This window comes from Lachnospira hominis (ex Hitch et al. 2025), assembly GCF_040096395.1.
Classification (GTDB): Bacteria; Bacillota; Clostridia; order Lachnospirales; family Lachnospiraceae; genus Lachnospira; species Lachnospira hominis.
In genome coordinates this window covers 1-57,671 of the sequence record NZ_JBBMES010000015.1, presented here as the reverse complement: position 1 = coordinate 57,671, position 57,671 = coordinate 1, and the positions used below count along the sequence as shown (strand labels likewise).

56 protein-coding genes and 2 tRNA genes are annotated in these 57,671 nt (G+C 36.7%); 37 read left to right on the top strand and 21 right to left on the bottom strand.

What is annotated here, in order from left to right; all coding sequences use genetic code 11:
- Positions 1-153: 153 nt before the first annotated feature.
- The 16 genes from WMO38_RS11890 to WMO38_RS11815 all read left to right on the top strand — a co-directional run bounded on the left by WMO38_RS11890 (position 154) and on the right by WMO38_RS11815 (position 16,383).
- A complete protein-coding gene (locus WMO38_RS11890) occupies positions 154-3,207 on the top strand; it encodes a VaFE repeat-containing surface-anchored protein (protein WP_349162859.1) in 3,054 nt (1,017 codons plus the stop codon).
- A 177-nt stretch (positions 3,208-3,384) separates the two neighbouring features.
- Positions 3,385-3,708 carry a YdcP family protein gene (locus tag WMO38_RS11885; protein WP_008704175.1) on the top strand — a complete coding sequence of 108 codons (324 nt, stop codon included), beginning with the start codon at positions 3,385-3,387 and terminating at the stop codon, positions 3,706-3,708.
- Between the two features lie 15 nt (positions 3,709-3,723).
- Entirely contained in the window at positions 3,724-4,107 is a 384-nt protein-coding gene (locus WMO38_RS11880; RefSeq protein WP_173791297.1) for a YdcP family protein, read from the top strand.
- A gap of 13 nt (positions 4,108-4,120) precedes the next feature.
- Complete coding sequence (locus tag WMO38_RS11875) at positions 4,121-5,512, top strand: helicase HerA domain-containing protein (protein ID WP_349162858.1); 1,392 nt, start codon at positions 4,121-4,123, stop codon at positions 5,510-5,512.
- A 158-nt stretch (positions 5,513-5,670) separates the two neighbouring features.
- On the top strand, positions 5,671-6,903 hold the full coding sequence (mobT, locus tag WMO38_RS11870; protein WP_055067929.1) for a MobT family relaxase: 1,233 nt from the start codon (positions 5,671-5,673) through the stop codon (positions 6,901-6,903).
- A gap of 3 nt (positions 6,904-6,906) precedes the next feature.
- A complete protein-coding gene (locus tag WMO38_RS11865) occupies positions 6,907-7,041 on the top strand; it encodes a DUF3789 domain-containing protein (RefSeq protein WP_081021271.1) in 135 nt (44 codons plus the stop codon).
- Positions 7,038-7,259 carry a hypothetical protein gene (locus WMO38_RS11860; RefSeq protein ID WP_055060385.1) on the top strand — a complete coding sequence of 74 codons (222 nt, stop codon included), beginning with the start codon at positions 7,038-7,040 and terminating at the stop codon, positions 7,257-7,259. The genes WMO38_RS11865 and WMO38_RS11860 overlap by 4 nt, the downstream gene beginning before the upstream one ends.
- A gap of 79 nt (positions 7,260-7,338) precedes the next feature.
- Positions 7,339-7,866 (top strand): YcxB family protein, encoded by a 528-nt coding sequence (locus tag WMO38_RS11855; protein ID WP_055158620.1) that lies wholly within the window; start codon positions 7,339-7,341, stop codon positions 7,864-7,866.
- A gap of 83 nt (positions 7,867-7,949) precedes the next feature.
- Positions 7,950-8,441 (top strand): antirestriction protein ArdA, encoded by a 492-nt coding sequence (locus WMO38_RS11850; RefSeq protein ID WP_349162857.1) that lies wholly within the window; start codon positions 7,950-7,952, stop codon positions 8,439-8,441.
- 15 nt (positions 8,442-8,456) lie between these two features.
- The gene (locus WMO38_RS11845) at positions 8,457-8,852 is read left to right on the top strand and encodes a hypothetical protein (protein ID WP_349162856.1); all 396 of its coding nucleotides are present in this window, start codon (positions 8,457-8,459) and stop codon (positions 8,850-8,852) included.
- 16 nt (positions 8,853-8,868) lie between these two features.
- Positions 8,869-9,372 carry an antirestriction protein ArdA gene (locus WMO38_RS11840; RefSeq protein ID WP_173791294.1) on the top strand — a complete coding sequence of 168 codons (504 nt, stop codon included), beginning with the start codon at positions 8,869-8,871 and terminating at the stop codon, positions 9,370-9,372.
- Positions 9,373-9,485: 113 nt separating this feature from the next.
- Positions 9,486-9,875: a conjugal transfer protein gene (locus WMO38_RS11835; RefSeq protein WP_349162855.1), complete on the top strand. Its 390-nt coding sequence runs from the start codon at positions 9,486-9,488 to the stop codon at positions 9,873-9,875.
- Positions 9,862-12,315 (top strand): conjugal transfer ATPase TcpF, encoded by a 2,454-nt coding sequence (gene tcpF / locus WMO38_RS11830; protein ID WP_349162854.1) that lies wholly within the window; start codon positions 9,862-9,864, stop codon positions 12,313-12,315. Before WMO38_RS11835 ends, tcpF begins: the two co-directional genes overlap by 14 nt.
- Positions 12,312-14,462, top strand: a complete 2,151-nt coding sequence (locus WMO38_RS11825) for a CD3337/EF1877 family mobilome membrane protein (RefSeq protein ID WP_349162853.1) — start codon at positions 12,312-12,314, stop codon at positions 14,460-14,462. The genes tcpF and WMO38_RS11825 overlap by 4 nt, the downstream gene beginning before the upstream one ends.
- Positions 14,459-15,466 (top strand): bifunctional lytic transglycosylase/C40 family peptidase, encoded by a 1,008-nt coding sequence (locus tag WMO38_RS11820; RefSeq protein ID WP_349162852.1) that lies wholly within the window; start codon positions 14,459-14,461, stop codon positions 15,464-15,466. Before WMO38_RS11825 ends, WMO38_RS11820 begins: the two co-directional genes overlap by 4 nt.
- A 14-nt stretch (positions 15,467-15,480) precedes the next feature.
- On the top strand, positions 15,481-16,383 hold the full coding sequence (locus WMO38_RS11815) for a conjugal transfer protein (protein ID WP_173865062.1): 903 nt from the start codon (positions 15,481-15,483) through the stop codon (positions 16,381-16,383).
- Positions 16,384-16,449: 66 nt separating this feature from the next.
- On the opposite strand, the gene WMO38_RS11810 is transcribed toward WMO38_RS11815, so the two are convergent.
- Together WMO38_RS11810 and WMO38_RS11805 are read right to left on the bottom strand one after the other, a co-directional pair.
- Positions 16,450-17,826, bottom strand: a complete 1,377-nt coding sequence (locus WMO38_RS11810) for a sensor histidine kinase (protein WP_173865061.1) — start codon at positions 17,824-17,826, stop codon at positions 16,450-16,452.
- Positions 17,827-17,828: 2 nt separating this feature from the next.
- Complete coding sequence (locus WMO38_RS11805; protein WP_349162850.1) at positions 17,829-18,536, bottom strand: response regulator transcription factor; 708 nt, start codon at positions 18,534-18,536, stop codon at positions 17,829-17,831.
- A gap of 159 nt (positions 18,537-18,695) precedes the next feature.
- Between WMO38_RS11805 and WMO38_RS11800 the strand changes: the two genes are divergently transcribed.
- Genes WMO38_RS11800 through WMO38_RS11780 form a run of 5 tightly spaced genes read left to right on the top strand, consistent with a single transcriptional unit; the run spans position 18,696 to position 21,614 of the window.
- On the top strand, positions 18,696-19,460 hold the full coding sequence (locus WMO38_RS11800; protein ID WP_173865059.1) for an ABC transporter ATP-binding protein: 765 nt from the start codon (positions 18,696-18,698) through the stop codon (positions 19,458-19,460).
- Positions 19,457-20,182 carry an ABC transporter permease gene (locus WMO38_RS11795; RefSeq protein WP_349162848.1) on the top strand — a complete coding sequence of 242 codons (726 nt, stop codon included), beginning with the start codon at positions 19,457-19,459 and terminating at the stop codon, positions 20,180-20,182. Before WMO38_RS11800 ends, WMO38_RS11795 begins: the two co-directional genes overlap by 4 nt.
- Before the next feature lie 13 nt (positions 20,183-20,195).
- Positions 20,196-20,960, top strand: a complete 765-nt coding sequence (locus tag WMO38_RS11790; protein ID WP_173865057.1) for an ABC transporter permease — start codon at positions 20,196-20,198, stop codon at positions 20,958-20,960.
- A gap of 6 nt (positions 20,961-20,966) precedes the next feature.
- Positions 20,967-21,251, top strand: coding sequence for a hypothetical protein (locus tag WMO38_RS11785; RefSeq protein ID WP_173865056.1), 285 nt, complete (start codon positions 20,967-20,969; stop codon positions 21,249-21,251).
- A gap of 9 nt (positions 21,252-21,260) precedes the next feature.
- The gene (locus tag WMO38_RS11780) at positions 21,261-21,614 is read left to right on the top strand and encodes a response regulator (protein WP_117850511.1); all 354 of its coding nucleotides are present in this window, start codon (positions 21,261-21,263) and stop codon (positions 21,612-21,614) included.
- An 86-nt stretch (positions 21,615-21,700) separates the two neighbouring features.
- Here the strand turns inward: WMO38_RS11780 and WMO38_RS11775 are convergent, their stop codons facing one another.
- A complete protein-coding gene (locus tag WMO38_RS11775; protein ID WP_005342894.1) occupies positions 21,701-22,060 on the bottom strand; it encodes a helix-turn-helix transcriptional regulator in 360 nt (119 codons plus the stop codon).
- Positions 22,061-22,557: 497 nt separating this feature from the next.
- On the opposite strand from WMO38_RS11775, the gene WMO38_RS11770 reads away from it, so the two are divergent.
- The 4 genes from WMO38_RS11770 to WMO38_RS11755 all read left to right on the top strand — a co-directional run bounded on the left by WMO38_RS11770 (position 22,558) and on the right by WMO38_RS11755 (position 25,405).
- Entirely contained in the window at positions 22,558-22,989 is a 432-nt protein-coding gene (locus WMO38_RS11770; RefSeq protein ID WP_173865055.1) for an RNA polymerase sigma factor, read from the top strand.
- Positions 22,979-23,218, top strand: coding sequence for a helix-turn-helix domain-containing protein (locus tag WMO38_RS11765; protein ID WP_005423216.1), 240 nt, complete (start codon positions 22,979-22,981; stop codon positions 23,216-23,218). The genes WMO38_RS11770 and WMO38_RS11765 overlap by 11 nt, the downstream gene beginning before the upstream one ends.
- 498 nt (positions 23,219-23,716) lie before the next feature.
- A complete protein-coding gene (locus WMO38_RS11760; protein WP_226814520.1) occupies positions 23,717-23,917 on the top strand; it encodes a helix-turn-helix domain-containing protein in 201 nt (66 codons plus the stop codon).
- Positions 23,918-23,938: 21 nt separating this feature from the next.
- The gene (locus WMO38_RS11755; protein ID WP_349162844.1) at positions 23,939-25,405 is read left to right on the top strand and encodes a site-specific integrase; all 1,467 of its coding nucleotides are present in this window, start codon (positions 23,939-23,941) and stop codon (positions 25,403-25,405) included.
- A gap of 231 nt (positions 25,406-25,636) precedes the next feature.
- Here the strand turns inward: WMO38_RS11755 and WMO38_RS11750 are convergent.
- The 10 genes from WMO38_RS11750 to WMO38_RS11705 form a co-directional block, all read right to left on the bottom strand.
- Positions 25,637-25,713 (bottom strand) — tRNA-Arg (locus WMO38_RS11750).
- 233 nt (positions 25,714-25,946) lie between these two features.
- Positions 25,947-28,019 (bottom strand): methyl-accepting chemotaxis protein, encoded by a 2,073-nt coding sequence (locus WMO38_RS11745; protein WP_349162842.1) that lies wholly within the window; start codon positions 28,017-28,019, stop codon positions 25,947-25,949.
- A 29-nt stretch (positions 28,020-28,048) separates the two neighbouring features.
- Entirely contained in the window at positions 28,049-28,975 is a 927-nt protein-coding gene (locus WMO38_RS11740; RefSeq protein WP_349162840.1) for a DUF3881 family protein, read from the bottom strand.
- Positions 28,976-28,988: 13 nt separating this feature from the next.
- Positions 28,989-30,026 (bottom strand): HD-GYP domain-containing protein, encoded by a 1,038-nt coding sequence (locus WMO38_RS11735; protein WP_349162838.1) that lies wholly within the window; start codon positions 30,024-30,026, stop codon positions 28,989-28,991.
- A gap of 327 nt (positions 30,027-30,353) precedes the next feature.
- On the bottom strand, positions 30,354-31,637 hold the full coding sequence (gene serS / locus WMO38_RS11730) for a serine--tRNA ligase (protein ID WP_186837480.1): 1,284 nt from the start codon (positions 31,635-31,637) through the stop codon (positions 30,354-30,356).
- A 135-nt stretch (positions 31,638-31,772) separates the two neighbouring features.
- Positions 31,773-32,336 carry a DUF4446 family protein gene (locus WMO38_RS11725; RefSeq protein WP_349162836.1) on the bottom strand — a complete coding sequence of 188 codons (564 nt, stop codon included), beginning with the start codon at positions 32,334-32,336 and terminating at the stop codon, positions 31,773-31,775.
- A 108-nt stretch (positions 32,337-32,444) separates the two neighbouring features.
- A complete protein-coding gene (locus tag WMO38_RS11720; RefSeq protein WP_021865613.1) occupies positions 32,445-33,377 on the bottom strand; it encodes a ParB/RepB/Spo0J family partition protein in 933 nt (310 codons plus the stop codon).
- 68 nt (positions 33,378-33,445) lie between these two features.
- The gene (locus WMO38_RS11715; RefSeq protein WP_349162834.1) at positions 33,446-34,204 is read right to left on the bottom strand and encodes a ParA family protein; all 759 of its coding nucleotides are present in this window, start codon (positions 34,202-34,204) and stop codon (positions 33,446-33,448) included.
- Between the two features lie 407 nt (positions 34,205-34,611).
- A complete protein-coding gene (locus WMO38_RS11710; RefSeq protein ID WP_349162832.1) occupies positions 34,612-35,256 on the bottom strand; it encodes a response regulator in 645 nt (214 codons plus the stop codon).
- A 21-nt stretch (positions 35,257-35,277) separates the two neighbouring features.
- Entirely contained in the window at positions 35,278-36,306 is a 1,029-nt protein-coding gene (locus WMO38_RS11705; protein WP_349162830.1) for a sensor histidine kinase, read from the bottom strand.
- A 247-nt stretch (positions 36,307-36,553) separates the two neighbouring features.
- On the opposite strand from WMO38_RS11705, the gene WMO38_RS11700 reads away from it, so the two are divergent.
- Positions 36,554-37,507, top strand: coding sequence for an alpha/beta fold hydrolase (locus WMO38_RS11700; protein ID WP_021865617.1), 954 nt, complete (start codon positions 36,554-36,556; stop codon positions 37,505-37,507).
- Between the two features lie 49 nt (positions 37,508-37,556).
- Here WMO38_RS11700 and rsmG read toward each other — a convergent pair whose 3' ends face one another.
- The 8 genes from rsmG to rpmH form a co-directional block, all read right to left on the bottom strand.
- Positions 37,557-38,315, bottom strand: coding sequence for a 16S rRNA (guanine(527)-N(7))-methyltransferase RsmG (rsmG, locus tag WMO38_RS11695; protein WP_021865618.1), 759 nt, complete (start codon positions 38,313-38,315; stop codon positions 37,557-37,559).
- Between the two features lie 11 nt (positions 38,316-38,326).
- A complete protein-coding gene (mnmG, locus tag WMO38_RS11690) occupies positions 38,327-40,213 on the bottom strand; it encodes a tRNA uridine-5-carboxymethylaminomethyl(34) synthesis enzyme MnmG (RefSeq protein WP_349162828.1) in 1,887 nt (628 codons plus the stop codon).
- 21 nt (positions 40,214-40,234) lie between these two features.
- Positions 40,235-41,611, bottom strand: a complete 1,377-nt coding sequence (gene mnmE, locus WMO38_RS11685) for a tRNA uridine-5-carboxymethylaminomethyl(34) synthesis GTPase MnmE (RefSeq protein WP_021865620.1) — start codon at positions 41,609-41,611, stop codon at positions 40,235-40,237.
- 104 nt (positions 41,612-41,715) lie between these two features.
- Positions 41,716-42,540, bottom strand: coding sequence for an RNA-binding cell elongation regulator Jag/EloR (gene jag, locus WMO38_RS11680; RefSeq protein ID WP_349162827.1), 825 nt, complete (start codon positions 42,538-42,540; stop codon positions 41,716-41,718).
- Positions 42,541-42,557: 17 nt separating this feature from the next.
- Positions 42,558-43,802, bottom strand: coding sequence for a YidC/Oxa1 family membrane protein insertase (locus WMO38_RS11675; protein WP_349162825.1), 1,245 nt, complete (start codon positions 43,800-43,802; stop codon positions 42,558-42,560).
- A 35-nt stretch (positions 43,803-43,837) separates the two neighbouring features.
- On the bottom strand, positions 43,838-44,089 hold the full coding sequence (yidD, locus tag WMO38_RS11670; RefSeq protein ID WP_021865623.1) for a membrane protein insertion efficiency factor YidD: 252 nt from the start codon (positions 44,087-44,089) through the stop codon (positions 43,838-43,840).
- The gene (rnpA, locus tag WMO38_RS11665; RefSeq protein ID WP_186837475.1) at positions 44,082-44,447 is read right to left on the bottom strand and encodes a ribonuclease P protein component; all 366 of its coding nucleotides are present in this window, start codon (positions 44,445-44,447) and stop codon (positions 44,082-44,084) included. Before rnpA ends, yidD begins: the two co-directional genes overlap by 8 nt.
- A gap of 151 nt (positions 44,448-44,598) precedes the next feature.
- Positions 44,599-44,733 (bottom strand): 50S ribosomal protein L34, encoded by a 135-nt coding sequence (rpmH, locus tag WMO38_RS11660; protein ID WP_021865625.1) that lies wholly within the window; start codon positions 44,731-44,733, stop codon positions 44,599-44,601.
- Positions 44,734-45,275: 542 nt separating this feature from the next.
- On the opposite strand from rpmH, the gene dnaA reads away from it, so the two are divergent.
- The 11 genes from dnaA to WMO38_RS11605 all read left to right on the top strand — a co-directional run bounded on the left by dnaA (position 45,276) and on the right by WMO38_RS11605 (position 57,364).
- A complete protein-coding gene (gene dnaA, locus WMO38_RS11655; RefSeq protein ID WP_186837483.1) occupies positions 45,276-46,655 on the top strand; it encodes a chromosomal replication initiator protein DnaA in 1,380 nt (459 codons plus the stop codon).
- A 308-nt stretch (positions 46,656-46,963) separates the two neighbouring features.
- Positions 46,964-48,067 (top strand): DNA polymerase III subunit beta, encoded by a 1,104-nt coding sequence (gene dnaN, locus WMO38_RS11650; protein WP_021865627.1) that lies wholly within the window; start codon positions 46,964-46,966, stop codon positions 48,065-48,067.
- Between the two features lie 58 nt (positions 48,068-48,125).
- Entirely contained in the window at positions 48,126-48,335 is a 210-nt protein-coding gene (locus WMO38_RS11645) for an RNA-binding S4 domain-containing protein (protein ID WP_186837474.1), read from the top strand.
- Positions 48,336-48,347: 12 nt separating this feature from the next.
- On the top strand, positions 48,348-49,445 hold the full coding sequence (gene recF, locus WMO38_RS11640; RefSeq protein ID WP_186837473.1) for a DNA replication/repair protein RecF: 1,098 nt from the start codon (positions 48,348-48,350) through the stop codon (positions 49,443-49,445).
- Positions 49,446-49,461: 16 nt separating this feature from the next.
- On the top strand, positions 49,462-51,387 hold the full coding sequence (gyrB, locus tag WMO38_RS11635; protein ID WP_349162822.1) for a DNA topoisomerase (ATP-hydrolyzing) subunit B: 1,926 nt from the start codon (positions 49,462-49,464) through the stop codon (positions 51,385-51,387).
- Between the two features lie 27 nt (positions 51,388-51,414).
- Entirely contained in the window at positions 51,415-54,033 is a 2,619-nt protein-coding gene (gene gyrA / locus WMO38_RS11630) for a DNA gyrase subunit A (RefSeq protein ID WP_349162820.1), read from the top strand.
- 78 nt (positions 54,034-54,111) lie between these two features.
- The gene (locus WMO38_RS11625; RefSeq protein ID WP_349162818.1) at positions 54,112-54,873 is read left to right on the top strand and encodes an alpha/beta hydrolase; all 762 of its coding nucleotides are present in this window, start codon (positions 54,112-54,114) and stop codon (positions 54,871-54,873) included.
- Positions 54,864-55,637: an alpha/beta hydrolase gene (locus WMO38_RS11620; RefSeq protein WP_349162816.1), complete on the top strand. Its 774-nt coding sequence runs from the start codon at positions 54,864-54,866 to the stop codon at positions 55,635-55,637. Before WMO38_RS11625 ends, WMO38_RS11620 begins: the two co-directional genes overlap by 10 nt.
- A gap of 53 nt (positions 55,638-55,690) precedes the next feature.
- On the top strand, positions 55,691-56,533 hold the full coding sequence (locus WMO38_RS11615) for a fumarate hydratase (RefSeq protein WP_349162815.1): 843 nt from the start codon (positions 55,691-55,693) through the stop codon (positions 56,531-56,533).
- A 54-nt stretch (positions 56,534-56,587) separates the two neighbouring features.
- Positions 56,588-57,139, top strand: a complete 552-nt coding sequence (locus tag WMO38_RS11610) for a Fe-S-containing hydro-lyase (protein ID WP_186837470.1) — start codon at positions 56,588-56,590, stop codon at positions 57,137-57,139.
- Positions 57,140-57,276: 137 nt separating this feature from the next.
- Positions 57,277-57,364 (top strand) — tRNA-Ser (locus WMO38_RS11605).
- The last annotated feature ends 307 nt before the right edge of the window (positions 57,365-57,671 follow it).

Here is a 57,671-nt window from a genome sequence, read left to right as displayed (position 1 = left end):
TTCGGGAATTACTGATAATTTGTTACAATCGTATTTAAAATCATTTATCACATGGAAACAAGATACCCGTTAGGTTGAATTTAATTAAGTTAAAGGACGTTCAGAAATGAGCGTCTTTTTTCATACCCAAAATCGAAAGGAGAAAGAGAAAATATGAATAAGCTAGTAAAGCGATTGCTGACAGGAACGCTTGCTTTTGCAACCATTCTTACGGCATTACCAGTGACGGCGGTTCATGCTTCCGGCAATCAATACTGGACAGAATCAGCAGAACGTGTCGGCTACATTGAACACGTTATGAATGATGGTTCTATCAAATCTACGTTCCATGAGGGACACATGAAAGTTGAGGGCGAAACTGCCTACTGCGTGGACATCAATACCAATTTCAAGAATGGATATAAAACAAGGTCTGACGCAAGTACACGCATGAGTAGTGATCAGATTGCGGACGTTGCTCTTTCCTTAGAGTACGTCAAGCAATATACCGCTACTCATACCGGACTGAATAACAACCAGAAGTATTTGTTGGAACAGTGTGTTGTCTGGCAGAGATTGAGTGAACAGCTTGGCTGGCAGTGTGACAACGTCAGAGCTTCCTATAATGAAATCTCACAGTCGGTACAGAATGAAGTGTACGCTGGTGCGAAAGCATTTGTGAAAGCAAACAAGGGACGTTATGAATGTGGCGGTTACATTTATACTGGCGAAGGACAGGACATCGGACAGTTCTGGGCGAAGTTAAATGTGGGAAATGCAAAGGTCAAAAAGACTTCTTCCAATCCCACGGTCACAGATGGAAATGCCAACTATTCCTTTGAGGGTGCGACATTTGGTGTCTATTCTGATAAGGGCTGTAACAGCCAGCTTGCCACACTTACTGCCGATGGAAACGGCGATACCAAAGAAGTTGAGGTAAAAGCCGGAACAGTTTACATCAAAGAGCTTTCTGCTCCAAAGGGTTACAAGCTGGATTCTACTGTCCATGCCTTAAATGTGGAAGTTGGAAAAACAGCGACATTAACTGTTGCTGACACTCCAAAGGTCACAGAGACTTTGATTGATTTATTCAAAATTGACATGGAAACAGGAAAATCCACTCCACAGGGAACTGCTTCTTTAGAGGGTGCAGAGTTCACATGGAGCTATTATGACGGTTACTACAATGCAGACAATCTTCCTGCAAAGGCTACCCGTACATGGACAACTAAAACCGTTGCAGAAAAAGACAGTGACGGAACTATCCATTATGTATCCAGACTTGCCGACAGTTACAAAGTATCCGGCGACAGCTTCTATACACAGGACGGTAAAAATGTACTGCCACTTGGTACACTCACTGTCACAGAAACAAAAGCACCAAACGGCTACTTATTAGATGGTGCATATATGCAGGCTGACGGAAGTTCCGAACAGATTAAGGGAACATACCTTACACAGATTTCCGAAGATGGCGAACTTGCCGTACTTTCTGGAAGCAACCAGTATTCCGTATCCGATAAGGTTATTCGTGGCGGTGTGAAAATCCAGAAACGTGACCTTGAAACAAAGGATACCAAAGCACAGGGAAGTGCTACCTTACAGTACACAGAATTTAATATCATTTCCTTAAATGACAGTCCTGTACTGGTTGAGGGAAAATTATACAACAAGAATGAAACTGTCAAGAAGATTCAGACAGGAATTGACGGAATTGCTTCTACTTCTGCTGACTTGCTCCCTTACGGAAATTACAGATTAGAAGAAAGCAAAGCACCAGAGGGCTACTTAACAGGCGGTGCAAAAGCAATCGACTTTTCTATCACAGAAGATGGAAAAATCGTGGACTTGACCGATAAATCCCACTCTGTCTACAACCAGATTAAGCGTGGCGATATTGAGGGTGTAAAAATCGGTGCAGGTACACACAAACGACTTGCAGGTGTTCCATTCAGAATCACAAGCAAGACAACGGGAGAATCCCATATTGTAGTTACTGACAAAAACGGTCAGTTCTCCACTGCTTCAAGCTGGGCTTCTCACAAGGTCAATACCAATGCCGGAAAATCCAGTGAGGACGGTGTATGGTTCGGTACATCTGAACCAGACGACAGCAAAGGAGCATTACTTTATGATACCTATGTGATTGAGGAATTAAAGTGTGATTCCAACGCCGGATTTAAGCTGATTCCAGCTTTTGAGGTGGTCGTATCCAGAAATAAAGTGACCGTAGATTTAGGGACACTGACCGATGAATACGAAAAAGAAATCACAATCCATACCACAGCTACCGACAAGAAAACAGGCGAAAAAATGATTGTTGCCGGAAAAGACATCAAGATCGTGGACAAAGTCACACTTGATGGCTTGGAAACAGGCAGAAAATATAAACTTTCCGGCTGGCAGATGTTAAAGGAAGAAAACGCCGAACTTCTGATAGACGGGAAACGTGTAGACAGTGATTACACTTTCACTGCTGACAGCGAAAAAATGGTAGTTGAAATTACTTACAGTTTTGATGGTTCAGCTCTTGGCGGTCAGAACCTTGTTACTTTTGAGGAATTGTACGATATGAGCAATCCGAAAGAGCCTGTCAAGGTTGCCGAACATAAAGACATCAACGATGATGGACAGACGGTTCTTATCACAGAACGTATTATCAAAATCCATACGACCGCTACAGACAAGAACGGCAAGAAAGAAATTGAAGCCGGAAAAGATGTAACGATTGTGGATAAAGTCACATTAGATGGTCTGGAAGTTGGAACTAAATACAAACTTTCTGGCTGGCAGATGTTAAAAGAGGAAAATGTCGAACTTCTGATTGACGGAAAGAAAGTATCCAATGATTATGAGTTCACAGCCGACAATGAAAAATTGACGGTTGAGATTGCCTTTACCTTTGATGGTTCTTCTCTTGGTGGCAAGAGCCTTGTCACCTTTGAGGAATTATACGATATGACTAATCCAGATGAACCAAAGAAAGTGACGGAACATAAGGACATCGCAGACGATGGACAGACTGTGACAATCAAGGAAGTGCCGGAAGTCCCAGACACACCAAAGGATACCGACACGCCGGATACACCATCTACGGTTACTAAGACAAGTGACAGCCCAAAAACAGGCGACAATACCAATATCTATGCGTATCTTGCCATGCTCGGTCTTTCCTGCGTAGGGCTTGGCGGTATGCTTTACTTCAAACGCCGTAGAAAGAAATCGTAAGGCGGTAAGGTAGCGGTTGGTAGAGCGTTCAAGGTCGCCACCCTTTTTACAACTTCACGCTCCCGTGAAGCTCTGATTTACGGGAGTGTGAAGTCCACTAGGGGCGTGGGGAGTGTAGCTTCCCACAAAGTACAGCAGGAAAGAAACTAAAACAGAAAGAAAAGAGGTCAATTATTTATGGAATTAAGATTTGTCGTACCAAACATGGAAAAGACATTCGGAAACTTGGAGTTTGCCGGAGAAAATACTACGGAACAACAGAGAATCAACGGGCGTATGGCTGTCATTACCAGAAGCTACAACCTGTATTCCGATGTGCAGAGAGCCGATGATGTAGTTGTGACACTTCCTGCCAAAGCTGGCGAAAAGCATTTCTCGCCAGAGCAGAAAGTAAAACTTATCAACCCACGAATCACTACTGATGGCTATAAAATCGGAGAACGTGGATTTGTCAATTACATCTTACTTGCAGACGATATGTTACCAGCAGAAAGTAAATAAGGGGGTATTCAGATTATGAGATTAGCAAATGGAATCGTCATTGATAAAGAAAAGACTTTTGGAGTGTTGAAGTTCTCCGCATTACGCCGTGAGGTTCATGTGCAGAATGAAGATGGAACGGTCAGTGAAGAAATCAAGGAACGTACCTACGATTTGAAGTGCAACACACAGGGACGCATGATACAGGTATCCGTTCCGGCGACTGTGCCGTTAAAGGACTATGATTACAATGCCGAAGTGGAACTTATCAATCCTGTTGCAGACACGGTAGCAAATGCAAATTATCGTGGTGCAGATGTGGACTGGTATGTAAAGGCAGATGATATTATTTTGAAAAATAAAGCTACTCATGCCGGAAATCCACAGAACAATGTTCCACAGCAACCGCCGAAGAAATAAGAGGTGTTAGCGTATGATGTGGAAAAAGAAAGGTAACAGGATTCGTGCCAGTGACAAATCGCTGGTCTATCACTTCTGTATCGGTTGGCTGTTGCTTCTGTTCGTTGCGGTGTTCCTGCTACTGAATCTGCGACAGATTCTTGTTACAGACTGGAAAGATTTTAACCTGCTCCATGCCGGAATTACTTGGACTGCCTACAATTCCATTACGGTTCTGATAGCGACTGGTGTTTGTGCATTGGTCGCTTTTCTCTACTACCGTTACGGATATGACCGTATCAAGCAGTTGTTACACAGGCAAAAGCTGGCTCGTATGGTGCTGGAAAATAAATGGTATGAAGCGCAAAATACCAAAGACAGCGTTTTTTTCACTGACCTGCAAAGCAGATCAAGAGAAAAAATCGTGTGGTTTCCCAAAATCTACTACCAGATGAACAATGGTTTGTTGCATATTCTGTGTGAAATCACAATGGGAAAATATCAAGAACAGCTCCTGTCCTTAGAGGATAAACTGGAATCGGGGCTGTACTGTGAGCTGACCGATAAGACACTGCATGACGGCTATATCGAATATACCCTGCTCTATAATATGATAGCGAACCGTATTTCGATTGATGAAGTGATTGCTGAAAACGGCGGTCTGCGGTTAATGAAAAATCTGGTGTGGGAATATGATTCACTTCCCCATGCCCTTATCTGCGGTGGTACTGGCGGTGGAAAGACCTATTTTCTACTGACCATCATTGAAGCACTGTTTAAAACCAATGCAGATTTATATATTCTTGACCCAAAGAACGCTGACCTTGCAGACTTGGGAACGGTCATGGAAAACGTCTACCACACGAAAGACGATATGATTGACTGTGTCAATACCTTTTATGAGGGCATGGTCACACGCTCGGAAGAAATGAAACTGCACCCGAACTACCGTACAGGAGAAAACTATGCCTATCTGGGGCTTGCTCCACAGTTCCTTATTTTTGATGAATATGTGGCGTTCTTGGAAATGCTCACGACAAAGGAAAGCACCGCCCTGTTAAGCCAGTTAAAGAAAATCGTCATGCTTGGTAGACAGGCTGGATATTTTCTGATTGTGGCTTGCCAGCGTCCAGACGCAAAGTATTTCGGGGACGGTATCAGAGATAATTTCAACTTCCGTGTGGGGCTTGGTCGCATGAGTGAACTCGGCTACGGTATGCTCTTTGGAAGCGATGTGAAAAAACAGTTTTTCCAGAAGCGAATCAAAGGGCGTGGATACTGTGATGTGGGAACAAGTGTCATATCTGAATTTTATACTCCGCTTGTACCCAAAGGATATGATTTCTTAGGTATGATTGGAGAACTTGCACACATAAGGCAGGACGGACAGGTGGCGTGCGAAGCGAAAGCCACAGGTACGGACTAGCCTTGCTGGTGTGGCGGTAGCCACGCCAGCATATATTAAGCCCCTCGGTATCTAACAGAGGGGCACAAATCACAAGGAAACATACACAAAAGTTACCGATTCTTGGCTGAAATCAAGCATTTGGTAGCTTTTTTTACTGCTGTGACATCGGATATAAAATGTCACAGTTTTTTCGTAAAGGGGGTATCGCACTGAATGATACAGAGTGGATACAGGATTTTGCAGACAGACGTTTGCAGTACGGTGTATCCCAGACGAAACTTGCGGTCATGGCTGGAATCAGCCGTGAACATTTAAGCCGTATCGAATCCGGCAAGGTGGCGGTCACAGAAGAAATGAAAGTGAAACTTTTGGAAGCTCTGGAAAAATTCAATCCAGAAGCACCGCTTACCATGCTGTTTGATTATGTGAGGATACGGTTTCCGACACTGGATATTGGACACATCATTAAGGACATCTTACAGCTCAATATCCAGTACATGATACATGAGGACTTCGGGCATTACAGCTACACGGAACACTACTACATCGGAGATATTTTCGTATATACTTCTCCCGATGAAGAAAAAGGTGTCCTGCTGGAACTGAAAGGAAAAGGCTGTCGCCAGTTTGAAAGTTATCTGCTGGCACAGGAACGGAGCTGGTATGATTTCCTTATGGACGCTCTGGTGGACGGTGGTGTGATGAAACGCCTTGACCTTGCCATCAATGACCATACAGGAATGTTGGATATTCCAGAACTGACCGAAAAATGCCGGAATGAGGAATGTGTATCGGTGTTCCGTTCCTTTAAGTCCTATGCTTCCGGCGAACTGGTCAAGCATGAGGAACAGGACAAGGCTGGTATGGGCTATACACTTTATATCGGCTCATTGAAAAGTGAGGTGTACTTCTGTGTCTATGAAAAAAGCTATGAGCAGTACATCAAACTTGGGATTCCCATTGAGGAAGCACCGATAAAAAACAGATTTGAAATACGGTTAAAAAATGAACGTGCTTATTATGCTGTCCGTGACCTGCTGACTTACTATGACGCTGAACGGACGGCATTTTCTATTATCAACCGTTATGTACGCTTTGTGGATAAGGAAGCAGACAAGAAACGGAGCGACTGGAAATTATCTGTCCGCTGGGCGTGGTTCATCGGGGAAAACAGAGAGCCGTTAAAGCTCACGACCAAACCCGAACCCTACACATTGGACAGAACCCTACGCTGGATTCAACGGCAGGTTGACCCGACACTTAAAATGCTGGAAACAATCACAGCAAAAACAGGCGTTGATTATCTGAAAGAAATCCGTAAATCCACAAAACTGACGGAAAAACACTACAAGATAATCGAACAACAGACCACATCTACCGAAGATGTGATTTTAGAAAAGGAGAATTGAAAAATGCAACGATTATTATTTGACTTCCTGTTCTTCTCTTTAGGGGGAACAGTTGGCGTGGTTGCCATGTGTATTTTACAGGCTGGCAGACAGTCTGACAGAAAAATGATGGAACTGAAAGGAGAAAAGAAAGCATGAATTTTGGACAAAACCTTTATAACTGGTTTTTAAGCAATGCACAGAGCCTTGTGTTGATGGCGATTGTTGTTATCGGTATCTACTTGGGATTCAAGCGTGAGTTTTCCAAACTCATCGGATTCTTGGTAGTTGCCTTAATAGCCGTTGGTCTTGTATTCAATGCATCCGGCGTAAAAGACGTATTGTTACAGTTATTCAATAAGATTATTGGAGCGTAAAATTAAGAATCCCACATTTTGAACACAAACTTGTGGTAATATACTAATATCATTAAAATGTTTAAAGGAGATTCTTATTATGGTTAGATACAGTATTGAAATCGGACAGCAAGAACAAGATATTTTAAAAGAAATCGTTTTAGCCAGTGATAAAAATGTAAAGAAACGTAAATTTGCAACAGGGTTATCGTCTGTGATGGCTGTCATAATGTTAATATACACGATTCTTTGCTTTATGAATAGTCGTATTGGCTATGGTATTATTGGATTATTATTTTCAGTTTTCTTTATCTGGATTATCATAAACGGAGCTAACACATTTCAGAAAAAAGTAATAAATATTGTTCATTCAAAGATGGATAATAAACTGACTTCGGGAAAACGTGAATATTGTTTTGATACCGATGGAGTTGCAGTTAGTTCTGATATTGGTAACGGGACTAATCATTGGAACGCCTTTAAATGTTGGGGGATTTTCAGAAATTACATATATATCAGAACAATAAAAAATGAAATGGTTCTTGTTAATCAAAATGATTTGTCTGAAAATGATGTAAAAGAGTTAAAATCCCTTTTGAGTCAGAATTTAAAAGAAGAAACGCTTTAATATTGTTTTAGAGTTAAGCAGTCTTTCAGTTATGATCGACTGCTTTTTTCATACTCAAAATTAGAAGAAAGGACTGAATTACGATGGAAGAATGTAGCGTATTGATTGAAACGACCAAATCAGCAGAGGATAAAACCTCTCGCTGGTTTGATTTACCCATTGATTATGAGCTGTTCCGTGACCTGCTCGGCGTGGAAGCTGACAGCAATGATTATCAAATCATTGGTATGAAGCTCCCCTTTGCTGGCGACATTGTAAGGACAACATCTGTCAGACGATTAAACAAGCTGTACTTTGCTTACACGGATTTATCGACAGAGGTTCAGCAGGCTTATAAAGAGTTGATTTCCTATTGTGGCGGTGTAGAGGATTTATTGCAGAAATCAGAAGAATTTCTGTTTTATCCAGAGTGCCACAACATCATGGACGTTGCCCGTTACCGCTTGGAGCATAACATTGAATTTTCTGCTCTTTCCGAAAAAGGAAAGAAATATTTTAATCTGGAAGCCTACGCCCATGAGCTGGAAGAAAAAGGACGTTATGCAGTCTGCAACAATGGTATGTTTAAACTTTGACAGATGGTATTGCTTATGACAGAAATGAAAGTATTTGTTATCAATCTTGAGGAACAGGAAAAAGATACAGGCTGTGCATGGTTTACACTTCCCTGCAACATAGAAGCATTAAAACAAACCATTGGATTACCGCCGGACAGTGACCATTATCTTATCAGTGATTATGATTTTCCTTTTGAAATCCTGCAAGATACAGACCTTGACCTGTTAAACAATATCTGCCTTGCAATTTCAGAGAGTGAAATTCCACCCGAAGATATACCTGCAATTCAAAGAGAATGGTTTTCAAACCTGCAAGAGCTGGAAGCCGGACTTTGCAATATTACATACCATCGGAACTGTTCAGATATGGAAGAAACATCAGAACATTTCCTGTGTGTGCATGGCAGATTTTATGAATACAATGAGTGAAAGGAAGTGACCGTTTATGATTGATGATATGCAAGTCTATATAGCCAATCTTGGCAAGTACAATGAGGGAGAACTGGTCGGGGACTGGTTCTCTTTTCCGTTGGACGAAGAAGTGATTGCAGAACGTATCGGCTTAAATGCAGAGTACGAAGAATACGCAATCCATGATACGGACAACTTCCCGATGGAGATTAGCGAATACATTTCCATCGAAGAACTGAACCGTATCTATGAGCAGTTGGAAGAATTACCGGATTACCTGCTGGACGACTTGGATAGTTTTATATCCTGCTATGGAAGTCTGGAAGAACTGGTGGAGCATAAGGACGACATCATTCTGTATTCCGGCTGTGAAACGATGACCGATTTAGCCTACTATCTGATTGATGAAGAACAGGCACTCGGAGAAATCCCGTCCTCTTTACAGAACTATATCGACTATGAAGCCTACGGGCGTGACCTCGATATAGAGGGGACATTTATTGCAACAAACGCTGGTATCTGTGAGGTACTGCGTTAAGGGCTGGCAGATCAGCACCGCCACTGGTGCTACTGTCAGCTTTTCTCTTGGGGACAGTCTGGGAAATCCGGCTGTCCCTGTTGTTAGGAAAATGAAGAAAGGAGCATTTACAAGTGAAGAAAATCCGAAGTTATACAAGTATCTGGAACGTGGAAAAGGTACTGTATGCCATCAATGATGTAAACCTGCCATTCCCTGTGACCTTTACCCAGATTATATGGTTTGTACTGACGGAATTTATCATCATTCTGTTTGCAGATGTACCGCCACTTTCCATGATTGAGGGAGCATTTTTAAAATATTTCGGGATTCCCGTTGCCCTCACATGGTTCATGTCACAGAAAACCTTTGACGGGAAAAAGCCATACAGTTACATCAAGACGATGGTGCTGTATGCTCTGCGTCCCAAAGTGACTTATGCCGGAAAAGCCGTGAACCTGCATAAGCAGAAATTTGAGGAAACTATCACGGCAGTAAGGAGTGTGACCTATGTTCCCGATTAAATATATCGACAATAACCTTGTCTGGAATAAGGACAATGAGGTGTTCGCCTACTATGAGCTGATACCGTACAATTATTCATTCTTATCCCCAGAACAGAAATACCTTGTGCATGACAGCTTCCGTCAGCTTATCGCACAGTCCCGTGAGGGAAAGATTCATGCGTTGCAGATTGCAACTGAAAGTTCAATCCGAAGCATACAGGAACAGTCAAAGAAGCTGGTAACTGGAAAGCTCCGTGAAGTAGCAATCCAAAAGATAGACGACCAGACCGAAGCCCTTGTATCCATGATAGGCGACAATCAAGTGGATTACCGTTTCTTTCTGGGATTCAAGCTCATGGTCACAGAGGACGAAGTCAATCTGAAGAACATCAAAAAATCGGTATTTCTGACATTCCGTGAGTTTTTGAATGAGGTAAGGCACACGCTGATGAATGACTTTGTTTCCATGAGCAATGATGAAATCAACCGTTATGCGAAGATGGAAAAACTGCTGGAAAACAAAATCTCCCGTAGATTCAAAATCCGCCGACTGGAAGCCAAAGATTTTGCCTATCTGATGGAACACCTCTACGGCAGGGACGGGATAGCCTATGAAGATTATGTGTATCCTCTTCCAAAAAGAAAATTAAAAAGAGAAACACTGATTAAGTATTATGACCTTATCCGTCCTACCCGTTGCGTGGTGGAAGAAAGCCAGCGATATTTGCGTCTGGAACATGAGGACAGTGAAAGCTATGTGTCCTACTTTACGGTCAATGCGATTGTCGGAGAACTGGACTTCCCATCATCGGAAATCTTTTATTTCCAGCAACAGCAGTTCACATTCCCTGTGGATACATCCATGAATGTTGAGATTGTCGGAAATAAGAAAGCCTTAACCACTGTCCGTAATAAGAAAAAGGAATTAAAGGACTTGGACAATCACGCCTATCAAGCCGGAAACGAAACAAGTTCAAATGTGGTGGAAGCCTTGGACAGTGTCGATGAACTGGAAACAGATTTAGACCAGAGCAAGGAAAGTATGTATAAGTTAAGTTACGTCATACGGGTGTCTGCACCCGATCTTGACGAACTGAAACGCCGTTGTGATGAAGTCAAGGACTTTTACGATGATTTGAATGTGAAGCTGGTTCGCCCTGCCGGAGATATGATGGGACTGCATGGAGAATTTCTTCCAGCCAGCAAGCGTTATATCAATGATTATATCCAGTATGTGAAATCCGACTTTTTAGCCGGACTTGGTTTCGGTGCTACTCAGATGTTGGGAGAAAACATAGGAATCTATATCGGGTATTCCGTGGATACAGGAAGAAATGTCTACCTGCAACCGTCCCTTGCCAGTCAAGGGGTAAAAGGTACGGTCACAAATGCGTTGGCTTCTGCTTTTGTAGGTTCGCTTGGCGGTGGAAAATCATTCTGTAATAACCTGCTAGTATATTATTCCGTCCTGTTCGGTGGACAGGCAGTTATCCTAGACCCGAAAAGTGAGCGTGGAAGCTGGAAAGAAACTCTGCCGGAGATTGCAGAGGAAATCAACATTGTAAATCTTACCAGCGACAAGGAAAATGCAGGGCTTCTTGACCCGTTTGTAATTATGAAAGATAAAGAGGACGGAGCTACACTGGCAAAAGAAATTTTAACATTTTTAACAGGTATCTCAACCCGTGATGGAGACAAGTTCCCTGTGCTTATCAGTGCAATCAGCAAAGTATCAGAAAGTGAACACAGAGGATTGCTAAATGTTATCACAGAATTACGGAAAGAAAATACGCCTATTGCAAACCATATCGCAAATCATATTGACAGTTTTACAAATTATGATTTTGCACACCTGCTCTTTTCAGACGGAACAGTGAAAAATACTATCAGTTTGGATAACCTGCTCAATATCATACAGGTTGCGGATTTGGTTCTGCCGGATAAAGATACTACTTTTGACGAATACACGACCATTGAATTATTATCGGTGGCAATGTTGATTGTAATATCTACCTTTGCCTTAGACTTTATCCATTCAGACCGAAGCATTTTTAAGATTGTAGACCTTGATGAAGCATGGGCGTTCTTAAATGTGGCACAGGGTGAAACACTCTCAAATAAGCTGGTGCGTGCTGGTAGAGCCATGAACGCCGGAGTTTATTTCGTGACACAATCCTCTGGGGACGTATCGAAAGAAAGTCTGAAAAATAACATCGGCTTAAAGTTTGCGTTCCGCTCCACAGATACTAATGAAATCAAACAGACCTTAGAGTTTTTCGGGCTGGACAGTGAGGACGAAAACAACCAGAAACGGTTGAGGGATTTGGAGAACGGACAATGCTTAATGCAGGATTTATACGGACGTGTCGGTGTGGTACAGATACACCCTGTCTTTGTAGAACTGCTCCATGCCTTTGATACCAGACCGCCGATAAAAAGTGAGGTGGATTTGGAATGATGAAATCTGTCACAAAAGAAAAGGTATTCCATGTACTGAAACTGGTTCTGCTTGCCGTGACCGTTACACTGGTACTGTTATCCCTGCTTGGGACGGTAGCTCATGCGTCTGGACTGGTCGATGATACGGTCAATGCAGACAACCTGTATTCAAAGTATCCGCTTTCCAACTATCAGCTTGATTTCTATGTGGACAATAGCTGGTCATGGCTTCCGTGGAACTGGCTGGACGGCATTGGAAAATCAGTGCAGTACGGGCTTTACTGTATCACAAATTTTGTCTGGACAATCAGCCTGTATCTTAGCAATGCCACTGGGTATGTGGTGCAACAGGCGTATAAGCTGGACTTTATCAATGATATGGCAGACAGTATCGGGAAAAGTATCCAGACACTTGCCGGAGTGACCGAAAACGGATTTTCCAGCAGTGGATTCTATGTGGGATTCCTGCTTATTATCATTCTGATTGTAGGTGTTTATACCGCCTATACAGGGCTTCTCAAACGGGAAACAAGCAAGGCACTTCACGCTGTTATCAACTTTGTGGTGGTGTTCATCGTGTCTGCGTCCTTTATTGCTTATGCTCCCAACTATATCCAGAAAATCAATGATTTCAGTTCGGACATCAGCACCGCTTCTCTGGACTTGGGGACAAAAATCATGCTCCCCGATTCACAAAGCAAAGGGAAAGACAGCGTAGACCTTATCCGTGACAGCCTGTTTTCGATACAGGTAGAAAAACCGTGGCTGTTATTGCAGTTCGGGAACAGTGATACCGAAGAAATCGGGGCTGACCGTGTGGAAGCTCTGGTATCTGCCAGTCCGTCAGACGAAGATGGAGAAACAAGGGAAAATGTTGTCAAAACAGAGATTGAAGATAACGACAATGACAACCTTACCATTCCACAGGTCGTCAACCGTCTTGGCATGGTGTTCTTCCTGCTCATTTTCAATCTCGGTATCACAATCTTTATCTTCCTGCTTACCGGCATGATGTTATTTTCCCAGATACTATTTATCATATATGCCATGTTTTTACCTGTCAGTTTTTTACTGTCCATGATACCGACCTATGAGAACATGGCGAAACAGGCAGTTGTCCGTGTGTTCAACGCCATTATGACAAGAGCCGGAATTACGCTGATTGTGACCGTGGCATTTTCGATTTCCAGTATGTTCTACAACATTTCCACGGACTATCCGTTCTTCATGGTGGCGTTTTTGCAGATAATCTGTTTTGCCGGAATCTACATGAAGCTCGGAGAACTAATGAGTATGTTCAGCCTTAATGCCAATGATAGCCAGCAGATAGGTCGCCGGATATTCCGTAGACCGATGGTGTTCATGCGACACAGGGCAAGACGTATGGAACGCCGACTTGCAAGGGCTGTGGGTACAGGAAGTATGGTCGGAGCTGGTGCTGGTGCAGTCGCTGGTTCTGCTTATAATCAATCTCGTTCTACACATAAAAACACACCAGCCAGACCACAAAGGAATAATGAGGTTTCCATGGGAAGCCGTGTTGGTTCTGCGGTAGGTGCTGTAATGGATACGAAAAATAAAGTCCGTGACAGTGCTTCTTCTCTGAATGAAAATGTGAAAGACTTACCGACACAGGCTGGTTATGCTGTTCACTCTGCCAAACAGAAAGCAAAGGATAATGTATCGGACTTTAAGCGTGGCATTGTGGAAGAACGGGAAAACCGACAGGAACAGCGTACACAGAAACGCAACCTGCACAGGGAAAATATCTCACAGAAAAAGCAGGAATTACAGAAAGCACAGGAAGCAAGGCAGACAGTTCATGCGAATGGATCAGCGACAGCCGGAGCTACCAGAAGCCATGAACGCCCTGTTTCCACACCTGTTCCAAAAACAGCACAGACCAATACGGTCATAAAGCCGGATATGAAGCGTCCTGCTACTTCTCCTGTGATAAAAAATGCAGAAGTCAAGGCTGGAAAAGAAACTGTCCGAACCAATATCAGACAGGAACAGCAGGTCAAATCGGTTGCCAGAAAGAACCAGACAAACGTAGCGGAATCCATCAGCAATCATAAGAAATCTACGGTACAGAAAACACAGGTCAATGGGAAATCTGCCCGTAAGACTGTTACGAAACAATCAGAGAAAGGACGGAAGAAATGAGATTAAAACGTATCCTTATCATAGGTACGATATTTCCTGTCCTTTTCTCTATTGTCCTCTTTTTCGGGATATTGATTTCCGGCGAAGATGACGACAGTTCCAACAGCTATTCGCCTGTCTATTCTGGCATGAACCTGTCAGCCGATGTCCTCAAACATCAGCCGATGGTAGAAAAATACGCCAGAGAAAACGGTATCTCGGAGTATGTGAACGTCCTGCTTGCCATCATACAGATAGAAAGTGGCGGTACGGCTACCGATGTCATGCAGTCCAGCGAAAGTCTGGGACTACCGCCAAACTCATTAAGTACGGAAGAATCTATTAAGCAGGGGTGTAAATATTTTGCGTCCCTGCTTTCTTCCTGTAAAGCAAAAGGCATGACGGACATTAACGTGGTCATTCAGTCTTATAACTATGGTGGTGGCTATGCAGACTATGTGGCGAAGAACGGGAAAAAGCACAGCTTCAACCTTGCAGAGAATTTCGCAAAGAATAAATCCGGCGGTACAAAAGTGACCTATACGAACCCGATAGCGGTCAGCAAAAATGGTGGCTGGCGTTATAACTACGGGAATATGTTCTATGTGGAGCTGGTCAACCAATATCTGACCGTGAAGCAGTTCAGTAACGAAACGGTACAGGCGGTTATGAATGAAGCATTGAAGTATCAAAGCTGGAAATATGTCTACGGTGGCAGTAACCCGAACACCTCTTTTGACTGTTCTGGTCTTACCCAGTGGTGCTACGGAAAAGCCGGAATCAGCTTGCCACGAACTGCACAGGCACAGTATGACGCAACCCAGCATATCCCATTGTCACAGGCACAGGCTGGCGATTTGGTCTTTTTCCATTCCACTTACAATACCAGCGACTATGTTACCCATGTAGGAATCTATGTGGGAAACAATCAGATGTATCATGCCGGAAATCCAATCGGCTATACCGATTTGACCTCTGCCTACTGGCAACAGCACATCATTTGTGCCGGAAGAATCAAACAATAGAAAGGACTTGAAATATGTTTAAGAAGAAAGAAAAAACAGAGAAAGCACCTAAGAATAAGAAAGTGCGTACCATGAAAGTCGGGACACATAAAAAGTCTGTCCTGCTGTTGTGGGCGGTGCTTTTAGCAAGCACCAGTTTTGGTGTGTATAAGAACTTTACCGCCATTGACACCCACACGGTACATGAAAAAGAAGTCATTCAACTAAGATTGAACGATACCAACGGTATTGAGAATTTCGTCAAGAACTTTGCGAAAGCCTACTATTCATGGGATACCAGCAAGGAAGCCATTGAAGCAAGGACAACGGAAATCAGTAAATACCTTACCAAAGAATTACAGGATTTGAACGCCGATACCATCAGAACGGACATACCAACCAGTGCGACCGTTACAAATGTGCTGGTCTGGAATGTAAAGCAGTCTGGAACGGACGATTTTACCGTTGCCTACGAAGTAGATCAGCAGGTAAAAGAGGGAGAACAGACACAGGCAGTCACAGAAAATTACACTGTAACAGTTCATGTGGATAAGGACGGTGCAATGGTCATTACCCAGAATCCTACCCTCGCTCCGGCAGTACAGAAATCAAAGTATGAACCGAAAGCACAGGAAGCCGATGTCAGTGTCAGCTCCGATACAGTCAAGGACGCTACCGCTTTCTTGGAAACATTCTTTAAGCTCTATCCGACAGCTACGGAAAAAGAACTTGCCTATTATGTTAAAGCCGGAGTGCTTGCTCCTGTCTCCGGCGACTATGTATTTTCAGAACTGGTAAACGCTGTCTTTACCAAAGACAGCAACAACCTCAAGGTCAGTGTGTCTGTGAAATATCTGGATAACAAGTCGAAAATGACACAAATCTCACAGTATAATCTAGTACTTCATAAGGACGATAACTGGAAGATTGTAGAATAAATGATACCACAAAAGACCGTAGCCTGTAAGATAACATTCTAATGTAAAATACAAGCTACGGTTTTATCATTGATTTTTTATGGGCAAGGAAATAGTCGTGGAAAATCCGTTATTTAATGCACTTGAAATAGATACAGTTCCATTATGAATAGAAATAATTTCTTTCACCAGAAGAAGCCCTAAACCATGCCGTAAATCTAACCTTTCATCTGTACTTTGCAGATAATGAGGTGTTGACTGTATTTTTTGTAATTTTTCTTCTGATATTCCTTTTCCGTTATCACTGATTACCAATATTAAATTGTTTCTGTTTACAGCTAAACTAACTGAGATTGTACAACCATTTTCATTATGATTGATACTGTTAGAAATAATATTTTGTATTGCTCGATATAACAATCTTTCATCTCCTATAATAGAGATTTGTTCTGTATTACAGTCTAAATTTAATTCAAAATCAAATTTGTTATTTAGATTGTTATTTAGATACTCAACGACAATTTCTCGTATCATTTTACATAAATGAACAGGCGTTTGTTTAACTGGCTGAACATTATAATTTAATTGACTCACAAGGTTCAAATCCTGAACCAAATTTTTAATTTTAACACTTTGGATTTTGATAATATTTGCTTGTTTTCTGGTGTTTTCCTCAACATCTAATGAAGAAGTTATTCTATCTGCATACCCCATAATCATGGAAAGCGGTGTTCGTATATCATGTGAAACGCCACTTATCCAGTTTGCTCTCGCTTTATTTTGCTTGTCTAATTGCAATGATGTTTCGTTAATACGTTTTCCAATATCTTCCAATTCCCCATTTATATTAAGGACAACTGTTTCGCCATGAGACAGCTTATCTAATCCATTGAGAATAGGAGCAACTTTCAGCATTACATTTCGTTTTGATAAATAATATACAATAAACAGAATAGTTACATTTGATACCAACATAATAAAAAGAATAATGGGAGTTTTCTGCATTGCTGATAAAGGAAGATAGTTAGTCACAAATTTTGAATAACTGTTCTTTGGATAACCTAATACCAATAAATCATTTTCTTGCTTCCATGTGAATACGGGATAATTTTTGATATACCCCTTAGAAAAGGTGGCAACGTCTTGTAATGAATATTTAAGTGGTATTTCTTCTGGTAGATTGTATTGCCAGATTACATTACCGCTATTATCTATTACAATTCCCCAGATGTTGTTTGTAATTAAATCTTTTTGACACCTATTATTTAATATATATTTTCCATCTTGGATAGTAAGATTATTAGATACTTTTTCTAATGTTTGGACAGGATTATCTTCGCTTATACTGTTGACAGTACCATTAAAAGCTAGGAAGAAAAGCAGTAAATCAAAAACCACTATAAGGATTATTACTGACAAGTATATGAATAAATGTTTACTAATAAATTTTCCAAAATTCCGCATTATTATAACCTGCTCTCCACATTTATTTTATATCCCAATCCTTTAACAGTTACTAGTGATTTTGGTTTTGAGGGGGTAATTTCAATTTTTTCTCTTATGCGTCGAATATGAGCAAGTAGTGAATTTCCATATCCAAATGGATTGTCGCCCCATACAGCTTCACAAAGAGCGTCTATTGTTACGATGTGGTTAGCATTTCGTACAAGTGCTTCTAAAATATCATGTTCTTTTGCAGTAAGAGGTAAAATCTTATCTTCCCATATAACCTGTGCATTAGCTAAATCAATTTTACAATCACGCAATTCTATAAGTGGGCTATCTTCCTTATAACATCTGCGTAATACAGCATTTAGGCGAAATATAAGTTCTTTTGGCATAAAGGGTTTTGTTATATAATCGTCAGCTCCTAGCCCAAAACCAGAATATTTATCTTGTATATCATCTTTTGCAGTCAAAAATATTACTGGAATATTAGTGAAACTTCTTAGTGCGTCCATAAGCTCAAAACCGTTTCCGTCTGGAAGCATAACATCTAATATGGCTATATCTGGTTTTTCCTGTTGGCAGATTTCCAAAGCTGATTTTACACAATCAGCGGTAATAATATTAAAAAAGTTTTCATCTTCTAATATGGTAATGAGCATACTTCTTAAACTTTCTTCATCATCAACTATCAATACTTTTTTTGATTTTAAGTATGTATCTTTCATTTGCTTGTCACACCCTCTTTATTTTTCTTTATCCTATTATAACATTCTGAAAAAAGTTAAACAGTCATTTTCTCATTTGTAAGGTAAATGTAAGGTAGAGAGAATGTGGCTGTAATGTAGGTGTTTTATATTGTGAGTATGAAGAAAGGAGCAACAATTATGAAAAACATGATTGAAACTAAAAATTTAACAAAAACATACAAAGCGTTTACCGCCGTAGACCATGTGTCTTTACACATTAAGAAAGGTAGTATTTACGGATTTCTCGGTCCAAATGGTGCCGGAAAATCTACAACTATGAAAATGCTTTTGGGATTAACTGCACCTACCGATGGAGAGTTCCAAATAGATAACTTGACTTTTCCGAATAATCGTGTTCAAATTTTGAAAAAAATCGGTTCTTTTATTGAATCCCCGTCATTTTATCCAAATTTAACAGGTAGAGAAAATCTTGATATTATTCGTAGAATTTTAGGACTTCCAGCGACTAGCGTTGATGAAGCATTAGAATTAGTAGGATTATCTGAATTTGGTAATCGCTTGGCGAAAAAATATTCTTTAGGAATGAAACAACGTTTAGGACTTGCTTCTGCTTTGCTTGGCGAACCACCAGTTTTAATTTTAGATGAACCAACAAACGGCTTAGACCCAGCAGGTATCCATGAAATTCGCAACCTAATTAAATCACTTCCAAAAAGATATGACTGTACGGTTCTGATTTCATCACATATGTTATCAGAAATTGAGTTACTAGCTGACGACATTGGTATTTTAAATCACGGAAAATTACTATTTGAAGGAAGTCTTGATGATTTGAAATTGACGGCACATCAAGCTGGTTTTGAAAATGATAATTTAGAAGAAATGTTTTTATCCATGATTGATGAGGATAACGCCAACAGAAAGCAGAGGTTAAAATTATGAGAAATTTAACCGTAGAATTAAAAAAATGTAAACGTACTGGGATATTAGAAGTGTTACCGATTGTTGGACTTCTTGGTGCATTATATGCTTTTGCAAATTTTATAGTTCGCAAAGATGTTTTGTTAAACTTACCGCTTCCACCTATGGATGTTTTGCTGACACAGCTTTACGGAATGATTATGATTCTTAATATGTTTGGCATTATCGTAGCGACAACTTTAACATATAATATCGAATTTCAAGGAAATGCAATTAAAAAGATGTATATGCTTCCTTTCAAGACATCATCTATTTTCAAAAATAAATTTTATATATTGTTTGTTTTGCTTGCTGTTTGTATCGTCTTGCAGAACGGAGCTTTGTGTATTATTGGAAATATATTTTTGCCTAGTGGAACTTTTGAATTATTAACACTTGTTAAATATACAGGATATTGCTTTGTTTCAACTTTACCAGTATTAGCATTTATGCTCTTGGTATCATCACGATGTGAAAATATATGGTTTACATTAGGTATTGGCGTTGCAGGATTTTTTAGCGGTATGGCAATGTCGCTTTCAGATATGTCCCTATTTCTTATCAATCCATTTGTACTAATGATGAAACCTGCGGTGGCTTCTACGGCAAGTATTGATATAAATGTTTTAATTTTAGGGTTTGTTGAAACAATCATATTCTTCGTAATTGGCTGGTATCTTGGTAAAATAAAACATTATGAATAAAGGAGGAAATAGTATGTCAATCATTGAATTGATAAAAATAGAATTTATGAAAGTAAAAAGGTCTATGATTTTACCTTTACTTTTAATTCCGCCTATCTTAGTTGTAGTTTCTGGCGTATCTAGTATTAGTATGTATATGACGCCAGAATATACAGACGCTTGGTCGGCAATGTTCATTCAAAGTGCATTACTTTTTGGATATTATTTACTTCCATTCTCAATGGTAGTTGTTTGTGTTATGATTGCCAACAGAGAAATAAAGAATAATGGCATATTAAAAATGCTTGCTTTGCCCGTTAGTAAAGGAAAACTTGCATTGACAAAGTTCTTGGTATTATTGAGCTTTTTAGCAATTGAGTTACTTATATTTTTCAGTTCATTCATTATTGCAGGTGTTATCGCTACTAAAATAATGAATGTAACTGAAACTATTCCCGTTTTTTATTTACTAACATGGACAGTAAAATTATTTGTGACAATGGTTCCAGCTATTGCTTGTATGTGGACGATTACTGTACTATTTGAAAAACCACTATTGTCTATGGGATTAAATTTGCTCTTAATAATTCCGGGAGTTTTAATTGCTAATACACCTTTGTGGTTAATGTACCCTTATTGTTATAGCGGTTATGTCGTATCAGATGCATTACATACTGTAACAACGGCGGGAACAGGAGGTACAATATCACTATTTCCGTTTGTACCGTGTGCTGTAATCATATCAGCACTTGCACTATGTGTTTCTGTTAAATACTTTGGAAGAAAAGAAATGAGGTAATATAAAATGAAAAAAAGTAAATTAAGCGTTGTTGCATTGGTCATTTCGCTGTTACCATTTATCACATTATTGATTTCCCTTTTTTCAGAAAAAATTACAGGTGGGCTTCAAATGGGATTAACAGCATTAAATGTAATTTCAATATTATTGGGTTTAGGTCTTTCAATTTCAGTAGTAAAAAACCCAAAACGTAGAGATGTATTTTCAATTATTGCTTTATGTATTTGTGGCTTTTGGGGGCTACTTATGGTTGGTATTTTAATTTTGGGCTTAATACTCACTTTTATGTAAGAGGTGCTTATGAAAAATATATTGATTGTAGAAGATTCAGCTACTTATAGAGAATTATTATGTAAAGTTCTCAAAGGTAAAGGATATAAAGTAAAAGGTGTCGGCTCAGTAAAATCTGCTCTAGATGAAATAAAAAAGGATATTTATGATTTCATTTGTACTGATTATAATCTCCCAGACGATACAGGTACAGCATTACTTCAACATGAATTCACAAAAAATATACCCATCTGTATAATGACAACTTCTGTTGATAGACACATATTTAATATGGCAAAGTCATTAGGTGCTGTTGAGTGTTTTGATAAAGCAACATTTGATTTTGTGGATGATTTATGTAATTGCATAGAGAATAAAAAGTAACATATTAAAATTTGTTACCTGCGGAGCAGATCAACAAATAAGTGTTAAAAAATCTGTATAGAAAAACAGAGAAAATAAGAAGCAAATCACTTCTTATTCTCTCTGCTGTTCAAGATACCGTCAATCGTACCTTGAATGATTTTTAATTCGTTATCACTCAATAAATCAAGTGACGAATCTATCTGACGGCGGGCTGTATTTTTTTCAACATTCTTCGCTGGATAGAAATACTCGTCAACAGATATATTGAACATGGTAACTAAATCATGGAATAACTGAAAGCTAGGGTGTTTTCCGATATTTTCAATATCTGCGATATGACGTTCTCCGTAAAAGACTTTATCGCCTAAATCATTTCTGGAAAGCCCTGCTTTCTCTCTGGCTTCTCTGATTGCCAGTCCTAAAGGACGAAAATCAAAGCTATGCGTATCTTTCTTTTTTCTCATTTTTAATCACCTAGCATGAGTTTATACTTCATGTTATGTGATTAGAATGTGTTAAAAACTCATATTATATGCACTGTAAATTCAAGTAAAAATATTACCTCGTTCGGTAAATAAAAAAAACCGTTCTGTGGGTAATCTCTTTTATAATGTCCAAAAATATAGGGACGGTTTGGGTATAACCAGAGCTGTCCTTTTTCTATTTTCACAGGCTTGCTCTGGTCAAGGAGCAATTTGTGATTCTAAGTAAAACAGGCAGTCTATACCGACAACCGAATTTATTTCCTCTTTTTCTTAGTATATCATCAGCCCTTGAACATGAATTAAAAACTCATATATCAGATGTTTTAAAAGCAGTCTATTTGCTATTGGTGCAAATAGGCTGTTTTCATATTTATAAATTTTTTTTCAATCCTGCAACAAATCACACCCTGCCGTACAGATATGGTGCGGAAAGAGGGATACATACTTTTCACTTCATAGCGAAAGGGGGTGTGATTTTGAAACCATCAGACTTCCAAAAGACAATACAATGTCAGTTTGACTGTAAGCTCAAAAAGGTTGTGAAAGGCATTGTCCGTAACTACCGCAAGGAATTAGCCAGACGACAGGCAAAGGAAGTATCCTTTTGTGAGCTTCCAGAGATTGTTGTTGAGAAATTGATTGTATGGGACGATTACGAAAGTGAATATACAACGTTCGATGTGTGCGGTACAGAAATCCGTGTACTTGATAAAGAACTTGCAGAAGCACTGAAACAGTTGCCGGAGCAAAGCCGGAACATTGTATTGATGTTTTTCTTCTTGGATATGAGCGATTCGGAGATAGGCGAAAAGCTGAATATCAACCGAAGCACATCATATAGGCACAGAAGAAATTCACTTGAAGAAATCAGAAAGCAGTTAAAGGAGAAGAAAACAAATGAAGAATAAGCAACACACACTTCCATCATTTTTTCTCATATCATCAGCCGTGGACGGTAACGAAAACGCCATAGAAAAGCTGTTGCTGTTCTATGAAGCCTATATATCAAAATGCTGTTTACGCCCGTTTTACGATGAATACGGCAACGTATACATTGTGGTTGATATGGAATTAAAGGGACGTATCAGAGAAGCCCTTTTGAAAATGATATGTGAATTTGAAATAGACGAACATTAAGTAATATTTGAGCGGAGCATGATTTAATAAACTCCCCTCTTTCCTGTTCCGCTTTTTCTTATCATTCTGTATCAGTCCATTTGCAAAAATGAATTGATACAGGCTGACAAGAGCCTAACAGTTCTTTGACAACTGAATAATGCAGACAGATACGTTTGTGCTTGCAGTGAGCCATCAGAAATTGTACGCCGTGACTTTTCCAATCGGGAGATAGCGATTCATGCAATGATCTGGGAGCGACCGTTGGAAAAGTCGTTCTGCCATGACCTGCAACACAGGATAATGATACACCCGTATGACACGGTTCAGCCCACAGGAATGGGAATGGTTGAGATACCAGTGGAGCTTGCCAAAGCCATTTGTCTGCATATAAAAAGTATTAGCAAAAGTGTTAGCAACGGCAAAAAACATATCCGCAAGAGTTATTGATATGCTATAATGACCTTGTTAAACGTATGTATTTTGCTGTTATCACACGGAAAGGAGTTATTATTACTCGTGATAAGTGATACATCAAATACAGAAACTCCTAAAAAGGAGAAAAAGACATATACAGTAGAGGAAATTGCAGAACAATTATGTGTGAGTAAAAAAGTGGCTTACGCATTGGTTAAAAGTGGACAGTTCGCTTATGTTCGTGCTGGTAGAGCCATACGGGTATCTAAAGATTCTTTCGATAAATGGTTAAATCAAAATTAACTGTTAAGGAGAGAATATATTATGGCTTCAATCAAAAAAAGAAAATCAACATTTTCCGTTATTTACTGGTATTTAGACAATGCAGGAGAACGTAAACAGAAATGGGATACGTTAGAGACAAAGAAAGAAGCAAAGCAGAGAAAAGCATTTGTTGAGTATTATCAAGAAAAATATGGTTATGTGATTGTTCCCTTAGAGGAACAGTTTGCACGCCAGATTGATGAATCGAAAAAAGAACTTGATAGTACCGATGAAGATATTACGCTTTGTGACTTTTTAAAAATATTTGTCAATCTCTATGGTACGTCAAAATGGTCGCCTAGTACATTTAGTAGTAAGGTCGGTACTATCGAAAATTACATCAATCCACTTATCGGGGATTGGAAGTTAAATGAGATTACCACAAAGAAATTATCTGCCTACTACAACGATTTATTGAGTGTTCCAGAAGTACCCAGAGCTAACAGAAAAGCTACGGGACGTTGCGTACAACCTGCCAATATCAAGAAAATACACGACATTATACGCTGTGCATTAAATCAAGCAATCCGTTGGGAATATATTGATACCAACAAGCGTAACCCTGCTTCATTAGCAACGCTTCCTAAAGTTCCTAAGGTAAAAAGAAAAGTCTGGAGTGTAGATACATTCCGTGAAGCAATTCAGCAGTCAGACGACGATTTATTAACTATCTGTATGCATTTGGCGTTTTCCTGCTCAATGCGTATTGGAGAAATTACAGGTCTTACATGGGAAGATGTGATTATTGATGAACAATCCATTGCAACGAATAACGCAAGGGTAATCATCAACAAAGAGCTTTCCAGAGTAAATGCACAAGCTATGCAGAAATTAAAGGAAAAAGATATTATCAAGATTTTTCCGACACAAAAGCCACATTGCACAACAAGGCTTGTATTAAAGACACCAAAGACAGAAACAAGTAATCGTACCGTATGGTTGCCAAAGACAGTTGCAGAATTGCTGGTGCAATATCAAAAAGACCAAAAGGAATTACAGGAATTTCTAGGAGACGCTTATAACAATTACAACCTTGTTATAGCTTTGGAAAATGGAAATCCCGTTGAAAGTAGAATTGTGAGAGACAGATTTCAAAAGTTATGCGAACAAAATGGCTATGAAAAAGTTGTTTTCCACAGTCTGCGTCATTTATCCACAGGATACAAATTGAAAATGACCAACGGCGATGTAAAATCGGTACAAGGCGATACAGGTCATGCAGAAGCAGAAATGGTTACAGACGTTTATTCAGAAATCATAGACGAAGATAGACGTTACAATGCTCAAAAGATGGACGAACAATTTTATTCCACTCTAAACCATGATTCAGAAATGCAACCACAAAATGAGGAAGTTCAGCCAGAAAGCAACGGCTTATCAGACAGTGATATGGAGCTTTTACAGCTTTTAAAATCACTTACGCCAGAGATGAAAGCAATGCTTTTGAAACAATCAGCTTCAAAGTAATTTTTCAAAAGTGTTAGCAAATCTTCAAAAATCTGCTGATATTTTTTCAAAATAAAAAAAGTGTTAGCAAACTCTTCTACTCAAACAGTCATAAAAATATCGAATTACAAATTCTGAAAATCAAAAGAAATTGCAAAATATAAATTGAATATGTTCTTATCCGACAGGTTATAAGCCAAAAACAAAAGAAGCTGAAAACCTCGATAAATCAAGGCTTTCAGCGTTGTTTGCTGGCGTCCCAGACAGGAATCGAACCTGCGACGTTTCGCTTAGGAGGCGAACCCTCTATCCTACTGAGGTACTGAGACTTATTTAATTGTAATGGAGCAATTTTCAAATTTATTTCATAAATCGCTTCCAAAAGGGGATTGCTCCACCTGACCCTTAGGAGGCGCTCGTTATATCCATTTAACTACGAGAACAAAATTGGTATGCCAATAAAGATTACTCCTCATTAACATACCAATTATTGTATCATATATTACTTACATGGTCAAATACAATTAAATCACCATCATCACATAAAATTTGGCTCACAATCTTATTCAAGAGTAAACTTGTCAATTGACTCTTTCAATGCGACAGCAATCTCATCAAGCTCGATTGTGCACTGGTTAAGGTTGTGCATTGTAGCATTTACTTCTTCTGCTGAAGCAGTAACCTCTTCTGCTGCTGCTGCTGTTTCTGTTGAAATTGCAGCAACATCTTCCATCTTCTCGATAACGCTCTGTCTGCCGTCATCCATCTGAGTATTAAGATTTGTAATATTATCAAGACCTTCCTTGAGTGCATTAACTGAATTAGAAATTGTATTAAACAGGTTCTTAGTATCCTGAATTGACATATTCTGTTCTGTTATAATGTCATCTGTCTCATCAAGAGTCTTCTCAACAAGCTGTGACTTTTCTGAAATCTCATTTACAATCTGCTTAATCTCATCTGTAGAAGCCTGTGACTGTTCAGCAAGCTTTCTGATTTCATCAGCAACAACAGCAAATCCACGTCCGCTCTCACCGGCTCTTGCAGCCTCAATACTTGCATTAAGCGAAAGAAGATTTGTCTGCTCTGTAATCTCTGTAATCGCATTTGAAATGAAGTTAATCTTTTCGATACTTTCAACCATTTCCTTCATAACTTCCTTAGAAAGTCTTGAATTATCAATAGACTGCTGTGCCTTACCGATAAGGTTATCAACAATCTCAATACCCTGATTACTTAACTTCTGTGTTTCAACTGACATATCATTAATATCACTTACATATGCCTTAGTCTCATGAAGTTTTTCTGCAAGATTTTCAACTTCCTTAGTAGCATTGCTTGTACTCTCAGCCTGTCCTACAGCACCTGTAGATACACTCTGTATAGCTTCTGATACCTGATTTACAGTCTCAGTTGTAGTCTTGCTGATTTCTGAAATATTTTCTGAAGACTTAATAATAACTTCTGAATGTTCTTCCACATCTTTTATAAGTACAGATACATTATCTACCATTTCATTAAAGTTATTCTCAAGTGTACCAAATTCGTTCTTCTTTCTTATAGGAATTCTCTGTGTAAGATCTCCAGAAGCTACACTCTTCATAACACCGTTAATCTTCTTGATTTCTTTTGTAAATGTCATAGTTACAAGAATAGCAATTATAATACCGATTATAAATGAAACAACACCTGTTCTTACTGTAGCATTTGTAATCTTTGAAACAACTGAAGCAGTTTCTTTATCACTTACAAAACCAACAAGTGTCCATCCTGTTACCTCATCCTTTGTAGCGATAACTTCTACATTTTCACCATTAATCTTTTCTGAGAAAATATTGATGCCATATTCATTTTCGCTGCCTTTGTAACTGTTTAACTTATCCCAGAAGCCAAGTGATGTAACACTTCCGCTGCAATATGTATTTCTTTCATTATCAACGATAACCTGTCCGTTGCTGTCAACAAGAAGAACATAACCAGTATTTAAAAGACCAATATTCTGAACATACTCTGTTACTTCTGAAAAATCAATATCCATACCCACAACGCCGTAATTTTCATTGTTTGTATACTTAATTTCCTGTGAAACAGTAAAAATTGTATCACCTGTCTCGCTGTCTTTATATGGGTCGCTCATATATGCGTAAACATTATTTCTTGCAGCAAGACCGATACTGTTCTTATACCATACTTTTGATGTATCATTGGCATTAGTCACAACTGTTTTCTTATTAGTTGTTTTACCATTTGCAGGATTTGGCTCAACCCAGCCTGTAATCTTATATCCAGTCTTTGTTGTAAAGAATGCTCTCTTTGCACCGCTTGTAACCTTAACTGATGCACAAAGTGAATCCTGAATTGCTTTTACATTATCATCAATAGTTCCCTGATCTTCAAGATGCTTAACTTCATTTTTACGTGTAAGCAAATCGATAGGCTGACTTAGTGTTTTTAAATAAGTCTCAAAACCTTTCTTTGTCTCCTGAAGTGTCTGCTCACTTGTAAGCTGCATATTACTTCTCTGCGTTGACTTTGTTGTAACAACAACATCAATTGCCAACATGAATGTAGGAATACTGATTGCAATTATAAAAAATATAACAAGCTGTACGCCTATACCTCTTAACCTTTTCATAGCATTTCTCTCCTGTCATTTTATTTTTGTTATTTGTTAAATTTAACATTTCCCTGAAGCCATATCTGCCCTTTGAAACGTCTGCCTACCATAGGTTCCCCGAGTAAATGTTTTTCATTTATCCCCAGCGTAAATTCAACATCATTACATTCAAGATTCATAATATATATATTCTCTCCCGTATAAGAATTACGCTCTTTTGATAACTCAAGAATTTCACCTATTACCGAATACTGGTCACATTCAACTCCGCACGGCATAAATGTTGAATCAACAATTGAAAATACATCTTCATACATAATCCTCTGACAAATCTTTGTATATGTATCAATATCTTCAATTGTAAGACTCTCCCTTGCTTCTTCGTCACCATTTTTTGCCGCTGCAATAAGCTTTCTTCGCTTTTTTTCAGCTTCTGTATTTTTAGCTGATTTACGACTGTTTTTATCTATCGGCAAAAGAATCATACCACCAAGTGAAAGTGCTGACAATACCACCGGTGTATTTTTTATAGGACATTTTGCAATAGCATTCCTTGTATCCGGATTAAATGAACCTTTTATATAATCAGGACGGCTAGTTACATAATTCATATAATCCATGACATTTTGTAAATAAAAAATAAGGGTCACACCTGTCCGCGATTCATCACATACAATAGAATATGATTCCTTATCAACATGCCTTTCTATTGTAAGCTCATCATTTTCAGAGATTTTATTTCCTATTATAAATGGGTAATAATATTCATATACGAACTTCTTTCCTTCGTATCTTCCAAAAATATATATCCCTGCCGACTCACTTACCCTTACAACAGCAACCCCACGTTTTAATGATTCATTTTTTAATATGTATCCCTCATCAATACATTGTCTGACAGCCGCCTTGATAAATCTTGACTCTTTCATTAAATCCATATCTGAAAATCCAATGGCACTTAAATATAAATTCATATATTCCTCATTCCTACAATGTATCAACAACAAACAATGTGAGTTTTTTTAACAAATCTATCTCTGTCTGTGGATTATACTCACTTCCATCTGCATGAGTAAGCATTTTTATTACCGGTCTGTCAGTTGAATCTTTATTCTGTCTTATTACTATTCCGACATCACCATCATTAAGAACAACCTTTATTCCAACAGGATACCATGCAATCGTCTCAAGGAACTTTGCTGCTATAGTAGAATCATACTTCTTACCTGCATTAACACGAATATACTCAATTGCCTGATAAACCTTAATCTTCTTATTACCAATTCCGCTTATAAGACTGTCATAATCATCACATATTGAAACAATCTTAACTTCTGATTTTAATTTGTCGCCCTTCTGTTTAAATGGAAATCCTTCTCCATCAACCTGTTCATGATGAAGAAGAATAATCTCCTTTGAAACATCTGAAATCCACTCTTCTTCCTGAATAGAGCTATATCCATAAATAGTATGTTTCTTATATTCCGGAACGTCTGATGCTCTCATCTGTGAAACACTGATATCAATATACGGAACCTGTATATACTTCAATCCTATATCATGAAGTATCGCACCCATGGAAACATTACGCACCTGACGCTCATTCATCTTTAATCTTAATGCCAGAATCGTAGAAAGCACACATACATTAATACAATGTGAATACATATCTGTACTAATATTTCTTATATCTGTTACTGACTCAAGTACCTCAGGTTCAGATAATACACTGTCAATAATCTTGTTAGCCTGCTCACCTATTCTTTTTAATTCATCATTATGTTTATAAATATGACGCTCAAGTATACTCTCAACAACCTTTTTTGAATTTTGAAGAGTTTCTTCAACGTCAAATTTTACATCATCTTTTATGTATACAGATGGAATATTATACTTACGCAGTTTATCAATATACTCTCCACGCAGTACCGTGTCAGACTGTATTAAAACCTGATCTTTGGCAGACATTATCGGAACAGCAAGTACTTCGCTCCCATTTAAATCATCAATCTTAACCAACCTCATAGAACTGTTCTGCCCTCCATTTGTCTAAAACTGTTCAAAACAAATTCACCTCTGCTTATGTGTATAATTTATCATATTTTAGCTATTTTTACAACCTTTACAGATGTAATATACTTACTAATCCACTATGCTTACGTCAGTCAGATACATCCGCACAAGTTCATTCATTTTTACACTGATATAACATAAAAATACTGTGGGCAAAATGTATTGCTCACAGTATTTACCAACTACAAAATATATCATATATTAAAATGCATTTCAATAAATTGTTTACTTTGTTTATTTAATATTAATATTTATACATATATATTAATGTGGTGTCCATTATTCGCCAAGCTTAGATTTACCACCCATATATGGTCTTAAAACTTCAGGAATTCTTACGCTTCCATCTGCCTGAAGGTTATTTTCAAGAAATGCGATAAGCATTCTTGGTGGTGCAACAACCGTGTTATTAAGAGTATGTGCAAAATACTTATTCTTGTTTTCATCCTGAACTCTGATTTTAAGTCTTCTTGCCTGTGCATCGCCAAGGTTAGAACATGAACCTACTTCAAAATATTTCTTCTGTCTTGGAGACCATGCTTCAACATCGATAGATTTAACTTTTAAATCTGCAAGATCGCCTGAGCAGCACTCAAGAGTTCTTACAGGAATATCAAGACTTCTGAATAAATCAACTGTATTCTTCCAAAGTTTATCAAACCACATCTTGCTGTCTTCCGGCTTGCATACAACAATCATTTCCTGCTTTTCGAACTGATGAATTCTGTATACACCTCTCTCCTCAATACCATGAGCACCTTTTTCTTTTCTGAAACATGGTGAATAACTTGTAAGAGTCTTAGGAAGTTCTGATTCTGGTGTAATTGTATCAATAAACTTACCAATCATTGAATGTTCACTTGTACCGATAAGATAAAGATCTTCACCTTCAATCTTGTACATCATGGCATCCATCTCATCAAAACTCATAACGCCTGTAACAACATTACTTCTTATCATAAATGGAGGTACACAGTATGTGAAGCCTCTGTCAATCATGAAATCTCTTGCATAAGAAATTACTGCTGAATGAAGTCTTGCAATGTCACCCATAAGGTAATAGAATCCATTACCTGCCACCTTGCCTGCTGAATCAAGGTCTATACCATTAAATTTGGCCATGATTTCTGTGTGATATGGTACTTCAAAATCAGGAACTACAGGTTCACCGAATTTTTCAATTTCAACATTTTCGCTATCATCCTTACCAATTGGAACACTAGGATCAATTATGTTAGGAATCGTCATCATAATCTCAGTTACTTTTGCATTAAGTTCACTTTCCTGTGCTTCAAGTTCCTTTAATCTGTCAGCATCTGCATTAACCTGAGCCTTAACAGCTTCTGCTTCTTCTTTCTTTCCCTGTCCCATTAAAGCACCAATCTGCTTAGAAAGCTTATTTCTGTTTGCACGAAGTTCATCAGCTTCTGTCTTAACTGCTCTTGCCTTTGCATCAAGTTCAATAACTTCATCAACTAACGGAAGCTTTCTATCCTGAAATTTATTTTTAATATTCTGTTTAACAATGTCAGGATTCTCTCTGACAAATTTCAAATCTAACATTTTTCCTCATTTCTGCACTGTCTTCTTAATATTTATAATCTAAAATAATACATCACGTGAAACATACGCTTATCTTCATTTGTGAAACAGTGCTATCCACAAACTAATTTATATCCTTTGATATTATGCACCATTTTACTTATTTTTTCCACTATTTTCAAGCATTTCATTAACCTTTTTGCCAAGTATGGCGTCGCCGGTTCTTCCTGCAACTGCCTCATCAAGAGCTTTTTGTTCCTCTTCGCCAAGTTCAATATAAGACTGACCATCAACAATCTCTTTAACATAAGCAAAGCAACCATTATTACTATGCATAACATTTACAAGATATCCGTTATTCAGCTTATCAAGCATACATAATGCAAAACTGAGTTTTCCGCCCATTTCATGGAATGCATCATACTTAACAACGCCAATCTTCTGGAATGTATATTCCATTTTTTCATATATATCTTTTATATTGTTTTCATTCTCAATAGATAGTTCTTTAATCTGATTAACATCTTCCAGATTACCCTTTATAAGTTCTTCTATAGATGTTCCATCACTTCCACCCATGAATTCCTTGTATTTCTTTTTCATTGATGAAGTTTTGCATATAGATATAATCGCTATGATTAGCGAAATCAACGTTACTGCCGCCATTCCCGTAAATACATATGCAGCATCTACAGAAAACAAGCCATAAAAATCAATCATCTTATCTCTTATCCTCCTTGTTTTGCGAAGCAAAATCCCAATGTGCATCTTTGATGCACTATACCTCATGTGAGGAGAGGATTGCCTCCTTGTTTTGCGAAGCAAACCTTATTCCTGTGTTTTTTTGAGCATCTCATATATTCTTTCTAATTCTGCCTGAGAGTAATACTCAATTTCAATTTTGCCCTTATTATTATTTTTGTTTTTTATTGCAACCTGACTGCCTAATATTTTGCTGAATTTATCTTCAAGGTCTCTGTAAATAAAATCATTTTCTGGTGCCTGTTTTACTGGTTTTTCAGGTTTATCAAGATCTCGCATAAGTTTTTCTACTTCACGCACACTAAGCTTTTCGTCAAAAATCTTTTGTGCAATCATATATTGCTTATCACCATCTTCAATTCCAATAATAGTTCTCGCATGGCCATTACTTAATTTTCCTTCCATAACCATTTCCTGAACTCTAGAATCAAGCTTTAATAATCTCAACGAATTAGTAATTGCTGCTCTTGATTTAGATACCTTTTCAGCAACTTCATCCTGCTTTAAACGATAATCCTTTATAAGTCTCTGATATGCCTGTGCCTCTTCAATTGGATTCAAATCTTCTCTCTGAATATTTTCAATAAGAGCAATTTCCATTACTTCCTGGTCAGAATAATCTTTTATAATAACCGGCACTTCTTTGACTCCTGCCAGTTTTGCTGCTCTCCATCTTCTCTCACCGGCAATTATTTCATAATAATTATCCTTTTTCTGCACAAGTAATGGCTGTAATACACCATACTGTTTAATTGATTCAGATAATTCAATAAGGGCATCTTCATCAAACATTTTTCTTGGCTGTTCTCTATTTGGCTCAACTTGAGATAATCTTACCTTTGTCTCTGCCGGCTCTTTAACCACAACTTCTTTAACTATTACTTTTTCATTTGTTTCTGCTGGCTCTTCCGGAATCAAAGCATTAATTCCACGTCCCAATCCTTTACCAAGTCCTTTTGATGAACTTTTACTGGATGAGGTTTTTTTGCTAACTGCCATTTATATATTTCCTCCAACTCATTTAATAATTTTGTTATATCACTTTCAATTTAATAAGACATATGTAATCATCTACTCATAACTTCATCTGCAAGCATCCTATAACTCTCAGCTCCTGATGATTTTGTATCATACTTATTAATCGGCAATCCATGACTTGGTGCTTCTGCAAGTCTGATATTTCTAGGTATGATTGTCTTATAAATATTCTGTTTTAAATTATCTTTAACATTCTCTACAACCTGAAGTGACAAATTTGTTCTCGAATCATACATTGTAAATACAACACCTTCAAGTTCAAGAAGTGGATTCAATTTTTTCTTTACAAGATTAATTGTATGTATAAGCTGAGTCAAACCTTCCAACGCATAATATTCACATTGAATTGGAACTAATACAGTATCAGCTGCTGTCATCGCATTTACAGTAAGCATACTTAGTGATGGGGGACAATCCAATATAACATAATCATAATTATTTCTTACTGTATTAATTGCATTTTTTAAAATATATTCTCGATTTTCAATATCAATCAAATCAATCTCTGCCCCGGCAAGATTTACATTAGATGGAATGATATCAAGATTTTCAAATATATCTTTACATATTGCATCAGATATATCAATTTCTTGCAACATAACTTCATATATTGTATTATCTACATTGTCCTTTGCTATCCCCAATCCACTTGTCGTATTTCCCTGCGGATCTATATCTACAACTAGAACTCTTTGACCTTTTTCAGCAAGACATGCTGAAAGGTTAATTGCTGTCGTAGTTTTGCCTACGCCACCCTTCTGATTTGCTATTGCTATTATTCTCCCCATAACTCCTCGATTTCCATATATGTTCGCGTTCTTGCATTTACTTGCATATATTTATTCAGCTGCCACAACCAATAATGTTTCACGTGAAACATATATATAACTTATAAATATCACATAAGATGTTTCACGTGAAACATCTAAAGAATACATATCACATTAGCATTTTCATTAATTAAATATAACTCAATACCATTAATAATTATAACACACAATATTTATTTTTTGTTGTATATTATATAATTTTTTCTTTATTTTTTTTAATACATTAGACAGTCATAAATTTTTTATAAACATAAGTTTTATATAATAGCACACATATATAATAACATATATAATAACAAACATAAAAAAAGATGAGACTTGACCTACAAATCTCATCCATATACATATCAATTATATATAATTAATTACTTAATCTCAACTATTCCATTTTTAATTGCAAAAACTGCAGCCTGTGTTCTATCTGATACATCAATTTTCTTAAATATATTTGATATATGATTTTTAACTGTTCTTTCGCTAATATTTAACATTGCTGCAATTTCTTTATTAAGAAGTCCCTGTGCAATAAGCTTTAATATTTCAAGTTCCCTCTTTGTAAGAGAATCTATCATAGATTTCTTAACATCTCTCCTTGCAAGGCTTGAATTAAGCATTACTGTAAGACTAGGTTCTACATAAATCTCATTTTTTTCAACGCTGTCAATAGCGTCCTTTAAAATAGCAAAATCTGAATTTTTTAAAACATAACCATTACATTTATAATCAAGAGCCTTTATTAAATAATCAATATCATCATAAAGTGTAACCATTATAACTTTTTTATTTATATTTTCCTGACGCATAATTTTTAATGTCTGTAATCCATTAAGATTTGGCATATTAATATCCATAATTATAATATCAGGATTTGTCTTGTTAACAACATCAAGACATTCATATCCATCTCCTGCCTCTCCAACAACATTATATGCCTTATCTAATTCAAGAAGACATTTTAGACCTTCCCTTACCATTTTATGATCATCTGCAATAACAATATTAACTGCCATAATACTTAACTCCATTTATATCTATTTTTCTTTGTACTTCAAAGGAATATCAATATAAAATTTAATTCCCTTATCATTATTTTTTGTTACTTTAACAGAACCATTAAAAATGTATAATCTGTCTCTTATCATTGATAATCCTTGTCCTTTAGTATTTTTACATACATTATTATAATCAAATCCACAGCCATTATCAGCCACAAAGAATTTAATGCTTTTTTTTGTTATCTCAATACTAATATAAATATTTGTTCCTCTTGAATGTTTAATAGAATTTGTACACAATTCAAAAATCATTCTTATTACATTAATAAGAAGAACCTTATCTATATCCGGACATTCATCGCCTTTATATTCATATTGAATTAACATATTTGTTTTTTTTTGAAGTAAATCAACCATCTTACAAAAACTATCTTTAAAATTAGAATTTTCCAATGGCAAAGGTCTTAGATTAAAAATTATATTTCTTAATTCACTAATACAGTTATTTAACATATCACTGTTATTTTTAATTTCAATTCTGGCACGTTCAATATCACTCTGCATAATATGCAGAATAAATTCATTTTTAAAAATTATTGCCGCCAAATCTTGAACTACAGTGTCATGTATATCCATCGCAATACGTCTTCTGTCTTTTTCCTGATTAGACAATTCATTCATACTTACTGTATGTGAATATACTTTTGAATTATTTTTATATATCTCTGATGCAATTACATCATTATTACAATCATCACATAATTTTTTTATACGTTCACATCTGAATGTCAATTCCGAAAGTTCATCTTGCAACAAACTTTTTTTTGAAAGAAGCTCTTGTCTTTGACTCTCAAGTTTTTGAATCTCATCCTCACGAAAACATGTATCATAATTTTTTGATTCAAATAATGATTCAGGTTCACTTTCCTTTTGTCTTATTTTTTTAAGATAATTGTCAATTGAATCTATATCAATATCCAAGCCTCTTATAGAATAATTTATTTCATTTATTTTATGATTAGTATTATCATATTCTTCAATTAAAAACTTACTAACTTCACTCATTAAATATTCCCCATGCTTGCAAAGGAGCAGCTCATAAAAACACAGCCGAACTGTATATTTATAATATACTATTTATATTACAACAATATCATATTACCTTGAAACATTTACAATATAATACATTATATTGAGTAAATTTTAAAGTATTTTTTTAATATTCGTTGCGAGTTTAGTACATATATACTATAATATTATTAATATTATGGTAAATGAAACATATGATTCTGTATAGAATGGAGAATGTAATATGAATAAATGGAAAAAAACAGGACTTGCCGTAACTGCATCTGCAGCTGTTATTTCAACGGCACATATCATTAATCAGATGATTTTTTCATCTTCTGTTGTTAAAAACCTTACCAATAAAGAAACACGCAGTACATATAAATGGAAATTTGGTAATATATCGTATACTATTTCAGGAGAGGGTTCTCCAATTTTGCTTATTCACGATTTAAAATCTTCCTGCTCATTATGCGAATGGGACAGAATAATAAAATCACTTGGCAGAAATCATACAGTATATGCCATCGACCTGCTTGGATGTGGTCATTCCGATAAACCGAATATAACATACACAACATATATGTATACACAGATGATTCAGGATTTTGTTATTAATGTCATTCATAAAAAAACGGATATTATTGCACAGGGTGATTCAGCCCCAATGGCAATAATGACAGTGTATTCTAATCCATACATTTTTAATAAACTGATTCTTGTAAGTCCACAAGATATAAAATCAGCATTAAAAACTCCGGATAAAATGTGTGAAATAAGAAGATATCTTCTCAACTCACCTGTTTTAGGCACTCTCATTTATAATATATGCATGAGTCGTCAAAAGCTTAATTCCGGATTTGTATTAAAATACTTCAATAACAAAAATTCAATATCACAGAATCTTATTGATACATACAGTGAAAATGCACATCTTGGCGGAAGTAATGCAAAATATCTTTTTACAAGTACAGAATGTCATTATACAACTGTTTCTATAAGCAAAGCTGTAAGTAAAATTGACAATAGCATTTACATTATTAATGGTTCATGTGACACAACTGCTATTGAATCTGCAAAATTGTATAAATCGCTTAATCCGGCTATAGAATCTGTTACAATTGAAAATGCAAAACATTACCCACAGATTGAACAGCCGTTAAAATTCATAAAAAATATTGATATTTTTCTCAGCTGAAACCAATTAAAAATCCGGATGTTTTTCTATCACCCGGATTTTTAATTTTTTATTTAATTGGTTCCTTTGAAGGCAGTCCTGATTTTCTAGGATATTTCTTAGGCGTAATTCTGTTTTTCTTTATAAATACAAATGAACGTCCAAAATCTGTACCTGGAAGACTAAATTTATAAACATGCTTAATTTCACCACCAAGCACACCGATTGCTTTTTTAGATGCCTCAAGTTCTTCATCTATTTCACCCGATTTATATGCAATAAAATATCCACCCGGCTCAACAAAAGGAAGTACATACTCGCTTAATGTTGCAAGATTTGCTACTGCTCTTGATACACCAATTCTGTATTTTTCACGATATAATGGATTTCTCGCTCCATCCTCAGCTCTGCTGTGAATTGCATCAACTTTTTTTATTCCAAGCTGATTTATAACTTCATTTAAAAAATTAACCCGTTTATTTAAAGAATCAAGAAGACATACATCTGTTTCCGGAAATGCAATCTTTATAGGTACTCCGGGAAATCCCGCACCTGTTCCTACATCTATTACAGAAACATTCTTAAAATAGTTAATTTTATTTTTTATATCATTATCTGTTCCGGATAATTCACAAACAGCTTTAAAAACAGCCAGACTATCCACAAAATGCTTAACTAATACCTCATCATATTGTGTAATACCTGTAAGATTCATTACTTTATTCCATTCAACAAGAATTTCATAATATTTATCAAACTGATCACATTGATTATCCGTAAGTTCAACATTAATTTCTTTTAATATTTTTTGAAATTCACTTCTGTCCAAATACTTTCTCCTTACATCTTTTTTCTTCTGAACTGTTCCATATAAACAAGAAGAACTGAAATATCTGCAGGTGATACTCCTGAAATTCTTGATGCCTGACCTATTGAACGTGGTTTCATCTTATTGAGCTTTTGTATTGCTTCTTTTCTTAATCCGGTAATTTCATTATAATCTATATCATCAGGAATAATCTTGCTTTCAAGTTTCTTGAAATGTTCAACCTGACGCAGCTGTCTTTCTATATATCCCTCATATTTAAGATTAATATTCACCTGTTCAGCAACATCCCATGCAAGCTCCGGTCTATGTTTATCAATAGGTGCAAGAATTTCATAATTTAATTCTGGTCTTTTAACAAGCTCAGCAAGTGTAACACCTGTCTTTAATTCTGTACTTCCGTACTTTTCAAGTAAATCAAGGACTTCTTTACCTGTACCGATATTTACAGATTTTACTCTCTCGACTTCTTCAGCAATCTGCTTTTCTTTAAGTTCTACTTTAGCCATTCTCTCATCATTAATAAGACCAACTCTGTGACCATATTTTGAAAGTCTCAAATCTGCATTATCCTGTCTTAAAATCAGCCTGTATTCTGCTCTTGAAGTCATCATTCTATATGGTTCTGTTGATTCCTTTGTGACAAGATCGTCAATCAATACACCAATATAGGCCTCTGAGCGGTCAAGAATAAGAGGTTCTTCATTTTTTACATACATTGCAGCATTGATACCAGCAATTATTCCCTGTGCTGCAGCCTCTTCATAACCTGAGCTTCCGTTAAACTGTCCACCCGCAAAAAGTCCTTTTATTTTCTTAAATTCAAGTGTTGACTTTAACTGTAATGCATCTATACAGTCGTATTCTATCGCATACGCGTTTCTTACTATTTTTACATTTTCTAATCCCGGTACAGTACGATACATCGCATACTGAACATCTTCAGGCATTGAACTTGACATTCCACCAAGATACATTTCATTAGTATAAAGTCCTTCAGGTTCTATAAATACCTGATGTCTTTCTTTATCCGCAAATCTTACAACCTTATCTTCAATTGAAGGACAATATCTTGGACCTGTTCCGTGAATAACTCCAGCATAGAGCGGAGAACGGTCAAGATTATCTCTTATAATCTTATGTGTCTCTTCATTTGTGTATGTAAGCCAGCATGAAACCTGGTCTTTTTGTACTGTTTCAGGGTCGGTTGTAAATGAAAATGGCACTACTCTTTCATCACCAAACTGCTCTGTCATCTTTGAAAAATCAACAGAACGCTTGTCAACTCTCGCCGGTGTACCTGTCTTAAATCTTCTGACTTCAATTCCATTATCAACAAGAGACTGTGTAAGGTGATTTGCAGGAAGAAGTCCGTTTGGACCTGTTTCATAGCTCACATCACCAAAAATACACTTTGCCTTGAGATATACACCTGTACAAAGAACAACTGCTTTAGCAAAATAACTTGCACCTGATACTGTCTTTACACCTTTTATAATGCCATCTTCAACTATTATCTCTGAAACTTCAGCCTGACGCACTAAAAGATTATCAGTATTTTCCATTATTTTTCTCATTCTGTGGCTGTAATCAGACTTGTCAGCCTGGGCACGAAGTGAGTGTACAGCAGGTCCTTTTGATTTATTAAGCATCTTTGACTGTATAAATGTAGCATCTATATTTTTGCCCATCTCACCACCAAGAGCATCTATCTCTCTTACAAGATGTCCTTTAGAGCTGCCTCCTATATTAGGATTACATGGCATCATGGCTATGCTTTCACAGCTAACGGTAAAACAAATTGTATTAAGTCCAAGTCTTGCACATGCAAGAGCAGCCTCACAGCCGGCATGTCCCGCACCTACAACAACTACATCATAAGTTTCGCACAAATTTTTCACAGCAGTCTCCTTAAATAATCTTTATTTTCCCATACAGAATTTACTGAAAATACGGTCTGCAAGGTCATCTTCAACCTCTTCGCCTATAATCATTCCAAGTTTTTCGTACGCCGTCATCAAATCAATTGTAAGAAAATCCTCGCTCATTCCCTGATTTATTCCATCTTTTACCATATGAAGGCTGTCAAGTGCCTCCTGTAAAAGTGTTTTATGACGCACATTTGTTATATATATTTCTTCATTAAATGATATTTCACCGTTAAAAAACATGTCTTTTATCGCATGTTCAAGCTTATCAAGCCCTGTCTCATTCTTTGCTGAAATTGAAACCATGCTGAATTTATTAAGATTCTTCAAATCCTCAGGTTTTACAACTTGTTCCATATCTGACTTGTTTAAAAGAACAATAACATTTTTGTTCTGAATAAGTGAAATAATATCATCATCATTTTTATCCAAAGGTCTTGAACTGTCAACAACAAATATTACTAAATCTGCATCCTGTGCATATTTTTTTGCTTTCTCAACACCGATGCTCTCAACATAATCATCTGTCTTTCTTATTCCGGCTGTATCTACAAGATTAAGAGTAACTCCACCGAGATTTACCTGTTCCTCAAGTACATCTCTTGTTGTTCCCTCTATATCAGTTACTATCGCACGCTCCTCTTTTGCCAGAGCATTAAGCAGGCTGGATTTACCCGCATTAGTTTTCCCCAAAATAACAGTTCGTATTCCATCCCGCATTATACGACCGTTATCAGAAGTTTTCAACAATTTATACACATTATCCACACAGTTATCCACATCTTTTTCTATGTTATTAACATAGTTATCCAACGAAATATGTTCAGGGTCATCAAGTGCAGCCTCTATATATGCTACATGATTAAGGATAACTTCCCTTATTTCCTTTATTTTTGCAGATAATTTTCCATCAAGCTGGCTTACAGATGACTTCAATGCGTATTCATTTTTTGAATTAATAACATCTATTACCGCCTCTGCCTGCGATAAATCAATTCTTCCGTTAAGAAATGCTCTCTTAGTGAACTCGCCGGGTTCAGCCGGTTTTGCACCTGCTTTAATCGCCGCTTCAAGAACTTTTCTTGTTACAAGAATTCCTCCATGACAGTCAATTTCCACAACATCCTCTCTTGTATATGTGTTAGGTGCACGCATAACTATGACAAGCACCTCATCTATAATATTACCGTCTTCATCAACAATATTTCCATAATGAACAGTATGGCTGCTGGCTTCAGACAGTTTTTTTCCGTTTTTAGATACAAATATTTTATCTGCCGTCTCAATGGCATCTTTTCCGCTCATTCTTACAATACTTATTCCACCACTGCTCATTGTACTTGTTGAAATTGCGGCTATTGTATGTTCCATACCTAATACCTCTGATTAATATTAAAATTGTCATACAGATTGTGGCTTTTACAGCCACAAACCGCATGACTTTAAAAAATACACTGAATTAAAACAGATACAAATTAATATCTTGAATTTTTTTCTTTGTCAAGATATACAACTACATGTCTGAATGGTTCTTCACCCTCACTTCTTGTAGATACAAACTTATCGTTTTGAAGTGTTGAATGAATAATTCTTCTCTCATATGGATTCATCGGCTCAAGTGAAACAGGCTTTCTGCTTCTCTTTACCTTATAAGCAATATTCTTTGCAAGTGATTCAAGAGTTTCTTTTCTTCTGTTTCTGTAATCTTCAGTATCAACTTTAATTCTTACATATTTGTCTTTTCCCTTATTTACAACAAGGCTTGTAAGATACTGGATAGAATCAAGCGTCTGTCCTCTCTTACCTATAAGAACACCCATGTTAGGACCAGAAAGTTCAACATTTACACAATCAGGATCATCAAATTTAACATCAATCTTAACTTCAAGATTCATTGCCTTAAACATATCACCTAAAAATGTTGTAATTCTGCGTTCAACTTCTTCATTAGGCATAACTGTTGTATATTTTGATGTTTTCTTAGGCTGCTCATGTGAGTCATCCTTAATCTCATTATTATCAACTGATTTTACAGGCTCAGCTTTAACAGGCTCATATGAAACAGATGAATCTGCTACTTTCTGTGTTTCTGTTTCTTTTGCCTTGACATTTGCCTTAACCGGCTTGTCTTCTTTCTTTCTTACTTTAATTACAGCAAGTTTTCTTCCCATTCCCAGAAAACCGGCACTGCCTTTTTCAATAACTTCATATTCTACTTTATCGCTTGTTGTTTCTAATTTTATTAAAGCATTAGTGAGTGCTTCATCAACATTTTTACCTGAAACTTCAATATAATCCATAGTAAACCGCACCTCCGTTAATTCTTCTTAGAGTTTTTCTCATTATACTTTGCTACCATTCCGGCCTTTTCAGCAAGGCTGCCAGGTTTAGCTGATTTATAATAATTAGTTGCCTCAAGAATTTCTTTTACTTTTTTATCATTTTGTTCTTTCTTCTGCTGAAGCTTATCGATTCTTTCCTGACTTTTTGTCTGTGAATCAATCTTCTTAGTGCTTGTTGTAGCATTCTTAGCTATTTTTTCAGGAGGTAATCCCTTTTTGGCACGTTTTTTGTTACGCTGCTCTACATTTCTTCTTACAATCTCATCAACACCGAGTTTATCATAGTAACGATTGATGCAAATCTGAATGATTGTCTGGATTACAGCCGTTGCAATCCAGTAAAGACCAAGACCTGCAGGTACTGAGAATGCGATAAATGCAGACATAATCGGCATAAAAATATTCATCATCTTCATTGATGCAGCTGCCGGATTATCAGAATCATCCTGATTTGACTTGCCCTGACTTACTCTTACACTGATATACTGTGTAACACCTGATAAAATAGGTATAAGTATAGCAATATTTAATGCTAATGTAGGTACCTGTGAAACATTGATTCCGATGAAAGTATTCATCTCAGTAATCTTTGCCTGATTATCAGCAATTACAGATGCATAAGATGTGAAATGCTCTTTAAGCAAGTTCCACTGTTCTGTTGTAAATGAGTTCATCGCAACTACAGCATCATTAACATTTGACCAGTCAATTTTTGCAAGTGTACCTGTATTAAATGTATTACTCATAAAATCAGAATAATCAGCCGCACTCATAATACCATTGCCGCCATCACCAAGAATATTAATAAATAATGCCTTGAGTGATGTTACATACATAGGAATTCTCTGGAATACCCTGTATAAAGCAAGAAGAATAGGAAACTGGATAAGCATCTGGACACATCCACCCATCTGTGAAGTTCCATACTTTGCATATACAGCTTTAGTTTCCTCCTGCATTTTAAGCATTGCATTCTGGTCACCTTTTTTATCCTTATACTTGTTCTGAATTGCTCTTACTTCAGGTCCGATAATAGAATTTAGCTTCATCATCTTAGACTGCTTTGCAGTAAGTGGAAGCATTAACAATTTTACTAATAAAGTAAATAAAATAATTGCTATCGCAATATTTCCCAATCCGATTGCATTGATTCCAACGAAAAGAACGTCAAGAACTTTTCCAAGTAAAGATGCTATCGGCTCGATGATTGCATTATACATGTGTTTCCTCCAAACAATAATCCATATGTCAAAGGCTATTTAGTTATCTTTTTTACATTCACTGCCCCTTTTACCGGAACAGGATCATACCCTCCTTTAACAAACGGATTACATCTTAATATTCTTTTTAATGCCATAAATCCACCCTTAAATGCACCATATTCAGTAACTGCCTCTTTTGCATACTCTGAACATGTCGGGTAATAATTACAGTAGCTTCTTCCTTTATAAGGAGATATAGCATGTTGATAAAACCATATCAGCTTTAATAATAACTTTTTAATCATTATTTTCCTCTTTTGGGTCTGTAATTATATCAAGATGCTTCATAAGATGAAGCATTGCACTTTCAGTTTCTTTATAACCTTTTTCTTTCAGACCCGCTCTTGCCACAACGACAATATCAAGACCACGCTTTACATTATCATTATTAAGACGAAATGCTTCACGTATAAGTCTCGCAAGTCTGTGCCGGACGATACTGTTCCCGACCTTTTTACTCACAGATACTCCAAGTCTTAATGTATCCGTTCCATTCTCTAAAATATACATAACAAGATACTTATTCGCATACGAAATCTTCTTATTATATACTTTTTTAAAATCACTGTTTTTCTTCAATGTTTCAAAATTACTATACTTCATATCAATACTCATGCCTCTCGATAATTATCAAATATGGGACATTCACCAGATTCTCATATAGACAAATAATCCGGCTTTATGCCCTGCGTAAAAAAAGACAGACGAACGCCCATAAAATATTGGCACCCGTCTGTCGAAAAATTAAAATTAATTAAGCTGAAAGTCTTTTTCTACCCTTAGCTCTTCTTGCTGCTAAAACTTTTCTTCCGCCTGGAGTACTCATTCTTGCTCTGAAACCATGAACCTTAGATCTCTGTCTTGTCTTTGGCTGAAATGTCATCTTCATTGTAAACGCACCTCCTTCTTATACCACAATAATATGGGTTATATTATAATCCTGTTTTATGTGGCAGGAATATTATATCAAGTCTAATATTAAAACATCAGCATTTATTATATTAAGAAAATGTCACTAAGTCAAGCAAAAAAAATTATTTTGCAAAATAATTTTTTATTCACTTTAATTAACATTTAATACCACTATTTCAACAAGTTATCCACAAAATGTGTATAATTCGTGGATAACTGTTGATAATTATGCCTGTTTTCCACTTTTATACTCAAAAACCGCCTATTTTCGACATGTATTGTGTGGAAAATCAATCCACATCTCTTATCTTTAAAAATGTTTCTTCCTATTATAATGTCAGTTTTACGTCATACACAACATATAGTTTCTTCCACATCAATTCACATTAATTATCCCTGATTGTGATTTTAATTTTACACACTCAGTCATATCTTTGATACCTTGATTAAAACCTCGTTTTGGTATATTATATATTAGAATAACTTTACATTTTAATAAACCGAAAGGTGTACTATATAATTATGGAAGAATTAAAACAAAAGTGGGATCTTATAATACAGACCCTCAAAGAAGATTACGACATTACAGATATGTCTTTCAGAACGTGGATAAAGCCTATTCAAGTATATTCAGTTGTAGGCGACAAAATTACTCTTTTAATTCCTGAAAATAATAACGATGGTGACGGCAAGGGATTAAGCTACAATATGCGTGTTGGCTATATAGAAAGAAAGTATCTTGCAGCCATCACTCTTACAATCGCTGAAATTATGGGCAGGGAATATGATGTAACACTCATGTCTTCTATTGATAAGGAAAAGATTGATAAGAAGCAGAAGCAAAAAGATACTTCCGCATCCAAAAATAATAATATACAGAATCTTAATCCTAATTATACATTTGAAACTTTTGTCATCGGTAATAATAATAATCTTGCACATGCCGCATCTTTAGCTGTTGCCGAGACTCCCGGTGAAGTTTACAACCCGCTTTTTATCTATGGTGGTGTTGGACTTGGAAAGACTCACCTTATGCAGGCTATTGCACATTTTATTATCAAGACTAAGCCTGAACTTAAAGTTTTATATGTAACATCAGAGACATTTACCAATGAGCTGATTGATTCCGTAAAGAACCAGAAGAACTCTGAATTCCGTGAAAAGTACAGAAACATTGACGTTCTTCTTATCGATGATATCCAGTTTATTATAGGTAAGGAATCTACTCAGGAAGAATTCTTCCATACTTTTAATGCACTTTATCAGGACAGAAAGCAGATTGTAATATCTTCTGATCGTCCTCCTAAAGAAATGGAGACACTCAGTGAACGTCTGCGTACTCGTTTTGAGATGGGGCTGCCTGTAGATATACAGATACCTACATATGAAACCAAGATGGCGATTCTTAATAAGAAAGCCGAACTTGGCGGATATGATATTCCTTATGAAGTAAAGGATTATGTTGCAACGCATATCAAATCAAGTATCAGGGAACTTGAAGGAGCTTTAACAAAACTTTCAGCTTTTGCAAAACTCTCATCTAATCCTATAACTGTAGAATTTGCTGAAGAAGCATTAAAGGATTTAATTTCTCCTGATTCAAGAAGAGAGATTACACCTGAGCTTATTATCGATATAGTAGCAGAACACTTCAATATTAAATCAGAAGATATTCTCTCACAGAAGCGTTCTGCCGATATTGTATATCCAAGACAGATTGCAATGTATCTCTGCCGTCAGATGACTACTAATACAGTACAGTCTCTCGGCAAAGCATTCGGCAACCGTGACCATACAACTATTCTTCACGGTGCTGACAAGATTAACAAGATGGTTATAAGTGATGAAAATACAAAATCAACAATTGACATTCTTATAAAGAAGATTAATCCTTCTTAATGTCTTATAACTTATTCACATTATCCACTGAATAAGTTGTTGATATCGTGTTATACGTTGTTTAAAGCCGTGGATAACCGTTTATTTTTATTTTTTGATTTTTTTGTCAAAAAAGTTATCCATACGCATTTCACACCAGAATCAAGCGGATTCAACAGGGTTATGCCAACGCTTTAACCCAGTAATTTCAAGGCTTACAACCACTTATTAACTTATTAACAGCCCCTACTACTACGACGACTGATTAATATTTATATATATATGCCATTCGATTTTGTTGACATATCATGAAAGGAGTTTTACACATTATGAAATTAATCTTTACAAAGAGCAGCTTAAACAAAGCAGTCGGTATTGTTATGAAAGCAGTTCCAACAAGAACTACAATGTCTATATTGGAATGTATCCTTATCGATGCTTCGACAAATGAAATCAAATTTACAGCCAACGATATGGAACTCGGTATTGAAACTATCGTAGAAGGCGAAATTATTGAGAAAGGTAAAGTTGCAATAGATGCTAAGATTTTTTCTGAAATCGTAAGAAAGCTTCCGGACAATGATATCACTATAGAGACGGATGATAATTATACTTCAACAATTACATGTGAAAAGAGTAAATTCAACATTGCCGGAAAATCAGGAGACGATTTTTCATATCTTCCTGTAATTATCAAAGAAAAGAGTATAAGTCTTTCTCAGTTCACATTAAAAGAAACTATCAATCAGACAATTTTCTGTACATCACCTAATGATAATAATAAGATGATGACAGGTGAATTATTTGAAGTAAAAGATAATGTACTCAAGGTTGTAGGTCTTGACGGACATAGAATTGCAATAAGAAATATTAATTTATCAGGCAATGCAGATGATGTTAAAGTTGTTGTACCGGGTAAGACACTTAATGAAATAAGCAAAATACTTTCATCAGATGCAGAGTCGGTTGTAAATATTTATTTTACTAATAATCATATTCTTTTTGAATTTGATAATACAATGGTTGTATCACGACTTATTGAAGGGGAATACTTTAAGATAAACCAGATGCTTTCAAGTGATTATGAAACAAAAGTTGTAATTAACAAGAAAGAATTTCTTGATTCTATTGACAGAGCTAACCTTCTTATCCGTGAAGGAGATAAGAAACCTATAATTATTAATATCACAGATGGTTCACTTGAAGTAAAGGTACAGTCTGCAATTGGTTCACTCAATGAAGATATTGACATCAACAAAGAGGGTAAGGATATCATGATTGGATTTAATCCAAAGTTTTTAATTGATGCTTTAAGAGTAATTGATGATGAGACAGTGGACATTTACCTTGTAAATCCAAAGGCACCATGTTTTATACGTGACAAAGAAGAAAATTATATTTATCTTATTCTTCCTGTTAATTTTTCAGCTTAAATAAGTATTTTTATTAATTAACTATTTATAAAATAAGTATATAAAGATTGGAGAAAAAATGCAGGTAATAAAATTGCGTGATGATTTTATAAAACTTGGTCAGGCAATTAAGGCAGCCGGACTCGTTGAGTCCGGTGTTGAGGCCAAGATTGTAATTCAGGACGGAGAGGTTAAAGTAAATGGTGCTGTCGAAACACAGCGAGGAAAAAAGCTTACCGGCGGAGAGATTATTTCTTACAATGGTGAGGAAATAAAGATAGAACGATAGTGTGGTGTAAAAGTGATAGTTGAATCCCTGAAGTTACAAAATTACAGAAATTATGAATATCTTAATATGAATTTTGATGAAAAAATAAATATTATATATGGCGATAATGCACAGGGAAAGACTAATATACTCGAGTCAATGTATGTATGTGCGACTTCAAAATCACATCGTGGCAGCAAAGACCGCGAAATTATAAGATTTGATAATGATGAATCACATATTAAAGTAAATGTCAAAAAAAACGACATGAATTACCGCATAGACATGCACTTGAAAAAAAATAAACCTAAAGGAATCGCTGTCAACGGAATTCCGATAAAAAGAGCGGTTGAACTTTTTGGTATACTTAATATAGTTTTTTTCTCTCCGGAAGACCTTAATATTATAAAAAATGGTCCATCGGAAAGAAGAAGATTTATTGATATGGAATTAAGCCAGCTTGATAAAATATATCTTGACTGTCTTATAAATTATAACAAAGTCGTTAATCAGAGAAACAGTCTGCTCAAAGAATATGCATTTTCGGGAAGGGAAGATATAATATCATCCCTTGATATATGGGATATGCAGCTTGTAAAGTATGGTAATGATGTCATAAAAAGCAGGGAAAAGTTTGTAAAAGAGATAAATGATCTTGTAAAATCAATTCATACAAAACTTTCCGGAGACAGGGAGCAGCTTGAAATAATCTACGAACCATGTGTAAAAGAACAAGATTTTGAATCTGAACTTGTACGGGTTCGAGACAGGGATTTGAAGTTTAAATGTACCAATATTGGACCACATAAAGATGATATGTGTTTTTTGATTAATGGAATGGATGTAAGAAAATATGGTTCGCAGGGGCAGCAAAGAACAGCAGCACTGTCTTTAAAGCTTGCGGAAATTGAGCTCGTTAAGCAGATAATCCATGATACGCCGGTACTGTTTCTAGATGATGTTTTATCAGAACTTGACAGCAGGAGACAGAATTTTCTACTGGACAGTATAGGTAATATTCAGACTATGATAACATGCACAGGCCTTGATGAATTCATAAATAACAGATTTTCAATTAATAAAATTTTTAAAGTCGTAAATGGAACAGTAAGTTCTATGGAACACAGATAAAAAGGAGGATTTAAAAGTGTCAGAACAACAGCAGTATGGTGGTGACCAGATTCAGGTTCTTGAAGGACTTGAAGCAGTAAGAAAAAGACCCGGTATGTATATCGGTTCTACATCTGCAAGAGGACTTCATCATCTTGTATATGAGATTGTAGATAATGCAGTTGATGAAGCACTCGCAGGATACTGCAATACAATACAGGTAATAATCAATAAAGATAATTCAATAACAGTAGTAGATAATGGTCGAGGTGTTCCGGTAGATATCAATCATAAGACAGGAAAACCGGCTATTGAAGTTGTGTATACAATCCTTCATGCAGGCGGTAAGTTTGGCGGCGGAGGATACAAAGTATCCGGCGGACTTCACGGCGTAGGTGCATCCGTAGTTAACGCACTTTCTGAATGGATGGAAGTTTATGTAAAAAGAGGCGGTCATATATACAATCAGAGATATGAGAGAGGTAAAGTATGTTATCCTCTCAAAGTTGTAGGTGACTGTGATGAAAATGATACAGGAACAAAAGTAACATTTTTACCTGATAAAGAAATATTCCAGGAAACACAGGTGTTTGAATTTGATGTTTTAAAACACCGTTTAAGAGAGATGGCATTTCTTACAAAAGGTATCAAGATAATTTTAAAAGACGAGCGTGAGGGAATAGAGCAGGAAAGAACATTCCACTATGAAGGCGGTCTTAGAGAATTCGTTGAATATCTTAACAAGAGTAAAGTGCCTCTTTATGACAACATTATTTATTGTGAAGGTGTCAAAGACAATGTACAGGTAGAAGTGGCTTTCCAGCATAACGATGGATACAATGAAGTTATAGATTCATTTGTAAATAATATCAAGACTCCTGAAGGTGGTACTCATCTTACAGGTTTTAGAAATGCACTTACAAAGACATTCAATGATTATGCAAGAAAAAATAAAATAATAAAAGACAGTGAACCTGCACTTACAGGTGATGATATACGAGAAGGACTTACAGGTATAGTAAGTGTAAAGATTGAAGACCCTCAGTTTGAAGGACAGACAAAGCAGAAGCTTGGAAATACTGTGGCAAGAGGTGCCGTTGACAGCATTGTAAGTGAGCAGCTTACATATTTCCTTGAGCAGAATCCTTCTGTTGCCAAGTCAATCTGTGAAAAATCAGTTCTTGCACAGCGTGCAAGGGAGGCAGCAAGAAAAGCAAGAGATTTGACAAGAAGGAAGACTGCACTTGAAAGTACATCACTTCCGGGTAAACTTGCAGACTGTTCAGATAAAGACCCTAAAAATTGTGAAATTTTTATCGTTGAGGGTGATTCAGCCGGAGGTTCCGCAAAGACAGCAAGAAGCCGTGCAACACAGGCGATTCTTCCTCTTAGAGGCAAGATTCTCAATGTAGAAAAAGCACGTCTTGACAGAATTCTTGGAAATGAAGAAATAAAGGCGATGATTACGGCTTTTGGAACGGGTATACATGAAGATTTTGATATAAGCAAATTAAGATACCACAAAATTATAATTATGACGGATGCCGATGTAGATGGAGCACATATTGCAACACTCCTTCTTACATTTTTCTACAGATTTATGCCTGAGCTTATTAAACAGGGACATGTTTATCTTGCCATGCCGCCACTTTATAAAATCGAAAAAAATAAAAAAGTATGGTATGCATACAGTGATGATGAACTTAATCAGATAATGCTTGAAATTGGACGTGACCAGAATAACAAAGTACAGCGTTACAAAGGTCTCGGTGAGATGGATGCAGAACAGCTCTGGGATACAACAATGGACCCAGAGAAGAGAATTCTCAAGCGTGTAAATATGGATGAAGACCTTGAGTCAGAAGTTGATGTTACATTTTCAACACTTATGGGTGACAAGGTTGAACCAAGAAGAGAGTTTATTGAAGCAAATGCAAAGTACGTTAAAAATCTTGATATATAAAATGTATTTGCAGCATGGAGGTAGATAATGGATGAACATATCTTTGATAAAATACATGAAGTAGATATGCAAAAAACCATGGAAAGTTATTATATTGACTATGCCATGAGTGTTATTGCATCAAGAGCACTTCCTGATGTAAGAGACGGACTGAAACCGGTTCAGCGTCGTATCTTATATTCAATGATAGAGTTAAATAACGGACCTGACAAACCGCACAGAAAATGTGCCCGTATTGTCGGTGATACAATGGGTAAATACCACCCACATGGTGACTCTTCAATTTATGAGGCATTGGTAAAACTCGCACAGGATTTCAATACACGTTATCCTTTGGTAGACGGACATGGAAACTTTGGTTCTGTTGATGGAGACGGAGCTGCAGCCATGAGATATACAGAGGCGAGACTCAGCAAAATCTCAATGGAAATGACTGCTGACATCAACAAAAATACAGTGGATTTTGTACCAAACTTTGATGAGACAGAAAAAGAACCTACAGTTCTTCCGTCAAGATATCCTAATCTTTTAGTAAATGGTACATCAGGTATTGCCGTTGGTATGGCAACTAACATACCTCCTCACAATCTTCGTGAGGTAATTGCGGCAGTTGTAAAAATTATTGATAACAAAATCGAAAAAGATGCAGATACAACTATAGAGGAAATTCTTGAGATAATTAAAGGACCTGATTTTCCTACAGGTGGTACAATTATCGGAAAAATGGGAATTGAAGAGGCTTACAGAACCGGACGTGCCAAGATTAAAGTGCGTGCTGTTACTGATATTGAGCCTATGCAGAACGGCAAAAACAGAATTGTTGTAACTGAACTTCCGTATATGGTAAACAAAGCAAGACTTATTGAAAAAATAGCAGAGCTTGCAAGAGATAAAAAGATAGACGGAATAACAGATTTACGTGATGAGTCAGACCGTCAGGGTATGAGAATCTGTATTGAACTCAGGAGAGACGTAAATCCTAATATTATTTTAAATCAGCTCTACAAGCATACACAGCTTCAGGATACATTTGGCGTAATAATGCTTGCACTTGTGGATAACCAGCCAAAAATTTTAAATATTCTGGATATGTTAAAATATTATCTTCTTCATCAGGAAGATGTAGTAACCAGGAGAACAAAATATGATTTAAACAAGGCTGAAGAGAGAGCCCACATTTTAGAGGGCTTGATGGTTGCACTTGATAATATTGACAGAGTAATCTCAATTATCAGAGGTTCCCAGAATGTGCAGATCGCAAAGGAAAGCCTCATGGCAGAGTTTGCACTTTCAGATGCACAGTCACAGGCAATTGTGGACATGCGTCTCCGTGCTCTTACAGGTCTGGAAAGAGAAAAACTTGAAGCAGAATTAAAAGATCTTCTTGCAAAAATAGCAGAATACAAAGAGATTCTTGCAGATAACAAAAAGCTTCTTGGAGTAATCAAACAGGAAATTTCTCTTATTGCGGACAAATACGGTGATGACAGAAGAACATCAATCGGATTTGATGAATATGATTTGTCGATGGAAGATTTAATTCCTGATGAGCCTGTTGTAATTGCAAGAACAACACTTGGATATATTAAGAGAATGACTCCTGACAACTTCAAGAGCCAGAACAGAGGCGGTAAAGGAATTAAAGGAATGCAGACTCTTGATGAAGATTATATACAGGATTTGTTTATGACAACGTCACATCATATCCTTACATTCTTCACAAATACAGGCCGTGCATATAAGTTAAAAGCATATGAAATTCCAGAATCTGGCAGAACATCAAGAGGAACAGCCATAATCAACTTATTGCAGCTTCAGCCCGGCGAAAAAATTGCTGCTGTAATTCCTATAGATGTAAAGCAGATTGCCGATAAAGACAATATGTTTATGGCAACAAGAAAAGGTATCGTTAAAAAGACACCAATTAAAGAGTTTGCAAATATACGTAAAACAGGAATTCAGGCAATCGGTATGCGTGACGATGATGAGCTTATAGAAGTTAAGCTTACAGACAGCGACTGTGATATAATCCTTGTAACAAAGCTTGGCCAGTGCATCAGATTTAAAGAAACAGATGTAAGACCTACAGGCAGAAGTGCTATGGGTGTAATAGGTATGAATCTTCTTGACGAAGATGAAGTTGTAGGCATGCAGCTTGATAAACAGGGAGATTCACTTCTTATTGTTTCAGAAAACGGTCTTGGAAAACGTACAGACATTAATGAATTTGTTGTACAGCACCGTGGCGGTAAAGGAGTTAAATGTTATAAAATTAACGAAAAGACAGGAAATGTTGTAGGTGTCAAAGCAGTTGATGACACAAGAGAAGTTATGCTTATAACAACAGATGGAATAATAATCCAGATTAAATGTGATGACATATCAAATCTCGGACGTATAACATCAGGTGTAAAACTTATCAATCTTGATGAGGGTGTAAAAGTTGCAACAATAGCGAAAGTACGCAAAAAACCTGTAGATGAAAATGACAAGGATGCTGACGGATTTGAAGAAGAATCACAGGAAAAATCTGCCGTGGTATCAGAAGCAGACTCACAACCGGAAGGTGAAAAAGAACCTGAAAGTGAGATAGATGCGTCTATAGATGAGCTTTTAGAAAGAGCTGAAAAAGATAATAACGAATAAATTCAAGTTAAAAAGAAGCGGTGATATTGCCGCTTCTTTTGTAATAAATTTTTCAAATGTATACAGGAGGTGTTTTAATTGTCACATTTAACAATAAATTTCAAATCAAAATCACTTAACATGCCTGTTATGCTCGATGTTTTGATGCCGCAGGGACACGGTGGATATAAGACATTATATCTTTTACATGGAGCGGGCGGAGACCATGCATGCTGGACGCTAAAAACACGTATTGCCGATTATGTTGAAGGTAAAGATATTGCGGTTGTCATGCCATCAGGAAATAACAGATTTTATGTTAATAATGTAAACGGAAAAGATTATTTTTCATTTATTGCAGACGAACTTATAAACAATTGTGAGACATGGTTTAACATAAGCAGAAATCCTGAAGACAGGTATATAGCGGGAATGTCAATGGGGGGATACGGTGCATTTTATGCGGCATTTAAAAGACCAAAGCAGTATAATACGGCATTTTCGTATTCGGGACTTTTAAATCTTATCGAAAGATATGATAATCCGCAGGGAATAGACATGTATCCTGTTTTTGGCACGCGTGAGGAACTTATTGACAATAATTTCGATTTATATTCTCTTTTCAACAAAAAAGGTACAGATGACAGTAAAATTGTGGATAACCCTACAAAATTTATTATTGCATGTGGATTACAGGATCCGAGACTTCATATGAGCAAAGATTTTTACAAAGAAGCGAAAGAGGCTGGACTGAATGTTTCAATGTATGAGCAGGATGGAGGACATGAGTGGGATTATTGGGATAAGTGTATCGAACAGACTATAAAATGTATTGCAGGGGAGGATTCAAAATGGCAGTAATAAATCTTAATTTATTTTCTATGATGCTTCGTTTTGGAACGGACGTAACTGTAGTTCTTCCGGATGAAATACAAAAAAACGAAAAACTTGCCTGTGTATGGCTTTATCACGGAGGAAGCGGAGACCACACAGACTGGCTTTATCATACCGACCTTGTAGATGAGGTTGAAAAACGTCATTTTGCCGCGGTTCTTCCGAATGTCAATGAATCATGTTTTGTAAATATGAATATCGGCGGTAAATATGAAAGTTATGTTGCAAAAGAACTTCCTTCAATAATATGGAATATGTTTGACTGCATTTCAAAAGACCGCGAAAAGAATTTTGTATCGGGACTTTCAAACGGAGGTTACGGCTGTCTTCATACAATATTAAAATATCCTGATAAATTTTCAAAAGTCGGGGCATTTTCCGCTGGAGATAAAGCAGATGCCGTATTTTTAAACGATGGAAGCGAAAAATCAATCAACAGAATACGTTTGTTTGGTGATGGCGATTTACATAAAACAGAATATGGACTTACATATCTAGCAGATTTATTTATAGAAAAAGAACTTCCAAAGATACAGATTTATCATGCATGCGGAAGTCTTGACCCATGGCTTGACATGAATCATATAGTCAGGGATTATTTTCTTGAACATAAAGATTATTTCGATTATACTTATGATGAAATGGAAAATTACGGACACGAATGGAAGTTCTGGAATATCGAATTGAAAAAATTTCTCGATTTTGCAGGACTTTGTGAGAAGCAGAATTAAATATTACTGTTTTGAGCTTGTATACAATATCCGCATAAAAACAGGAGGGTGACATGAGGGACGTAAATGTCAGTGAGATTACAAAAAATATCAAAGAAATGTGTATTGAGGCAAATCATTTTTTGTCTGAAGACATGAAAAAAGTATTTAAGAATGCTGTTGATTCGGAAGAATCACCGCTTGGAAAGCAGGTTTTAAATCAGTTAAATGAAAATCTTTCCATCGCTGCATCTGATATGATACCGATATGCCAGGATACGGGAATGGCTGTTATTTTTATAAATGTCGGTCAGGAAGTGCATTTTACAGGCGGAGACATTACCGATGCAATTAACGAAGGCGTACGGGAAGGATATGTTGAAGGATATCTTAGAAAATCTGTTGTCAGTGACCCTCTTATAAGAGAAAATACAAAAGACAATACTCCTGCTGTTATTCATTATTCGATAGTTCCGGGAGATAAAGTTGAGATAACGGTTGCACCTAAAGGTTTTGGAAGTGAAAATATGAGCCGTGTATTCATGTTAAAGCCCGCAGATGGAATTGAAGGTGTTAAAAATGCAATTCTTACAGCAGTAAAAGATGCAGGTCCAAATGCCTGTCCTCCTATGGTAGTCGGAGTCGGAATCGGTGGTACATTTGAAAAATGTGCAATTCTTGCAAAAAAGGCACTCACAAGAAATCTTGAGGAAAAATCAGACAAAGAATATATAAGGAATCTAGAATCCGAAATGCTTGAAAAAATCAATAAACTGGGAATAGGTCCCGGCGGACTTGGAGGAACACAGACAGCACTTGCTGTTAATATAGAAACATATCCGACACATATAGCAGGTCTTCCTGTTGCAGTAAATATATGCTGTCATGTAAACCGTCATGTTAAAAGAGTATTGTAAAATCGGTTTGCATAATAAATATTTTATGGCTTATTAGCCGGAAAAGAGGAAATAATGGATAAGCATATTACAGCACCAATAAGTGATGAGGACGCAAAAGAACTCAGAGCCGGTGACTATGTATACATAACAGGAACTATTTATACAGCAAGAGATGCCGCACATAAAAGAATGGCAGAAGCTTTAGCAGCCGGAGAGCCACTTCCTATAGATATGAAAAATAATATTATATATTACATGGGACCATCTCCGGCAAGAGAAGGCAGACCAATCGGTTCAGCAGGTCCGACAACTGCGAGCAGAATGGATAAGTATGCACCGGATTTACTTGATCTGGGACTTAAAGGAATGATAGGAAAAGGAAAGCGTACTGATGCAGTTAAAGCTGCAATTGTAAGAAATGGTGCTGTATATTTTGCTGCTGTAGGTGGTGCAGGAGCATTACTTTCGCAAAGAATCAAATCATCAGAAGTAATTGCATATGATGATTTGGGTACAGAGGCAATACGTAAGCTTTATGTAGAAGATTTTCCTGTAATTGTAGTAATTGACAGTGAAGGAAATAATCTTTATGAAACTGCAATAAAAGAATACTGTCGTGAGTAATTCAGATTTCTGAAATTTTGGTCATTGATTTTTTACAAATATATTTGATAAATATTTTGAAAAATATTATTGACAATTAAAAACTGCTTTGATATAATTTAACTTGCGTTTAACGCAAAAGTAAATATTTCAATTATGGAGAAATACTCAAGAGGCTGAAGAGGCGCCCCTGCTAAGGGTGTAGGTCGGGCAACCGGCGCGAGGGTTCAAATCCCTCTTTCTCCGCTTGGCAGGAGATAGCCGCAGACAATTTTGTCTGCGGCATTTCTATTTCTATTTTTGTTTCTTATAGCGAGGTTCTGTTTTGTATTAGTAACGAAAAAAATATGAAATTAAAAATTATTTTTACGGTTATTTAAGAAAAAGTCTTATAAATAACAAAATAATGTATATGAGGTGTAAAAATATCTAGTGTTTTTGCAGCTGCAAAAACACTAGATATTGTATTTCAACTAATTAATTTCAAAAAAATCAAAAAAAGTTAAAAAAAATCAAAAAAAGGTGTTGACATATATAACCTTAGGTGATATTA

What these genes read in the sequence shown, in the direction of transcription:
- WMO38_RS11785 (WP_173865056.1), top strand. Translation starts at nt 20,967, where the DNA reads ATGAAAAAAAGTAAATTAAGCGTTGTTGCATTGGTCATTTCGCTGTTA.
- WMO38_RS11755 (WP_349162844.1), top strand. Translation starts at nt 23,939, where the DNA reads ATGGCTTCAATCAAAAAAAGAAAATCAACATTTTCCGTTATTTACTGG.
- rnpA (WP_186837475.1), bottom strand. Translation starts at nt 44,447, where the DNA reads ATGAAGTATAGTAATTTTGAAACATTGAAGAAAAACAGTGATTTTAAA.
- WMO38_RS11735 (WP_349162838.1), bottom strand. Translation starts at nt 30,026, where the DNA reads ATGAGGTTGGTTAAGATTGATGATTTAAATGGGAGCGAAGTACTTGCT.
- WMO38_RS11805 (WP_349162850.1), bottom strand. Translation starts at nt 18,536, where the DNA reads ATGAAAGATACATACTTAAAATCAAAAAAAGTATTGATAGTTGATGAT.
- dnaN (WP_021865627.1), top strand. Translation starts at nt 46,964, where the DNA reads ATGAAATTAATCTTTACAAAGAGCAGCTTAAACAAAGCAGTCGGTATT.
- WMO38_RS11700 (WP_021865617.1), top strand. Translation starts at nt 36,554, where the DNA reads ATGAATAAATGGAAAAAAACAGGACTTGCCGTAACTGCATCTGCAGCT.
- rpmH (WP_021865625.1), bottom strand. Translation starts at nt 44,733, where the DNA reads ATGAAGATGACATTTCAGCCAAAGACAAGACAGAGATCTAAGGTTCAT.
- WMO38_RS11875 (WP_349162858.1), top strand. Translation starts at nt 4,121, where the DNA reads ATGATGTGGAAAAAGAAAGGTAACAGGATTCGTGCCAGTGACAAATCG.
- WMO38_RS11790 (WP_173865057.1), top strand. Translation starts at nt 20,196, where the DNA reads ATGTCAATCATTGAATTGATAAAAATAGAATTTATGAAAGTAAAAAGG.
- WMO38_RS11610 (WP_186837470.1), top strand. Translation starts at nt 56,588, where the DNA reads ATGGATAAGCATATTACAGCACCAATAAGTGATGAGGACGCAAAAGAA.
- WMO38_RS11725 (WP_349162836.1), bottom strand. Translation starts at nt 32,336, where the DNA reads ATGATTGATTTTTATGGCTTGTTTTCTGTAGATGCTGCATATGTATTT.
- tcpF (WP_349162854.1), top strand. Translation starts at nt 9,862, where the DNA reads ATGTTCCCGATTAAATATATCGACAATAACCTTGTCTGGAATAAGGAC.
- WMO38_RS11705 (WP_349162830.1), bottom strand. Translation starts at nt 36,306, where the DNA reads ATGAGTGAAGTTAGTAAGTTTTTAATTGAAGAATATGATAATACTAAT.
- WMO38_RS11825 (WP_349162853.1), top strand. Translation starts at nt 12,312, where the DNA reads ATGATGAAATCTGTCACAAAAGAAAAGGTATTCCATGTACTGAAACTG.
- mobT (WP_055067929.1), top strand. Translation starts at nt 5,671, where the DNA reads ATGTCACAGTTTTTTCGTAAAGGGGGTATCGCACTGAATGATACAGAG.
- WMO38_RS11845 (WP_349162856.1), top strand. Translation starts at nt 8,457, where the DNA reads ATGACAGAAATGAAAGTATTTGTTATCAATCTTGAGGAACAGGAAAAA.
- WMO38_RS11720 (WP_021865613.1), bottom strand. Translation starts at nt 33,377, where the DNA reads ATGGCAGTTAGCAAAAAAACCTCATCCAGTAAAAGTTCATCAAAAGGA.
- WMO38_RS11865 (WP_081021271.1), top strand. Translation starts at nt 6,907, where the DNA reads ATGCAACGATTATTATTTGACTTCCTGTTCTTCTCTTTAGGGGGAACA.
- WMO38_RS11885 (WP_008704175.1), top strand. Translation starts at nt 3,385, where the DNA reads ATGGAATTAAGATTTGTCGTACCAAACATGGAAAAGACATTCGGAAAC.
- yidD (WP_021865623.1), bottom strand. Translation starts at nt 44,089, where the DNA reads ATGATTAAAAAGTTATTATTAAAGCTGATATGGTTTTATCAACATGCT.
- jag (WP_349162827.1), bottom strand. Translation starts at nt 42,540, where the DNA reads ATGGATTATATTGAAGTTTCAGGTAAAAATGTTGATGAAGCACTCACT.
- WMO38_RS11775 (WP_005342894.1), bottom strand. Translation starts at nt 22,060, where the DNA reads ATGAGAAAAAAGAAAGATACGCATAGCTTTGATTTTCGTCCTTTAGGA.
- WMO38_RS11855 (WP_055158620.1), top strand. Translation starts at nt 7,339, where the DNA reads ATGGTTAGATACAGTATTGAAATCGGACAGCAAGAACAAGATATTTTA.
- mnmE (WP_021865620.1), bottom strand. Translation starts at nt 41,611, where the DNA reads ATGGAACATACAATAGCCGCAATTTCAACAAGTACAATGAGCAGTGGT.
- WMO38_RS11860 (WP_055060385.1), top strand. Translation starts at nt 7,038, where the DNA reads ATGAATTTTGGACAAAACCTTTATAACTGGTTTTTAAGCAATGCACAG.
- WMO38_RS11620 (WP_349162816.1), top strand. Translation starts at nt 54,864, where the DNA reads ATGGCAGTAATAAATCTTAATTTATTTTCTATGATGCTTCGTTTTGGA.
- WMO38_RS11715 (WP_349162834.1), bottom strand. Translation starts at nt 34,204, where the DNA reads ATGGGGAGAATAATAGCAATAGCAAATCAGAAGGGTGGCGTAGGCAAA.
- gyrA (WP_349162820.1), top strand. Translation starts at nt 51,415, where the DNA reads ATGGATGAACATATCTTTGATAAAATACATGAAGTAGATATGCAAAAA.
- WMO38_RS11745 (WP_349162842.1), bottom strand. Translation starts at nt 28,019, where the DNA reads ATGAAAAGGTTAAGAGGTATAGGCGTACAGCTTGTTATATTTTTTATA.
- WMO38_RS11820 (WP_349162852.1), top strand. Translation starts at nt 14,459, where the DNA reads ATGAGATTAAAACGTATCCTTATCATAGGTACGATATTTCCTGTCCTT.
- WMO38_RS11795 (WP_349162848.1), top strand. Translation starts at nt 19,457, where the DNA reads ATGAGAAATTTAACCGTAGAATTAAAAAAATGTAAACGTACTGGGATA.
- WMO38_RS11710 (WP_349162832.1), bottom strand. Translation starts at nt 35,256, where the DNA reads ATGGCAGTTAATATTGTTATTGCAGATGATCATAAAATGGTAAGGGAA.
- WMO38_RS11810 (WP_173865061.1), bottom strand. Translation starts at nt 17,826, where the DNA reads ATGCGGAATTTTGGAAAATTTATTAGTAAACATTTATTCATATACTTG.
- WMO38_RS11615 (WP_349162815.1), top strand. Translation starts at nt 55,691, where the DNA reads ATGAGGGACGTAAATGTCAGTGAGATTACAAAAAATATCAAAGAAATG.
- WMO38_RS11890 (WP_349162859.1), top strand. Translation starts at nt 154, where the DNA reads ATGAATAAGCTAGTAAAGCGATTGCTGACAGGAACGCTTGCTTTTGCA.
- WMO38_RS11675 (WP_349162825.1), bottom strand. Translation starts at nt 43,802, where the DNA reads ATGTATAATGCAATCATCGAGCCGATAGCATCTTTACTTGGAAAAGTT.
- WMO38_RS11850 (WP_349162857.1), top strand. Translation starts at nt 7,950, where the DNA reads ATGGAAGAATGTAGCGTATTGATTGAAACGACCAAATCAGCAGAGGAT.
- WMO38_RS11840 (WP_173791294.1), top strand. Translation starts at nt 8,869, where the DNA reads ATGATTGATGATATGCAAGTCTATATAGCCAATCTTGGCAAGTACAAT.
- WMO38_RS11815 (WP_173865062.1), top strand. Translation starts at nt 15,481, where the DNA reads ATGTTTAAGAAGAAAGAAAAAACAGAGAAAGCACCTAAGAATAAGAAA.
- WMO38_RS11765 (WP_005423216.1), top strand. Translation starts at nt 22,979, where the DNA reads ATGAAGAATAAGCAACACACACTTCCATCATTTTTTCTCATATCATCA.
- WMO38_RS11800 (WP_173865059.1), top strand. Translation starts at nt 18,696, where the DNA reads ATGAAAAACATGATTGAAACTAAAAATTTAACAAAAACATACAAAGCG.
- WMO38_RS11740 (WP_349162840.1), bottom strand. Translation starts at nt 28,975, where the DNA reads ATGAATTTATATTTAAGTGCCATTGGATTTTCAGATATGGATTTAATG.
- WMO38_RS11645 (WP_186837474.1), top strand. Translation starts at nt 48,126, where the DNA reads ATGCAGGTAATAAAATTGCGTGATGATTTTATAAAACTTGGTCAGGCA.
- WMO38_RS11780 (WP_117850511.1), top strand. Translation starts at nt 21,261, where the DNA reads ATGAAAAATATATTGATTGTAGAAGATTCAGCTACTTATAGAGAATTA.
- WMO38_RS11880 (WP_173791297.1), top strand. Translation starts at nt 3,724, where the DNA reads ATGAGATTAGCAAATGGAATCGTCATTGATAAAGAAAAGACTTTTGGA.
- serS (WP_186837480.1), bottom strand. Translation starts at nt 31,637, where the DNA reads ATGTTAGATTTGAAATTTGTCAGAGAGAATCCTGACATTGTTAAACAG.